Source organism: Metapseudomonas resinovorans, assembly GCF_002003485.1.
Lineage (GTDB): Bacteria > Pseudomonadota > Gammaproteobacteria > Pseudomonadales > Pseudomonadaceae > Metapseudomonas > Metapseudomonas resinovorans_D.
In genome coordinates, this window is record NZ_BDMA01000094.1 from 1 (window position 1) to 57,014 (window position 57,014).

A 57,014-nucleotide genomic window follows, 5' to 3' on the forward strand; every position below is an offset into this window, starting at 1 on the left:
TGTCCCCCGACAGGCGTTACCCATGTATCCCGGCTGAACACCGTGCGCACCAGGTGCCCTGGCGCTGGCCTTCCGGTGCGCGCAGCGCACCCTACCGAATACGACCTCCGCCCTCACGAGGGCGACATCCGGTGTTGCGCATTGCTCCAGAGCAATAAACCCCACTCGCCCCCTCCCTAAAATCGCGCGTCCTTCGCCCCTGCCTCCGCGAGCCGCGCCATGCACAGCCCCGAACTGCTCTCCCCCGCCGGTACCCTCAAGGCCATGCGTTATGCCTTCGCCTACGGCGCCGACGCCGTCTACGCCGGCCAGCCGCGCTACAGCCTGCGGGTTCGCAACAACGAGTTCGACCACGCCAACCTGGCCCTCGGCATCGCCGAGGCGCATGCCGCCGGCAAACGTTTCTACGTGGTGGTGAACATCGCCCCGCACAACGCCAAGCTGCGCACCTTCCTCAAGGACCTTGAGCCGGTCATCGCCATGGGACCCGATGCGCTGATCATGTCCGATCCCGGGCTGATCATGCTGGTGCGCGAGCACTTCCCGCAGATGCCCATCCACCTCTCGGTGCAGGCCAACGCAGTGAACTGGGCGAGCGTGAAGTTCTGGCAACAGCAGGGGCTGAGCCGGGTGATCCTGTCCCGCGAACTCTCGCTGGAAGAGATCGGCGAAATCCGCCAGCAAGTGCCGGGCATGGAGCTGGAAGTCTTCGTCCACGGCGCCCTGTGCATGGCCTACTCCGGCCGCTGCCTGCTCTCGGGCTACCTCAACCACCGCGACCCCAACCAGGGCACCTGCACCAATGCCTGCCGCTGGCAATACAGCGCGAAACCGGCGCAGGAGAATGAAGTGGGCCAGTTGGTGCCCACGCTGGGTTGCGGCGCGCCGAGCGAGCAACTGGTCCTGTTGGAAGAGGCCAATCGCCCGGGCGAACTGATGTCCGCCTGGGAGGACGAACACGGCACCTACATCATGAATTCCAAGGACCTGCGCGCCGTGCACCACGTGGAACGCTTGCTGCAGATGGGCGTGCATTCACTGAAGATCGAGGGCCGCACCAAGTCGCACTTTTATGTGGCACGCACCGCCCAGGCCTATCGCAAGGCCATCGACGACGCCTGTGCGGGAAGGCCCTTCGACCGCGCACTGATGGACGACCTCGAATCCCTGGCCAACCGCGGCTACACCGAAGGCTTCCTGCGCCGCCACGTGCATGACGAGTACCAGAACTACGAGCACGGCTACTCCCTTGCCGAGCGCCAGCAGTTTGTCGGTGAGCTGACCGGAGTGGTTCGCCAGGGCCTCGCGGAAGTGCGTGTGAAGAACCATTTCGCCGTCGGCGACCGCCTGCAACTCATGACGCCGCAAGGCAATGTGGATTTCAGGCTGGACACCCTGGAAAACCGCTTCGGCGAGCGCAAGGCGGTGGCGCCGGGTGACGGCCATACCCTGTACCTGCCACTGCCGACGGACCTGCCCCTGGAAAACGCGCTGTTGTTGCGCTGGTTCAGCACTGGCAATAGCCGTACCGCCGCAAGCGCCTAACCGTAGGAGCGAGCTCTGCTCGCGAAACGCCGAGGTATCGAGCTTCGCGAGCTGTCCCGTAGGGTGGACCACGCCTCACCGGTCCACCATCGACGTTGCGGCCGACTCCGCTGGTGGATGTAAAAGGCGACATCCACCCTACAAATTGGGCGAATCCGCCCGCGCGCCGGCCTCAGTGCCAGAGCGCCGTTGCCTGTTCCCTGAGCAGTCGCACGAACTGCGGCGCTTCCACCGGCGGGCTGATCAGGTATCCCTGGATTTCATCGCAACGTTGGCTGCGCAGGAAGTTCAGCTGCTCCTGGTTCTCCACGCCCTCGGCTACCACCATCAGTTCCAGGCTGTGGGCCATGGCGATGATCGCGCGGGTAATGGCGGCATCCTCGCTGCCGGCGGAGAGGTCGCGGATGAAGGTCTGGTCGATCTTCACGTAGTCCACCGGGAAACGCTTGAGGTAACTCAGGGACGAATAGCCGGTGCCGAAGTCGTCGATGGCCAGTTTCACGCCCAGCTGGCGCAGTTGGTGGAAGGTGGCGATGACGTTCTCGACGTTCTCCAGCAGATGGCTTTCGGTCAGTTCCAGCTCCAGCAGGCGCGCCTGCAGGCCGGTTTCCTCCAGCACCTGGCGTACCAGGCTGACGAGGTTGCCCTGGCGCAACTGGTGCATCGACAGGTTCACCGAAACCCTTATGTCGGCCAGCCCCTGGCGTTGCCATTCGCGGGCCTGCTGACAGGCCTGGCGCAGCACGAATTCGCCGATGGGTGCGATCAACCCGGTCTCCTCGGCCAGCCCGATGAAGTCTCCCGGCGGCACCAGCCCCTGCTGCGGATGGCGCCAGCGCACCAGCGCCTCGGCGGCATTCAGGCTGTTGTCGGCCAGACCCAGCTTGGGCTGGTAGAAGACCTCCAGCTGGCCTTCCTCGATGGCCTTGCGCAACTGGTTTTCCAGCTGCAGGCGCTCCAGGGTGCAGGCCTGGAGGTTGTCGGTGAAGAACTGGAAGGTGTTGCCGCCCAGGTGCTTGGCATGTTGCATGGCCATGTTGGCCTGGCTGATCAGGGCGGAAATGTCGCGGGCGTTGTCCGGGAGCAGGCTGATGCCCAGTGAGCCGCTGATGACCAGCTCATGGCCTCCCACGGTGATCGGCATGCGCAGCTTGCCGAGCAGTCGGCTGGCCTGGCGCGCCAGGCTGGAAAGGCTGCCGTAGGCGTCGAGGATCACCGCGAACTCGTCACCGGACAGGCGCGCGATGGTGTCGGCTTCCGGCACTGCCTGGGTCAGGCGGCGACTGACCTGGCGCAGCAGCTGGTCGGCCACTTCATGGCCGAGGCTGTCGTTGAGCACCTTGAAGCGATCCAGGTCGATGTGCAGCAGGGCCAGGCTGCGGCCACTCTGCCGGGCGCGCTGGCTGGCCTCGTGCAGGCGGTCCTTGAACAGGGTGCGGTTGGCCAGTCCGGTGAGTTCGTCATAGTTGGACAGGTAACGCAGGCGCTCCTCGGCCTCCCGGCGGGAGGTGAGGTCGGCGAAGAAGCCGACGATGTGGCTGACGTTGCCCCGGGAGTCGCGCACCACGTTGAGTTGCAGCCATTGCGGATAGAGCTCGCCGCTCTTGCGCGTGTCCATCAGCTCGCCCTGCCAGCTGCCGCTCTGTTCCAGCTCTTCGCGGATCAGGTAATAGCGGCGACGGGCTTCGCGGTTACCGATCAGCGTGGCGACGCTGCGACCGATTACCTCATCCTGGCGATAGCCGGTGACCTGGCTGAAGGCTTCGTTGGCCTGGATCACCCGGTAGTCAGGATCGAGGATGACGATGCCCTCGCTGGCCGCCTCGAATACCGTGGCCGCCAGGCGCTGTTCCTCGTCCTGGTGCTTGCGCGCGGTGACATCGCGACGGGTGCCCAGCATGCGCAGCACCGTGCCGCCTTCATCGCGTTCCACCACGCGGCCGCGGTCTTCCACCCAGACCCAGTGGCCGTCGTTGTGGCGCACCCGGTAGTCGATGGCGTAGCCGTCCGTGCGGCCCTTCATATGTTCCACCAGGGCGCGACGCAGCAGCGGCAGGTCGTCGGGGTGCAGGCGCGGCTTCAGGTCGCTCAGGACGCGGGTCACGTCGTCCGCGTCGATGCCGAAGATCGCCTTGAGCTGCGTGTGGTGGACTTCGTCGGTTTCCAGGTTCCAGTCCCACAGGCCCAGTTCGCTGGCTTCCAGAGCCAGGGCCAGGCGCGCCTCGCTCTTGACCAGCGCATGGCTGGCATCGGCCAGCTCCAGGGTGCGCTGGGCCACGCGCATCTCCAGTTCACCATGGGCGCGGCGCAGCTCACGCTCGGCCCGGCGGCGCTGTTCCACTTCGCGGGCCAGTTCCCCGTTGAGGCCCTCGGCACGGGTCTTGGCTTCTTCCAGATGGGCAATCAGCGCCTGGTTCTGGAACCGCTGCAGGAGGCTGCGCTGCACCAGCCGGTTGATCTGCCAGGCCACCACCATGAGCGACGCAGCCAGTATCACGCCCAGCACGCCCCAGCCGCGCAGCAGCGAGGTATCCCCCAGCAGCAGCCAGGTAATGGACGGCAACAGGCATGGCAAGGCGAAGGTGAGGAAGGCAGAAAGACTGACGGCATAGGCGACGCTGGCGGAGAGGATCGCCGCGGCGATCAACCCGTAGACCAGCGCCTGGGTCAGGAATGCGTCCGGGGGCACCAGCGCCACGGCGGCGAACGCCAGGGTCAGGCCGGACGCACCGGCCCCCAGCAGGAAGGCGTGGCGCCAGCGCGGACAGGCCTGCTTCGACGGCAGCGCCTTGTTGAAGGCGGCCACCTGGGTCAGGCGCAGGACGGCCAGCAGCACCAGCCAGACCAGCCAGACGCCGAGCAGCAGGCTGTTGCCCGTGCCCCACAGCAGGTAGGCGCAGGCAACGCCGTTGAGCAGCATGAACAGGGTCGGGACCTGGGAGCCCTGATAAAGGAGGCGCGTTCGTTCGGCCGCAATGTCGGTCGCGAACTGCTGGCGGATCTCGCGGCTGTCGACCAGGAATGACGCCTGGTCGGCGGGCATTGAATTGGCGGTCATAGGCGCTTTTTTGTAGTGGTCTGCCTAAGCGAGCCCGGAGCTTACCCGAGCGGTGAGTCGCTGCAATAGCTTTATGTGCGAGGTTCCGGATGAGCGTCGCCCAACTTTCGGCGGGTCTCCAGGGCGGGGATCGGCGACCATCCGGCTGACCGTCCAGTCATCGGTTTGCCCTCCCCCAGCCGCGCCCCTAGAATGCCGCGATGCATGACGATCTCTCCCTCCTTCTGAACTCCCTCAACGATGCTCAACGCCAGGCCGTAGCGGCCTCGCTGGGGCGTCAACTGGTGCTTGCCGGCGCCGGTTCCGGCAAGACCCGTGTGCTGGTGCACCGCATCGCCTGGCTGATCCAGGTCGAGCAGGCCTCGCCGCACTCGATCCTGTCGGTGACCTTCACCAACAAGGCCGCGGCTGAAATGCGCCAGCGCATCGAGCAACTGCTGGGGATAAACCCGGCGGGCATGTGGGTCGGCACCTTCCACGGCCTGGCGCATCGCCTGCTGCGTGCGCACTGGCAGGAAGCCGGCTTGGCCGAGAACTTCCAGATTCTCGACAGCGACGACCAGCAGCGCCTGGTCAAGCGCGTGATCCGCGACCTCGGCCTCGATGAGCAACGCTGGCCGGCACGCCAGGCCCAGTGGTTCATCAATGGGCAGAAGGACGATGGCATCCGTCCACAACACATCCAGGCCGGCGGTGACCTGTTCCTCGGCAACATGCTGAAGATCTACGAAGCCTACGAAGCGGCCTGCGCACGCACCGGCGTGATCGACTTCTCCGAGCTGCTGCTGCGCGCCCTCGATCTCTGGCGCGACCGCCCGAGCCTGCTGGAGCACTATCAGCGGCGCTTCCGTCATGTGCTGGTGGACGAGTTCCAGGACACCAACGCCGTGCAGTACGCCTGGCTGCGCCTGCTCGCCAAAGGTGGCCAGAGCCTGATGGTGGTGGGTGACGACGACCAGTCGATCTATGGCTGGCGCGGTGCGCGGATCGAGAACATCCAGCAATTCTCCAGTGATTTCCCGGATACCGAGGTGATTCGCCTGGAGCAGAACTACCGCTCCACCGCGGGCATCCTCAAGGCCGCCAACGCCCTGATCGCCAACAACCAGGGACGTCTGGGCAAGGAACTCTGGACCGAGGGTGAAGACGGCGAACCCATCGGCCTCTACGCCGCGTTCAACGAGCACGACGAAGCCCGCTATGTGGTGGAAAGCATCGAGAGCGCGTTGAAAGACGGCATGTCTCGCAGCGAAATCGCCATCCTCTATCGCTCCAACGCCCAGTCGCGGGTGCTGGAAGAGGCCCTGCTGCGCGAGAAGATTCCCTACCGCATCTATGGCGGTCAGCGCTTCTTCGAACGCGCCGAAATCAAGAACGCCATGGCGTACCTGCGCCTGCTCGACGGTCGTGGCAACGATGCGGCGCTGGAACGGGTGATCAACGTCCCGGCGCGCGGCATCGGCGAGAAAACCGTGGAAAGCATCCGCGAGTTCTCCCGCGTCAACGACGTCTCGATGTGGGAAGCGATGCGCCTGATGATCGCCAACAAGGCCCTGGCCGGTCGCGCCTCCAGCGCCTTGGCGGCCTTCATGGAGCTGATCGAGAACCTGACCGCGAAGTGCCTGGACATGCCCCTGCACCTGATGACCCAGACAGTCATCGAGCAGAGCGGCCTGGTGGCGTACCACAAGGACGAGAAGGGCGAGAAAGGCCAGGCCCGGGTGGAAAACCTGGAGGAACTGGTCAGCGCCGCCCGCGCCTTCGAGAACGAAGAGCCCGAAGACGACCTGACACCGTTGCAGGCCTTCCTCAGCCATGCCTCGCTGGAGGCCGGGGAAACCCAGGCCGACGCCTTCGAGGACAGCGTGCAGCTGATGACCCTGCACAGCGCCAAGGGACTGGAATTCCCCCTGGTGTTCCTGGTGGGCATGGAAGAAGGCCTGTTCCCGCACAAGATGAGCATGGAAGACCCGACCCGCCTGGAGGAGGAACGCCGCCTGGCCTATGTCGGCGTTACCCGCGCCATGCAGCGGCTGGTCATGACCTACGCCGAAACCCGCCGACTCTACGGCAGCGAGACCTATAACAAGGTCTCGCGCTTCGTCCGCGAAGTGCCGCCGCAGCTGATCCGCGAAGTGCGCCTGAACAACAGCATCAGCCGTCCCATGGGGAGCGGTAGCCGCCACGGCTCCATCTTCGATGGCGCCGCCGTGCCGGAAACGCCCTTTTCCCTGGGTCAGCGTGTGCAGCACGCACTCTTCGGCGAGGGCACCATCCTCAACTTCGAAGGCGCCGGCGCCCAGGCCCGGGTCCAGGTGAAGTTCGAGAGCGAAGGCAGCAAGTGGCTGATGCTGGCGTACGCCAAGCTACAGCCGCTCTGACCGGGACACCCTCCTGCCCCCTGTTCTGTGGGAGCGAATTCATTCGCGAATGAATTCGCTCCCACAGGCTGTGAACCTCCACGGACTCTCCGCCCGTCCGATGCCCCCGCCGCCGCCGTTCGCTTGGCCATACTCACTGGCGGAGGTAAGTCCATGCCCCGCTCGCCAAGCGCCCAGCAAATACTCGATTGCGCCCTGAACCTGGCCGATACCAGTGGCTGGGAACGATTGCACCTGTTCGAGGTGGCCAACGAACTCGGCATCAGCCTCGATGCCATCGCCAAGCACTATCAACAGAAGGATGACCTTGTAGAGGCCTGGTTCGACCGCGCCGACCAAACCTTGCTGGAGCGCAGCAAGGGCGGCGACCTGGCGGCCCTGAGCGCGGAGCGGCGCCTGGAGGAACTGCTCATGGCCTGGCTGGGCGCGCTGGCACCCCATCGCTCGGTAACCGGGCAGATGCTGCTCTACAAGCTGGAGCCCGGGCATATCCACCTTCAGGTGCTGGGCCTGCTGCGGGTCAGCCGCACGGTGCAGTGGTGGCGCGAGGCGGCGCAGCGGGAAACCCTGCACCTGTGTCGCATCGCCGAGGAAAGCCTGCTCACCGGTGCCTACTTGCGCACCTTCATTCACTGGCTACGCCATCCCCTGGAAGACGAAGCCGATCTGCGCGCCCTGTTGCGTCGTCAGTTGCGCTGCGGCCCGCTGGTATTCCTGCTCCGCAGATGAACGGCATCCCCGGAAAGGGCCGACAGAGCTGTACGACAAAATCCCGAAACACTCTGCCCCTAGCCATTGCCCGAACGACTGTGCAGCATGGCGCGCGTAGATTCATAACCAAGAGAAGCCTCTGATGCGCCGATTTCTCAGTATTGCCCTGGCCCTCTGCGTCGGCCTGACGCTGAGCCTGGATGTCAACGCCGCCAAGCGTATGGGTGGCGGCAAGTCCTTCGGCTCCGCGCCGACCCACCAGACCCGCCAGGCAGCTCCCGCCCAGCAAGCGCCGAACGCCGCCGCCCCTGCTGCAGCCGGCAAACCCGCCGCCGCCGCGAGCGGTGCTTCCCGCTGGCTTGGCCCGCTGGCCGGCATCGCCGCCGGTGGCCTGCTCGCCTCGATGTTCATGGGCGACGGCTTCGACGGCATGCAGATCTTCGACTTCCTGATCATCGGCCTGATCGCCTTCCTGATCTTCCGCTTCCTCGCATCGCGCAAACGCGCCCAGCAGCAGGGCCGTCCTGCCATGGCCGGCGGCCATGCGCCGTTCCAGCGCGAAATGCCGCAGATGCCGCAGCAGCAGTCGCCGATCTTCGGCAGTGCCGCGCCGGTCGCCCAGCCGGCCTTCAACGCCCCGAGCTGGTTCAACGAGCAGCGCTTCATTGAAGCCGGTCGCGAACACTTCCTGGCCCTGCAACAGCACTGGGACGCGGCCGAGATGGACAAGATCGCCGAGTTCGTCACCCCGCAGATGCTGAGCTTCCTGAAGGAAGAGCGCGCCAGCCTGGGCGACGCCTACCAGTCCACCTACATCGACAACCTCCAGGTACAGCTGGATGGTATTGATGAACTGGCCGACAAGACCGTCGCCACCCTGACCTTCAACGGCGTCTCCAAGTCCTCGCGTTTCGACCAGGGCGAAGTGTTCAGCGAAAGCTGGCGCATGGAGCGCGTCAACGGCGACAACCAGCCCTGGCTGGTGGCGGGCATCCGTCAGAACTGATCGCAGCTGCAATGAAAAACCCCGGGCTTGTCCCGGGTTTTTCTTTTCACTGATGGCGACCGCCACCCCTGCGCCAGCGCCGACGCGCCAGGGAGCGGCGGAACCAGAAGGGGGGCGGAATGGGCGGTCGAACGCCCTTGAGCTTCTTCATGATTTCACGAGCCCGACGCGCAGCAAATCATCGCCCTTAGTGGCAGAGCTCGCAGACTTCGGCATGCGGCACCAACTTCAGGTAGTCATCCATTCGCATGTGCACGAGGTTTTCGTGGTCGCCGGCCTCCAGGTAGATGTCCTTCTGCCGCGTCAGTTGCGGGTCCACCAGCATGTTCATGCCGTAGGGTTCGCCGAGTGCCGGTACGGCGCCCAGTTCGCAGTCCGTGAATAGACGGGCCAGGTCGGCTTCGTGGGTGAGTTGCCAGATCCTCGAGTCCTTGCGCACCTTGCCCACGTCCAGGTGTCGGCTGGAGGGAACCACCGCCATGAGGAAGTGGCCCTGGCGGTCGTCCAGGATCACCGGCTTGGCCAAGCGTTCGGCGGGGATATTGGCGACGCGCGCCGACTCCAGGCTCGTGGCCGAGTGAGGGTGCGGCACCAGGTCGAATTGGGTGTGGGTACTTTCCAGGCTGCGCTGCAGGGTTGCGGCCATTCGCATGATGCACCTCCTGTGGATAGCCAGGGTGTTGGCGGCTGCCCTAGGAAGCCGCATGGTGCACAAAGTTTAGCCACCTCATCCCGGTGGGAATAAAGCGGTTGGTGCTGAGCCGGGCACTGCAAAGCAGTCTTGGGCCTAAGCACGACGCATGCCGATGTGGGGAATGCCATCGTCCAGATACACCTCGGTTACTGGGGAGAACCCGTAGCGGCCGTAATAGGCCTGCAGATGAGCTTGAGCCGAGAGATATACAGGCATCCCCGGCCAGCGCTTTCCGGCCTCGTTCACGGCCCGCTCCATCAGCCCGTGGCCAAGGCCGCGACCGCGCGCTTCGGCGGCGCTGACCACGCGCCCGATCACCACGTCGCCATCCTGGGTCGACGGGTCCAACAGGCGCAGGTACGCCAGCAACTGACCGTCTTCCCAGGCCATCACATGGCAGGTATCGGCTTCGAGGTCCTGGCCATCGACATCCAGGTAGGGGCATTTCTGCTCCACGACGAATACCTGGCAACGCAGCGCAAGGAAGGCGTAGACCTCGTGGGCGTCGAGTTCGCTGTGGTGCTTACAGGTCCAGGTGATCGCCATGACGGGCTCCTTGGCAAAGAATCGAGGATAAGGCTGGCGGGGCGAACTGTCTGGTGGAAACCTTCGCTCATCGAACGCGCGATTTTCCCGCCCATGCGGCTACTGTATAAAGCGCATCCCAATGCATGAGGGCCTGCCGCCATGGAAGAAGTGATCGAACAGCTGCGCGAACTCAACGAGCCGGTGCCGGTTCCCCTGGAGCTTCCTGACGAGGAACTGCTGGTGGAGATCGAGGAGCAGTTGCTGATCAACCTGCCCTTCGAGTTGCGCGAGTTCCTGCTCAAGGTCAGCGACGTGGTCTATGGCCGCCTGGAACCGGTGACCGCCACCGACCCGCAATCCCACACCTACCTGCCGGAAGTCGCTGCCGTCGCCTGGGACCTGGGCGTACCGCGCGACCTGGTGCCCCTCTGCCAGGACGGTCGCGACTACTACCTGGTCGACGGCGAAGGCGAAGTCGTCCTGTGGGACGGCGACGAGGGCGAGCTCACCGACGAAAGCTGGGACTCGGTGTGGCACTGGGCGCGAGACGTCTGGCTGGCCAACTGATTCCTGCGTCGGAACGGCGGCTCAGTCTGTAGGGTGCGCCGTGCGCACCAGCCACCGATACCGCACGCGGTGCGCACAGCGCACCCTACGGTCAGCGTCGAATGCGCGGAAGATGCCCCATCAGCGGTGGTGCTGGTCCTGGCTCTGCTCCAGCGTCTCCATGAGGGCGATCTGCATCCGTGAATGCACGCGGATCAGCCAGCGCCAGAGCAGCGCGCTGACGCCCGCCGCCAGCAGGCCGATCAGCACCAGCAGTTCCAGCGTCGGCAGGATGCTCGCCGACAGCGCCATCAGCAGCAGCATGATGCCCAGCAGCGAAAGCAGCGGGATCACTTCGGCGATTACCTTGCGCACCCGTTCGGTGTGGCGCCCGGCCTTGTCCGGGCTCACGCCCATCTCCGCCAGCAGCATGGAAAGCGCCTTGAGCTTGCGGTAGGCGGCGATCAGGAAAGGCAGCGAGAGCAACAGCGCACCGCCCCAGATCAGTGCCTTCTGCGGGTTGGGAGAAGTCAGCCAGGCGCTCAGGTACTCGGCCAGGGTGCCGGCGAAGTAGGCGATGCCGAGGAAGATGGCCACCACCAATGCCAGGTTGACCATCACCTGCAGCAGGATCTTGCGGATCATCCCCGCCAGCACCGCACTCTGGCCCTGCGGCTGGATGCTGCGCAGCCACTCTCCATACAAACCGAAGACTCGTACCACGGGCTCCGGCATGACCTTGGCCAGCTTGATCGAGAGCGGGTCGGCGGCGCGGATGAGGTAGGGCGTCAGCAGGGTGGTGATGGCCGACACGGCCACCGCCACGGGGTACAGGAAGTCGCTGGTTACCTGAAGGGTGATGCCGAGCGCGGCGATGATGAACGAGAACTCGCCGATCTGCGACAGGCCCATGCCGACCCGCAGCGAGGTGCGGCCGTCATTGCCGGCGATGAAGGCGCCGAGGCCGCAGGAGATCATCTTGCCCAGTACCACCGCCAGCGTGATGACGACGATGGGCCAGGCGTACTCGACCAGCACCTTGGGGTCGATCAGCAGGCCGATGGCGACGAAGAAGATCGCGCTGAACATGTCGCGTACAGGTTCGATCAGCCGCTCGATCTGCACCAGCTGGCGCGATTCGGCCATGATCGCGCCGATCAGGAAGGCGCCCAGCACCATGCTGTATTCCAGCTTCACCACCAGTAGGCAGAAGCCGAAGCACAGGCCCAGCACGGTCACCAGCAGCATCTCGTTGCTCTCGAACTTCGCCACGTAAGAGAGGAGGCGCGGCACCAACAGGATGCCAACGACCAGCGCAACGATCATGAACAGGCTGAGCTTGCCGACGGTGGCGAACACCTCGCCGGTTTCCACCGAGCCGCTCACCGCGATGCCCGAAAGCAGCGCGATGATGCCGATACCGAGGATGTCTTCGACGATCAGCACGCCGAAGATGAGCTGGGCGAAGCGCTCGTTCTTCAGCTTCAGGTCGCTGAGTGCCTTGACGATGATAGTGGTGGACGAGATGGCCAGGATCGCGCCGAGGAACAGCGAATCCATGGTGCTCCAGCCGAAGTAGCTGCCGATCTCGTAGCCGATCCAGATCATCAGCACGATTTCCAGGAACGCGGCGATGAAGGCCGTGGCACCGACCTTGAACAACTTGCCCAGGCTGAACTCGAGCCCCAGGCAGAACATCAGGAAGATCACCCCGAGCTCGGCGAGGGTCTTGATGGTGTCCTCGTCGTGGATCAGCTCGAAGGGTGGCGTGTGCGGCCCGATGATGAAGCCGGCAACGATGTAGCCCAGCACCACCGGTTGTTTGAACCGGTGGAAAAGGATGGTCACCATGCCCGCGACCAGCATGATCACGGCAAGATCCTGGATGAAAGCAATGGCATGCATGGCGGACGACTCCTTTTCTGCAATGCGCGGCACAGCGGTCCCGCGCGCGGGCAACTCGCTCGGCTCCGACGGAGCTATGTAGGATTTAGGGAAGTTGGTGCAAGGAACGGACGCAGATTATCACTGCGAAATGTCTCGCCAGAGCGGAGCAATATGCCGTAACACTTGCCTGAAGCGGCCTACGAGAGCAGGACCGACCTGCCCTCGCAGGAGAGCGGATCAGCCGATGCGGGCCTGGGCGAAGTCCAGCTCCAGCAGATTGAGAAGGAACTGGCCGAAGTAGGAAAGATCCTGCTCGATGGCGAAGCGCGCGGCCTTGCCGTCACCTTCCAGCAGCGCCTTGAAGGCGTCCTCGTGGAAGTCGTTCAGCCGCAATGAAAGGTCTGCTTCGGTGAACAGGCGATTGAAGAACGGGCCGACCTGCAGCCAGAGGTTTTCGATGGTCCGCAGCAGGACCGGATTGCCGCAGGCGCCGTACAGGACCCGATGGAACTGGCTGTTGTCGTTCAGGTAGCCCTGCACATCGCGCTGCTCGATGGCGATGTCCATGCGCTCCATGCAAACCCGCAGGATTTCCAGCTCATCGGCGGTCAATCGTGGGGCGGCCGCTTCCACGGCCATGCCTTCCAGTGCCATGCGCACCTGGAAGATCTGCTTGAAGCGTTCGCGGGTCATGGGCGGCACGCGCACCGAGCGCTGTGGCTCGCCCTCGAGGGCGCCTTCTGCCACCAGCCGCTGCAAGGCGGCACGTACGGGCATCGGACTCGTGCCCCAGGCGGCGGCGAGATCGCGGATCTTCAGGCGCTCGCCGGGTTTGAACTGGCCTGCCAGCAGGCCCTCGCGTAATCGTTGGTAAAGCTGTTCCTGCAGGTTCTCGGCCATGGCTTGTCACCATGCACGGGCCGGCGGCGCCGGCAGTTGGTTCAGGGTCAGGCTGCAGTTACGCATCGTTTGGGTCGCCTTCTGTTCTGGGGTGGGTGGGTTTGATCAGGATGGGTCGCCAGGCCGGATGGACAGTTTCCATCTAGTCTTTCGTTCACTCCTGTGATCACAAATATGGTTGAACGTTAAATTTCATGGCCTCTTTTAGCAAGCCTTGACAGAATTGTGATCACAAAACACGATGTGCAGAAATTCGAACGAGGTGTTCAACATGACTGCCAGTGGAATCAGCCAAGCCGCTGTGGAAACCTTTGCCGCCCGCGAGCGCGCCCGTTTCCTCGAGCGCAATCCGAAATCCGTCGCCCTCGCCGAACGCGCGCACAAGTCTCTCTATGCCGGCGTGCCGATGCACTGGATGGCCGACTGGTCCACGCCCTGCCCGTTGTTCGTCGAGCGCGCGAAGGGCGCCCGCTTCTATGACGTCGACGGCCACGAGTACATCGACTTCTGCCTGGGCGACACCGGCACCATGTTCGGCCACTCGCCGGACCCGATCGCCAAGGCCATCGCCGAACAGGCCAACAACGGCCTGACCACCATGCTGCCGGGCGAGGACGCCGTGGTCTGCGGCGAACTCCTGGCTCAGCGCTTCGGACTGCCCTACTGGCAGGTGACCGCCACCGCCACCGACTCCAACCGCTACGTACTGCGCTGGGCCCGCGCCATCACCGAGCGCAAGACCCTGCTGGTGTTCGACGGCTGTTACCACGGCACGGTGGACGACGTGATGGTGCGTTACCGCGATGGCGAGACCGTGCCCCGCTCCGGCCTGGTCGGCCAGGCTTACGACCTGACCCAGTACAGCCGCTCCATCCCCTTCAACGATGTCGCGGCGCTGGAAGCCGCGCTGGCCAAGGGCGATGTCTGCGCCCTGCTCTGCGAGCCGGCGATGACCAACATCGGCATGGTCCTGCCCGATCCGGGCTTCATGCAGAAGTGCCGCGAGCTGACCCGCAAGTACGGCAGCCTGCTGATCATCGACGAGACCCACACCATCTCCACCAACATCGGCGGCTGCACCCAGCTGTGGAACCTCGATCCGGACTTCTTCGTGGTCGGCAAGCCGATCGCCGGCGGCGTGCCCTGCGGCATCTTCGGTTGCAGCGCGGACATGGCGGAGCGGATGCTCGCCTCGCGCAAGAAAGCCCAGGAAGACAGCCATGGCCACGGCCACAGCGGCATGGGCACCACCCTCTCGGCCAACGCCCTGGCCATGCATTGCATGCGCGCCAACCTCGAACAGGTGATGACCCAAGCCGCCTACGATTACATGCTGCCGCTGGCCAAACGCCTGGCCGATGGTTTCCGCAGCCTGATCGCCAAGTACGACCTGAAGTGGTCGGTGACCGAGCTGGGCGCACGCAGCGAATTCCAGTTCTGCCCGGTATCGCCCCGCACCGGCGCCGAAGCCGAAGCCGCCTTCCACGATGAGCTGCAGATGGCCCTGCACCTTTACCTGATCAACCGCGGCATCCTGATCACGCCGTTCCACAACATGACCCTGTGCTGCCCGGCTACCACCGCTGCCGACGTGGACAGGCTCATCGCGACCCTGGACGAAGCCATCGGCGAGCTGCTGGCCATCCCCGGCGCGCGCGAGTGATCCGTAGGGTGCGCCGCGCGCACCGAAACCCCGAATGAAGGTGCGCACGGCGCACCCTACCGAGAGAACCACCATGCAATTCGCCGATCCCCAGGAAGCCCGCGACTTCCTTGAACAACATCCGGAAGTCCGCAGCATCGAACTGATGCTGATCGACGCCAACGGCATCCCGCGCGGCAAGCTGCTGCACCGTGACGAGTTGCTGGCGATCTTCGAGAACGGCCGTCCGCTGCCCAGCTCCATTCTCTCCCTGACCATCCAGGGCGAAGACGTCGAGGCCAGCGGCCTGGTGTGGGAAGTCGCTGACGCCGACTGCTGGACCTACCCGATCCCCGGCTCGCTGGCGCTGCAACCCTGGCGCGCCACGCCCACCGCCCAGGTGCAGGTGAGCATGCACCCGACCCAGGGGCTGCCGGCCACTCCTGGCGACCCGCGTCATGTACTGGCGCGCGCAATCGAGCGCCTCAAGGCCGACGGCTACCACCCGGTGATGGCCGTCGAGCTGGAGTTCTACCTGCTGGACAAGCAGCGCGATGCCAACGGTCGTCCGCAGCCGGCCCTGCAAGCGAACGGTGTGCGCCCGCAGGCGCCGCAGGTCTACGGCGTCTATGAACTGGAACAGCTGCAGCCATTCCTCGATGACCTTTACGCCGCCTGCGAAGCCCAGGGTCTGCCAGTCCGTACCGCGATCTCCGAATACGCACCCGGCCAGCTGGAGCTGACCCTGGAGCACCGTTTCGACGCCCTGCGCGCGGTCGACGAAGGCATTCGCTACAAGCGCCTGGTCAAAGGCGTGGCCAACAAGCACGGGCTGGTCGCCTGCTTCATGGCCAAGCCGTTCGGCGACCTCGCCGGCAGCGGCCTGCACATGCACGTGAGCCTGGCCGACGAGCAGGGCAACAACCTGATGGCCAGCGACGATCCGCACGGCACCCCGCTGCTGCGCCATGCCATCGGCGGCATGATGGCGACCCTGAACGATGCGCTGGCGATCTTCTGCCCCAACGCCAACTCCTACCGCCGCTTCCAGGCCAACAGCTATGCGCCGCTGGCGAAGAGCTGGGGCGTAAACAACCGTACCGTGTCTTTCCGCGTGCCCGGCGGACCGGCCAAGAGCCGTCATGTCGAGCACCGCATCTGTGGCGCCGATGCCAACCCCTACCTGGCGGCTGCGGCGATTCTCGCCGGCATCCACAAGGGCATTCGCGAACAGATCGATCCGGGCGACCCCATCCTTGGCAACGGCTATGAGCAGGCACGCGAAACCCTGCCGACGGACTGGCTCACCGCCCTGCGCAACCTGGAGCAATCGGCCTGGGCCAAGGAAGCCCTGGGCGAGGACTTCCTGAAGATCTTCCTCGCCATCAAGTGGGAAGAATTCCGCCAGTTCGTCAGCGAAGTCGGCGAACAGGACTGGCGCTGGTACCTGACCCACGCCTGATGGCTTAGGGAGCTTGGGCGGCGCCCGGCAAACTGGCCGGGCGCCGACGCTTGCCCCGTGCGGCTGCTAGGCTCACACCATCTCCACCTTTTCTGGCCCGCTCGATGAAGGCTGCGATCCTCACGCTGCTGTTCCTGGTTATCGGCGTCTGCCAGGCCGAGCCATTGCGCATCGGCCTGGAAAGCCAGGACTACCTTCCCTATTACCGTGCGATTCCAGGGCAGCCCGCCGAAGGCTATGCCATCGCACTTCTCCAGCGCTTCGCCATCAGCCAGGGCCTTGCACTGGAGCTGGAACCCCTGCCGATCAACCGCCTGCACCGCAACCTGCAAACCACCGACCGGCTGATGCTGGTTTTCCCCGACAACCCCGAGTGGTCGCGCCAGCTCAAGGGCGATGCGCGCCTGCACTACAGCCGCCCGGTGATCCGCATCGTCGACGGCACCCTGGTGTTGCGCGAGCACCTGGGGCGGGGCATCGACTCGGTACGCCGCCTCGGCACGGTTCGCGGCTTCACCCCGGAGGCCTGGCAGGAGCGCTTGGGTGAGGGTCAGGTACAGCTGGTGGAAGCCGGCGACATCGGCGGTCTGGTGCGCATGCTGCTGCGTTTGCGCATCGACGCCATCTACGCCAATCCGGAAGTGCTGCACCACTACCTGGAAACCAGCACCAACCTTGGCAGCGACCGGCTGCTGCTGGACCCGCAATTGCCGCTGGAGCGGACTGCCTTCCACGCCAGCAGCCTCAAGTACCCGGAACTTCTGGAAGCCTTTGACCGCTTCCTGGTCGAGCAGAGCGAGGAGCTGGCGCAGCTCCGCCGGCAGCACGGCCTGGCCTGCGGTCCCAGCGACCTGGTGGAAGAGCGCCCCGCCTGCGAACAGACCAGCGAAGCCCCCTGAAGCCGGTTATCCACAGGCGGGCCTGGAATTGGCAGACCGCCGACTGTGGCGCCCCGGCGCCGGCCCGCGTCTATCCCTGACAGCCCCCCAAAACCGACGAGGCCAGCATGGAACCCGGAACCGCACAACTGTCGATGACCGTCCTCATGACCCCGGATATGGCCAACTTCTCCGGCAACGTCCACGGCGGCACCCTGCTCAAGTACCTCGATGAGGTCGCCTATGCGTGCGCCAGCCGCTATGCCGGTCGTTACGTGGTGACCCTCTCGGTGGACCAGGTGATCTTCCGTGAACCTATCCACGTGGGCGAACTGGTGACGTTCCTCGCTTCGGTGAACTTCACCGGCAATACCTCCATGGAAGTCGGCATCAAGGTGGTCACCGAAAACATTCGCGAGCGCTCGGTACGCCACACCAACAGCTGCTTCTTCACCATGGTGGCCCTGGACGATGAACGCCGTCCGGCCCAGGTCCCGCCATTGCAGCCGGAAACCTCCGACGAGAAACGCCGTTACGCCCAAGCCAAGCAGCGCCGCCAGATCCGCCAGGAACTGGAAGCCCGCTACCGGGAAATGCGCGAGGGCTGACTTTTCCGCGCTGTTCCCCAAAATCAGTGGAAGGGCCTGTGGATAAGGTGTAGACCAACCTCCAGGCCCCGCACCACACGTGTCTCACCGCGATCAGGTTATTTTCTGAGCGTTTTCAATTACTTGCTTGGATACTGCGCACAGATACTGTGTAGCAGCTTGTGGATAAGCTGTTTGGACAACGCGCAATCCCTCGCCAGCCGTGCCTTTCCCGCATTTGATCATCTTCTGACCAGGCTTTCGTGCCTCGGTGAAGCAGCCACTGCGTCTGCGCGCCTTCTGTAGTGGAAGGCCCATTTCAGAGCCTTTTCCCCCAATTCCGGTGGATGCCCCTGTGAATAAGATGTCGATGAACGCACAGGGGCCAAGCCCCGCGCGGCTTTCCACTGCCTGAGTATTTTTCGAGCAAAATCATAGGGATAACTCCACCATTGCGCACATTATCTGTGTAGCCATCTGTGGATATCTTGTGCGGACAACGCTACGAGTCAAGGCCGGCGCGGCCTCAAGCAGCATGATCAATTTCTGTCCAGCCCAGAGCCAGCTAGGCTGGGGTTGTGCATAAGGCATCGCTTCGCTCCCTGTAGGAGCGAATTCATTCGCGAAAACATTGCCCGGTTTAGCCGGAAAATCATCCACGAGGGCTGAGCTCCGAGGATCTGTTCACAGGGACGCGACGCTTTTACCCAAATCCCGTGGACTTACCTGTGGATAAGCTGTAGTTCGACCTCCAGGAAGCCGTAATATCGCGGGCTCTTGGCTTCTGAGCATTTTTCGTTCTATTTCAATTAGTTACGCAAGGCGTTGCGCACATTATCTGTGAGAGCATTTGTGGATAAGCTGTTCAGGCATCGCTACAAGCCAGGCACACCAAGCCCTCCAGCCATCTGATCAATTCCTGATCAGCGCCGCCTTCGGGGAAAGGCCACGGCTTGCCCATCGATACCGCGAGCAAATAACCCACAACCCCGCGAGTGGTTTTCCACGTTTGTACCCAGATCGCGTGGATGGTCCTGTGCATAAGGTGTCCATGGATGGCTGTAAGCCAGGCGCGGCGCAGCTTTCCGCAAACTGAGCGTTTTTCGCGCAATTTCAATGACTTACACAATCGGCTGCACACAATATCTGTGCAGCCTCCTGTGGATAAGCTGTGCGGCCCATGCCGCATCCCACGATTGGCGCGGCCTGCGCGAAACTGATCATTAAATATCCATGCTCGTCCGTAGGGTGCGCTGTGCGCACCGCCTTCAGGATCAGCTTCGATACCCCGTCAAACCTCCGGTGCGCACGGCGCACCCTACCGGATTGGCTTCATCCTGCTAGCCCGGCGATGCGAATTAGCCAGGGGCATGGGGGTTGGAGAGGTTGGAAGACGGCATCGCCAGGAAAAATCGGGGGGCAGATGATTCATGCGAGGCCGCGCATTGCGCGGGGGCTGGCGTCCTGCCGGCGGGTGCTCCTTGCGATGGATTCAGGCTAGAAGAGCCACCGCAGCCCGGCAAACCACGGTGCCGAACGGCAGCTGTGGATAACCTGGCAGGAACGTTCGCGGGGCCGGACGGCCCCGCGGGTAGGCATCAGTGCTGGTGCTCACCGTTTCCGGCCGGCGCTTCCTTCTGCACATGGACTTCCACTTCCAGGTCGCCCGCCTTCTGGAAGTGCAGGGTCATGGGGAACTTGTCGCCATCGTTCAGCGGTTGCTTCAGACCGAACATCATCAGGTGGTAGCCGCCCTGTTCGAGGCGCACTTCACCCCCGGCAGGGATATCGAGACCGTTCGGCACTTGCTGCATCTTCATCAGACCGTCCTTGTGCAGGTGCTCGTGGATTTCGGTCTTGCCGGCGCGGGCGGTATCAGCGCCGAGCAATTTGTCGGCCTCCGCGCCCTTGTTGTGGATAACCAGGTAGGCGGCGCCGTTCGGCGAGACCGCGGGCACGGCCAGCGCCCAGGGATGTTCGATGTGCAGCGAACCCAGGTTGTAGCCATGGGCGGCCAGGGAGCCAGAGAAACTCAGCAGGGCCCCCAGGGCCAGCAAGGTCTTGCGCATGTTGAAACTCCGTTCATTCGATTGACTGGCGCCCGCCCCCGGCAGGCGCCGATTGCTCTCCATTGCGGACGCGGCGACAGCACCGCGCCTGCTTCGCCGGTTAGCCGGCCACCACCTTGCTGCCACCGATGCGCGACAGCACCAGCCAGTCCAGCGCCCAGATCGCCAGGAGGGACATGCCCACCAGCGGGAACGCGATGCCGAGGCCGATCATGATCACCACCGCGGTTTTCCACAATGGCAGGTCATGGCGCAGCGGCGGTACGCCGAGCGAGCCCTGCGGGCGACGCTTCCACCACATCACCAGGCCGCTCACGGAACTCAGCAGGATCAACAGGCAGACGCCGAACATCATCAGCTGGTTGGCGAGGCCGAAGAACTTGCCTTCATGCAGCACCACGCCCATTTCGACGCTCTTGGCGACCACGCCGTAGTCCTGCCAGCGGATGTCAGCCAGCACCTTGCCGCTGTACTGATCCAGGTGCAGGGTGGCGTCGTTGCGCGGGTCGTCGGCGAACACCGCGATGCTGTACACGCCGGTGGCGTCGGCCGGCAACGTGATGCTGTAGCCCGGCACCACGCCGCGATCGCGGGCGGTGTCCACCACCCGTTGCAGGCCGACCTGATTGGCACTGGCGGCCGAGCTGGCCATGTCATGTCCCTTGTGCGCGGCATGCGGGTCGGACGCCGGCAGCGGCGTGTTCTCCACCGCCCAGGCCACGGTCTGGTCCTCGGCGGAATTCAGGCTGCGGGCCTGCTGGTCGGATTTGGGCACCTCATTCCACATGGCAGCCGGGAAGCGGTTCCAGACGTTGGCGAATTTCTCGCCCCAGAAGCCGGTCCAGGTCATGCCGGTAAGCAGCATGAACAGCAGCAGCAGCGAACCCCAGAAACCGGTCACTGCATGCAGGTCTCGCCAGAACAGGCGTCCGCGATTGGCCAGCCGCGGCCAGAACACACCGCGCATGCCCTGTCCCCGTGGCCACCAGAGGTAGAGGCCGGATACCACCAGTACGATCGCCCAGCCAGCGGCCAGCTCGATCAACCGGTCGCCGACCGTGCCGACCAGCAGGGTCCCGTGCAGTGAGCGGGCGATGGCCTGGAGGTTGTTCTGCGCATCCTGGGTGCCCAGCACCTGGCCGCTGTAGGGATCGAGAAAGAGGTTGGTCTTGCGCCCGTCGAGGCTGACCACGAACTGCGCACTGTGCTCGGTATCGACCGGCGGCAGGTACTGGCTGACGGTGGCCTGTGGATAAGCCTGGCGCACCTTGTCCAGCTGCTGGTCGGCGGTGAGTGCCTGGCCGCTGGGGCGAACCAGCATCAGGTCGCTGTAGAGGAGGTTGTCCAGCTGCGGTTTGAACAGGTAGATGCTGCCGGTGACCGCCAGCATGATCATGAAGGGGATGACGAACAGCCCGGCATAGAAGTGCCAGCGCCACGCCAGGTTGTAAAAGGAGACAGTGTTTTTCGACATTGTCGTGCTCCCTGATGAACCAGTGGCCTGCGCGCAAAGGTGCCGGTATGGGCCGGACCGTGCACAGCAGAAGAAGGTTTGCTTGGATCAGGAAAGCGCGACGGGGGGCGCGCGGGTCAGCGCGCCGGGGAAGATCGCCAGGCTGCCGTGGCCACTCAAGGTCGCCAGGGCCGGATGCGGACTGGCGAGCCCGGCAAGATCCAGCCCGTGGAGGCCGGCCGGGGTCAGGGCGGGAGAGTTGAACAGCAGGGTGCAGTAACCGCACTTGGCCCAGGACATCTCGTGGCTGGGCATCGACGGTTCATGACCGGGCGTGCTGTGGTCGGTGGCGCAGGCCAGCTCGTCCATCCACGCCGGCACCCCGCCCTGCCCCATGTCCCGTGCCTGGGACACCAGCGGCCCGACGAGCACCAGCAGCATGGCCAAAAGGCCAAACCAGGCGCCGCGATGTCGTGCTCTGCCGTGGGTCACAGGGAGGGTTCCATGCCGGTCGAACGGGGGGCGCATATGCTAGCCAAGCGCCTGCTTGGGAAGAAGCCTAGTCGCTGGGACAGATGGCCGCAGGCCAGATGTTCCGGAATTCGCGCCGTTCGGCAGCAAGACAGCTGAATCCGGCGGTGCCAGAATCCGGGCGTCGAATCCCAGGCCCGGGAGGGCCTCGATGGAAACCCTGTACTTCTCCCCCATGCTGCTCGGGCTCAACCTGATGCTCGCCAGCGCCGTCGCCTGCACCGCCCTCTGGTATTTCTCCCGGCCCTATCGGGGACCCGGACTCTGGATGGCCGGCGCCTGGACCCTGATCCTCGGCATCCTGCTGTTCATGGGCTTCATGGCCAGTGGCAGCCCGGTCCTCAACGTGCTCGGCAACGCCACCCAACTCGCCGGCGAGGCGATTCTGCTGCTCGGCGTGTTCCGCTTCCTGGACCTGCGACCGCCCTATTGGACGGTGCCGGCCAGCGCCGGCGCGATGGCCGTCGTGAACTGCTGGTACTGGTACAGCCCGATCAACACCGAGCTGATGGTCGCCATTTACGCGGCCATTGGTGGCGCCCTGCCCTTGCAGGCCTGCCATGTGCTGCTGACCGAGCGGCGCGAACCGGCGCTGCGCAGCGTGCGGCTGTTCGTCGGTGTGACACTGCTGGGCTACGCGCTGGTGACGCTGATGCGCGCGGCCATTGGCGTTCATGACTGGCTGCGGAGCGTGGAACACGCCGATGTCACACGTTCGGTGAGCTACCTGCTGCCGTACAACTTCGGCATCCCGCTCTGGGTCGTCGCCCTGGTGGGTCTGGCATTGATGACCATGCGCCGCATCCTCCAGGACAGCCAGCGCCACGCCCAGGAGGCCGAAGCCAGCGCGCACCGCTTCGAGCGCCTGATGGGCGTGGCCAACGCGGGCATGGTGGTGGTGGAAGAGGGCTGCATCCGCGATGCCAACCCGATGCTCGAACAGCTCTTCGCCCAACGTCGCGAGGCGCTGCTCGGACAACCCCTGGCGCGACTGGTGGGCGAAAGCGAAGCGCCACTGCTGGCCGATCTGCTGCAACGCGCCGACGGTCGCCCCCACGATATCGAGGCGCGCCGAGGGGACGGCAGCGGCTTCCCGGCAGAACTGGCCATCGCCTCTCTCGACGACTCCCCGCAGCGCCTGGTGGAGATCCGCGACGTCAGCCATCGCAAGGCGCTGGAGCGGCAATTGCTTCACCTGGCCACCACCGATCCGCTGACCGGCGCCCTCAATCGCCGGGCATTCGAAGAACGCGCCGAGCAGGAATTGCAGCGTGCGCGACGGCAGAGCTCGCCAATGTGCCTGGCCCTGCTCGACCTGGACCACTTCAAGCAGATCAACGACCGGTACGGCCATCAGGCGGGTGACGAGGTCCTGCGGAAGTTCAGCGAGCTTTGCCTGCTGCAGGCGCGACGCACTGACCTCTTCGCCCGCTATGGCGGCGAGGAGTTCATCTACCTGCTACCGGACACCAGCGCCGAATCGGCGCGCCATCTGCTGGAACGGCTACGTCTGGCATTGAACAACCTGGAAATCGCCGGCCCCGAGGGACCGATACGCGTCAGCGTGAGCATCGGCCTGGCCAGCGTAGGCGCCAGCGACAACCTGCACCGGCTGCAGGGCGAAGCCGATGCGGCGCTCTACCGCGCGAAGCAACAGGGAAGAAACCGTATCGAAGTGGCCCTCTGAAACCACGGTGGATGGTTTAAGCTTGGGCCTATGTTTCTGGAGTTCACATGCTGAGCCTGGCTGACGTTTTCCTGCTGATGTTGTTTACCGCCGGTGCAGCCTGGCTGTGGCGCGGTCATGGTGTGCGCGAGCGCGCGCTGGTGCTGGCCAAACAGCACTGCGCACGGCTCGACGTGGAGCTGCTGGACGGTAATGTCGCCTTCCGCCGCCTGGCACTGGTGCGCGATGGCAAGGGCAACCGGCGTCTGGCGCGCATCTATGACTTCGAGTTCACCGTTACCGGTGAGCAACGCCTGACCGGCAGCATCCAGATGTTCGGCAATCACCTCGGGCGCATCGATGTGGAGGCCCACCCGTTCCGCTCCGACCTCGAGCTCGTGCAGGACGACAAGGTTATCCACATGAACGAGTGGCGGCGCAATCATCCGAAGCCGGACGAAAAGCGCCGCGTGGACTGACCACCACTCAATCCAACGGGCCTTCGGGTCCGTTTTTCATGGTGCGGCTCAATCTGTGGATAACAACCTGCCCGCACCAGCGCAGTTCCGTCACGGCGCGCGCAACAGGAACTCGGCCGTGCGCTCGGCGCTGGCCTGGGGAAACTCCTGCATGAAGCAGTGACCGCCTTCCACCACCTGAGCACTGACGTGGCCATTGACGGCGGTGAGTCGCGCCACCGATTTGGCCACGAAGGGATAGCTGTGCTGACCGTGGAGAATCAGGGTCGGCGTCACAATGCGTCCCAGCGACGGCCACAGGCGCTTGGGGAAGGAACTGAAGATTTCCGCCTCGCGGCTGGGCCGGCACTTCAGCTCGACACCGTTATCCACAGCCTTGATGGCGTGATCCACATAGCCGTTCAGCGCCTCTTCGTCCCACCCCTTGAAGATGCCGCGCCCATGCAGGCCGTTCCACGCCGCCTGGCGATCGGCCCAGTGATTACGCCGCGCCCGCGCACGGCTGGCCATGGTGGTGCGGCGGTGGAGACCGAGCACTTCGGAAAACGCCATCACCCCGATCATCGCTGGCGTAAAGATTACCGGGTCGAGCAGCACTGCACGGCTGAACAGTTCCGGGTGACGGGCCAGGATCAGGCTGCTGAGCACTCCGCCGAAACTATGTCCCACCGCCATCCGCTTCACGTCGCCGTACTCGCGACGTCCGGCCTCGAAGGCTTCCACCGCCAGTTCGGCGTTGCGGTTCCAGCCAAGGAATCGGCCGCCATGGTCGCTGTCGCCATGCCCCTGGATATCGCAGAGCCAGAGGTCGAAATCCTCCGCCAGCGCTTGCAGCAGGGGCGTGTAGGTACGGCCGCAGAAACCGTTGCCATGGAGGAAGTGCAGGAGCGGTTTGCCAGAGGCGGGCGTTTGCCAGCCGCGCAGGGTGAATCCAGCGGAAGTGGAGTGGGACCAGGGGAGCAATTGCATCGAACGTGCCTTGAAGTTGTCTGCGCGAAGTGTATCCGCAGACTTGCGCCAGGAGCAGTGGCCAGGGCCTCCCGTGCTATCGTCGCCGCCTCTGACCTCGGGACGCCACGCCTTGATCTCCCGCCAACTGCGCATCGCCCTGCTGATCCTGCTGCTGCTCGCCGGCCTGTTCCTGGCGATGCATCTGGCTGGCCGCCAGGCCGAACGCCAGGCCCTGCGCTCGGAAGGCGAGCAGGTCCGCGAACAGTTGGCCCTCTACGCCGGCAGCCTGCGCACGTTGATCGACCGCTTCCGCGCCCTGCCTGCCGTACTGGCGCTGGACCCGGAGCTGCGCGCGACACTGGCCGCCCCTGTGGATAAAGACGCCCAGCACCGGCTCAACCTCAAGCTGGAACAGATGAACCGCGCCGCCGGGTCCACCACGTTGGAACTGCTGGATCGCGACGGCCTCGCCGTGGCCGCCAGCAATTGGCGCCTGCCCACCAGCTTCGTCGGCCACAACTACGGCTTCCGTCCCTACTTTGCCGAAGCCCGGCGCCTCGGCAGCGGCCGCTTCTATGCGGTGGGGGTGACCAGCGGGATTCCCGGCTACTTCCTGGCCAGCGCCGTGCGCGGCACCGAGGACAGCTTCATCGGCGCCATCGTGGTGAAGCTGGAATTTCCCGAACTTGAACAGGAATGGGGACAACGCTCGGACATCATCCTGGTCAGCGACGCCCGTGGTGTGGTGTTCATCGCCAACCAGGCGGGATGGCGCTACCGAGAGCTGCAGCCCATTTCGGCCGAGGGGCGCGCCGAGATGACCGCCACCCGCCAGTACGACAAACAACCCCTGGCACCACTTATCCACAAAACGCGGGTCGATTTCGGCGACGGCAGCCGGCTGGCCCGGGTCGAAGGTCCCGACGGCCCCGCCGACTACCTGTGGGAAACCCTGCCACTGGCCAGTGAAGGCTGGACCCTGCACCTCCTGCGTGCACCGCAGGAAGCCGCCAGCAGCGCACGCGCGGCCAGCCTTGCCGCCGGTGGTGCCTGGCTGGCGGTGTTCTTCCTGGCCCTCTTCCTGCACCAGCGCTGGCGCCTGGCACGCATCCGCCAGCGCAGCCGCGAAGAGCTGGAGCAGTTGGTTGAACAACGCACGTCTGCCCTGCGCACCGCCCAGGATGGTCTGATCCAGGCCGCCAAGCTGGCGGCGCTGGGCCAGATGTCCGCAGCCCTGGCCCATGAGATCAACCAGCCGCTCACCGCCTTGCAGATGCACCTCGCGAGCCTGCGCCTGATGCTCGACAACGGCCAGCTGGAGCAGGCGCGCAAGGCCCTGGGACGGCATGACGAGCTGCTGCAACGCATGGCCGCCCTCACCGGGCACCTCAAGACCTATGCACGCAAAACACCCGGCGGTCTGCGCGAATGCCTTGAGCTGGGCAGCGTTGTGGATAAGTCCCTGCAATTGCTGGCCCCCAACCTGCGCGATGCCGAGGTTCAGATCAGCCAGGAATTGAACGTGCCGGCCTGGGTCTCGGGTGATGCCATCCGCCTTGAGCAAGTACTGGTCAACCTGTTGCGCAATGCCCTCGACGCCGTGGCGGGAAAGCCAGAGCCCAAACTGTGGATAACCCTTCGACGGGACGAAGGCCACTGGCTGCTCGAAGTGGCCGACAACGGCGGCGGAATCCGCGAGGACGACCTGCCAAGGGTGTTCGACCCCTTCTTCACCACCAAGCCGGCGGGTGCCGGACTGGGAATCGGACTGGCGGTGTCCTACGCCATCATCCACGAACTGGGCGGCACCCTGACCGCCACCAACCAGGCCGAGGGCGCGCTGTTCAGCCTGCGCCTGCCTGTGGATAAAGCCAGAGAGGAACTGCCATGAATGCCCAGGTGATCTTCGTCGACGACGAAGCGGCCATCCGTGACGCCGTGCGCGAGTGGCTGGAGCTCTCCGGATTCGAAGTGCGGGTGGAATCCAGTGCCGAGGACTGCCTCAAACGCCTGGACGGGGATTTCCCCGGGGTGGTCATCAGCGACCTGCGCATGCCCGGCATGGATGGCATGGCGCTGCTTCAGGCCGTGCAGGCGCTGGACCGCGAGCTGCCGTTCCTGATGGTCACTGGCCACGGTGACGTTCCCCAGGCGGTGGAGGCCATGCGCCTGGGCGCCTATGACTTCATCGAGAAGCCGTTCACCGCCGAGCGCTTGCTGGACAGCCTGCGCCGTGCCCTGGAAAAGCGCCGGCTGGTTCAGGAGAACCGCCGCTTGCGGGTTCAGGCGGAGATCAAGGACGAACTCGACGGGCGCCTGCTCGGCGTCTCGCCCGCCATGGTGAAATTGCGCCGCCAGGTGCTGGATCTGGCCGCCACCCCTGTGAATATCCTGCTGCGGGGCGATACCGGCGCCGGCAAGGAAATGGTCGCGCGCTGCCTGCACGATTTCGGTCCGCGCGCCGGCAAGCCCTTCGTGGCGCTAAACTGCGCGGCCATCCCGGAAAACCTGTTCGAGAGCGAGCTGTTCGGCCACGAGAGCGGCGCCTTCACCGGCGCCCAGGGCAAGCGCATCGGCAAGATCGAACACGCCCACGGTGGCACCCTGTTCCTCGACGAGATCGAGAGCATGCCCCTGGCGCAGCAGGTGAAGCTGCTGCGGGTGCTACAGGAGCAACGCCTGGAACGCCTGGGCTCGAACCAGAGCATCGCTGTGGATATCCGCGTGGTCGCCGCCACCAAGCCTGACCTTCGCGATGAGGTCCGCGCCGGGCGCTTCCGCGAGGACCTGTTGTACCGCCTCAATGTGGCCGAGTTGCAGCTGCCGGCCCTGCGTGAGCGGCGCGAAGATATTCCCCTGCTCTTCGAACATTTCGCCCGTCAGGCCAGCGAACGCCTGGGGCGGCCGCAACCCATCCTGACCCCGGCCGAACTCGCACAACTGCTGGCGCACGACTGGCCAGGCAACGTGCGCGAGCTGTCCAACGCCGCCGAACGCCATGTGCTGGGGTTATCCACAGGGCAGGCAGAACGGAAGGAAGGCGAGCCTTCCCTTGCCGAGCTGATGGAAGCCTACGAGGCGCAATGCCTGCGCCAGGCCCTGGCGCGCAGCCAGGGCGATATCAAGGCGGTGATGACCCTGCTGCAACTGCCGCGCCGCACCCTCAACGAGAAGATGGTCCGCCACGGCTTGGCGCGCAGCGAGTTCTTGCGCGGCGAGGAAGACTGACTCGCGCTTTTCTGTAGGGGCAACTCACCATCGGCGGAATCTTGCTCATCGCCATTCCGGCATCGGCAGGATTCCGCGCATGATCCTCGCCCAACCGCTCTGAAACCCGTCTATTCCGCACCTTTCCTCTCCTGGCACAGCTCCTGCTAAGTACCCAGTGCCCGAAGCGCGCCGCCACAGAGCGGCGCCTCCACAACAACAACTACGCGTCGAGGAAAGATGATGGATAACTCCAGCACCCTGGCTGCCTCTGCAGAACCCCGCACGACATCGCAACGCATCAAATCGATTTTCAGTGGCTCGGTCGGCAACCTGGTCGAGTGGTACGACTGGTACGTCTACGCGGCCTTCTCGCTGTACTTCGCCAAGGCCTTCTTCCCCCAGGGCGACATGACCGCCCAGTTGCTCAACACCGCCGCGATCTTCGCCGTGGGCTTCCTGATGCGCCCCATCGGCGGCTGGCTGATGGGTATCTACGCCGACCGCAAGGGCCGCAAGGCCGCCCTGCTGGCTTCGGTGCTGCTGATGTGCTTCGGCTCGCTGATCATCGCGCTGACCCCGAGCTACGAAACCATTGGTGTTGCCGCGCCGATCCTGCTGGTGGTCGCGCGCCTGCTGCAGGGACTCTCGGTCGGCGGTGAATACGGCACCTCGGCCACCTACCTGTCGGAGATGGCAACCAAGGAGCAACGAGGCTTCTTCTCGAGCTTCCAGTACGTGACGCTGATTTCCGGCCAGCTCATCGCCCTGGCGGTGCTGATCATCCTCCAGCAGACCCTGACCACCGAGCAGCTGGAAAGCTGGGGCTGGCGCGTCCCCTTCTTCATCGGCGCCCTGTGCGCGGTGGTGGCCATGTTCCTGCGTCGCGGCATGGAAGAGACCGACTCCTTCACCAAGAAGAAGGACAAGCCGAAGGAAAGCCTGCTGCGCACCCTGATGCGCCATCCGAAGGAAGTACTGACCGTCGTCGGCCTGACCATGGGCGGCACCCTGGCCTTCTACACGTACACCACCTACATGCAGAAGTACCTGGTGAACACCGTGGGCATGAGCAAGGACGACTCGACCATGATCTCGGCCGCCACGCTGTTCCTGTTCATGTTGCTGCAGCCAATCGTTGGCGGACTCTCCGACAAGATCGGCCGTCGTCCGATCCTGATCGCCTTCGGCGTGTTGGGCACCCTGTTCACCTACCCGATCCTCAGCACACTGCACACCATCGAAACCTGGTGGGGCGCATTCTTCCTGATCATGGCGGCGCTGATCATTGTCAGCGGATACACCTCGATCAACGCCGTGGTGAAGGCCGAACTCTTCCCTACCGAAATCCGCGCCCTGGGCGTGGGCCTGCCCTATGCACTGACCGTGTCCATCTTCGGTGGCACTGCCGAATACATTGCCCTGTGGTTCAAGAGCATCGGCATGGAAAGCGGCTTCTACTGGTACGTCACCGCCTGCATCGCCTGCTCGCTGCTGGTGTACGTGTTCATGAAGGACACCCGCACCCACTCGCGGATGGACTGATCCCGACAAGGATCGAAATCACACGGGCCCTTCGGGGCCCGTTTTCGTTTCCGGGTGGAATGCATCCAGGATGCGTTCCTTGTAGGGACGATAGCGCAAGGCCTACCTCTTTAACTCGGCCTGGACCGTAGGGTGCGCTGTGCACACCGATTCCAGGATCGGCTTCGGCACCCCGTCGAACCGCCGGTGCGCACGGCGCACCCTACTAGATCGGCTTCATCCTGCTAGCCCCGCTATGCTCAGCCCAACCGGCAAGCCTCCATTCCTGCCTTCAACGCCGCCTCGTCCTGGGGCCCGGCGAATATCAGTTCCAATCGCGAGTCCTTGCGCCATTCGCTGGCCTGCCAGTGGATCGGCGCGCCCTCCAGCGCGTTGCCGGAAAGCCAGCCAGCGCCCGTCTGCAGCACCAGCTTGGCGCGGCGCCAGGGCAGGCTGGCCAACCACGTCTGCAGGCGGATCTGATCGAACTTCTGGCTCGGATGCCAACGCCAGCCGATGCTCCAACCGTCATCTGCGGCCTGCACTTGGCAGACCGGCTCGGCAGGATTCCTCCACAGAATTGCAGGTTTATCCACACCTGTTGGTAAGTCGTTGATACCAACAGCTTTTCCAGATTGTGTATGGATGCCTGGAAGCTTCTCGATATCTAGCTTCCCCTGCGTCGTCCACAGGTGAGGAATGGAAGGCAATGTCGCTGCAAGTTGTACACAGGTAGCCGAATCCAGCCCTTCGGCCTTATTTAGTAGCATAAGGCCAGCATCCAAAAGTGCCTCTTGCTGGCTGTCTGGCAGTAGCTGGCCGGTAGCCAGCGCCGCTGCATCCAGCACCACGACGCTCGGCTGTAGCGCCAAAACACGCTCCCAAGGGGGTTCGCGTAGCTGTCGCAGTAGCTCGACCGGGTGTCCGAGTCCGGACGGTTCAATCAGAAGGCGGTCCGGCCGTGCCTTGCGCAGTAGCCGGCCCAGTCCGACCTGGAAGGGCGCGCCGTTGACGCAGCACACGCAGCCACCGGCCACTTCGGCAATGGCGATGCCATCGTCGCTGCTGGCCAGCAGTGCCGCGTCCAGGCCGATCTGGCCGAATTCGTTGATCAGCACGGCCCAGCGTTCGGAGGCAGGGCGCTGCGCCAGCAGGTGGCGGATCAGGCTGGTCTTGCCGGCGCCCAGAGGCCCGGCGATGAGATGGGTAGGGATATGAGTAAGCATCGGGATATGGTGCTTGCTCACAACCCGCTTAGAAAGCGCCATGCTAGAGTCGCTGCCTTCATGTTCTGGATGACCTCCGATGCGCGCCTGGTTGCTGCCTTTGCTGCTGTTGCTTTCAGTCGAAGCCCATGCCGAAGCCTGTGTTGTCCACAGCCAAGGCGGTGGTCTGGACGTGAAGCTCTGTCAGGAAAACCGTAGCATCCCTGCGCAACTCTTTCGTGACGGCTTCTGCAAGCCGGAAATGAAAGGGCAGAAAGTGGAGGTCAGCTTTGTGGATAACTGCCCCAGTGGCGCTTTCGGGGTGTGTCGCAATGCCAAGGTCAGTAACCAGCTGTACCGCCAGGACATCCACTACTACGGCGTCGCCAGCGATGCGCGCTACCTGAAGCCCTTCTGCGAAACCCAGAGCCAGGGGAAGTGGGAGTAAGGCGAGTCCTCCCGCTCCTTGTAGGGGCGAATTCATTCGCCAAGCAGACCGCAGGTCTGCCCTGAAGCGCCCCTTCCGCTAAAGCGCCTATCCCAGCCAATCCAGCGTCAACAACAGGCGGCTCTCACCTGGCGCCAGCTGTGGCGACCTGTGGATAATTCCCCGCCCTTCATTGCCGAGCCACTTCTCTCCCTTGAACAGCGCCACATGACCCGCTGCCAGCCGCTGGTTATCCACAACCACAACCGGCTCCGAGGCGGGATTACCCAGACCCGAACGGGACATTTCACCTTCCCGCAACCATTGGCTGCCAGCGCCCGAATAGGTGCTGATCAGTCGCAGCGGCACATGATCGACGTGAAAGCGCGGACACATGGCCCGGTCCAGGCGACGCAGGCGCAGGCCGATGCGCCGCGCATCCACCAAACAGGCAAAGGCCCGCACCAGCCAGGCCACGTCGGCAACAAAGCCCTGATAGCCCTCCAGATCGGCGAAGCCAGCAGCCAGGCTGGGAAGTCGCGGATCGTCATCCATTCCCTGGAGCTCAACGCACAGGGACTCGGCCAGCGGCTCACCCAAGGCCAGCAGGCTGTTGGCGAAGCCCTGGACATGCAGGGGTAGCTGGCGCTGCCAGATGGCGAGATTGACCCCATCACGCAGCACCTCAGCCAGTACGACCGGGCTATCGCCGTGCACTTGTTGCGGCGCTGGATCCAACGGGAACGCCAGCATCAGGTGGATTCCCCGGCGTGCCAGGGCGCGAAGGGGTCCGGCATCCGCGACCAGGCTTGCGGTCCCCCCACCATTTCACCGTCATCCAGCAGGCAGGTGTCCAGTTCGGTGCGCAGGCGCGCGAAGTCGATGCCCTGTCCGATAAACACCAGTTCCTGACGGCAATCGCCCACCTCCGGCGTCCAATGCTGCATGACGCTGCGCAACCCTTCCTGATCCTCGGGCCAGCGATCGCGCGGTACGAAGCGCCACCAGGAACCCGCCAGCTCGTAGCGCATCAATCCACCTGCCTGGGACCAGCTGCCCGCATCGCGGTGGCGGCTGGCCAGCCAGAAGAAACCCTTGGAGCGCAGCAGGCGACCGTTGCTCCATGGGCGATTGAGGAACCGGAAGAAGCGCTGCGGATGGAAGGGACGTCGCGCACGGTAGGCCGTGGACGCGATGCCGTATTCCTCGGTTTCAGGGGTGTGCTCACCGCGCAGTTCCTTCAGCCACCCCGGCGCCTGGGCGGCACGGTCGAAGTCGAAGCGGCCGGTGTCGAGTATCCGCCGGAGGTCCACCTGACCCATCACCATCGGCATGACTTCGGCGCCGGGGTTGAGGCGCCGCAGGATGGCGATCAGCTCGTCGCGGTCGGCGTTGGAAATCAGGTCGGCCTTGCTGATCAGCAGCACGTCAGCGAACTCCACCTGTTCGATGAGCAGGTCGCTGATGGAGCGTTCGTCGTCCACCCCGAGGGCTTCGCCCCGGTTGGAGATGTCATCGGCAGCCTGGTAATCGCGCAGGAAGTTCACCCCGTCGACCACGGTTACCAGGGTGTCGAGGCGCGCCAGGTCCGAGAGGCTGCACCCCTGCTCGTCGCGGAAGGTGAAGGTTTCGGCCACGGGCAGCGGTTCGGAGATGCCCGTGGATTCGATCAGCAGGTAATCGAAGCGTCCTTCGCGGGCCAGGCGGCTAACCTCTTCCAGCAAGTCTTCGCGCAGGGTGCAGCAGATGCAGCCGTTGCTCATTTCCACCAGGCGCTCATCTGCATGGTTCAGGCTGACCTCGCGCTGAACCTCGCTCGCGTCGATGTTTATCTCACTCATGTCGTTGACGATCACGGCCACGCGCAAGCGTTCTCGATTGCGCAGCACATGATTGAGCAAGGTGCTCTTGCCGGCGCCGAGGAAGCCGGAAAGGAGGGTGACGGGGAGGCGTGTGTCCATGAGGGTGTCCTTCAGGCGTGGCGTTGGTGGCGTTCTTTGAGTTCCTGGCGTTGCTTGGCTTCGAGGCAGAGGGTTGCCGTTGGCCTCAACAGCAGCCGGCGAAGACCGATGGGCTCACCGGTCTCCTCGCACCAGCCGTATTCGCCCCGGGCCAGGCGGTCCAGGGCGTCGTCGATCTTGTCCAGCAACCGCTTGTCCCGTTCCAGCAGACGCAACTGCCACAGGCGCTGCTCCTCGCGGCTGGCGAGATCGAGGGCGTCGCTGACGAACTCGACTTCGCGCAGGTCGCCCAATCCGCTGTCGATGTGCTGCTGCAGTTCTTTGCGCTGGCGTTCCAGCAAGGCACGAAAGAACGCCCGCTGCGCCGAGTCCATGTAGGCCCCGGCAGGCTGAGCCAGGAGTTCTTCGCGACTGAAGGGAATGTCTGACATGACGAATGATCTTTGAATGCTTAATTTGTTATAACATAACAATCACCATTCACTTCAAGAGGTCGCCGATGAATGCCCTTGCCCTGCCGGATATCGCATCCGGAGCTTCCAACCTTGACCTTCCCCTGAACTGGGTCGGCATGTGTGGCATCGCCCAGCCGCTAAGGTTTGAAGGGCAGCGCATCAGCGCCCGCGCCGATGCGGGCGTCAGCCTGGATGACGGCAGTGCGCGTGGCATCCATATGTCCCGTCTCTATCTGGCGCTGGAAGAGTTGGAAAGCGAAGCGCTCTCCGTCGAGCTGCTGCAGCGGGTCCTGGACCGCTTTCTCGGCAGTCATCAGGGACTATCCTCCAGAGCCAGCCTGAGGTTGCAGGGGGAGGCGTTGCTACAGCGACCGGCCCTGATCAGCCCGCTGGCCGGTTGGAAGGCTTATCCATTCGAAGTCCGTGCACACCAGGATCGATGGGGGTTTCACGTGGAACTTCAATTGCAGGTGGCCTATTCCTCGACCTGCCCATGCTCGGCGGCCCTCGCTCGGCAGTTGATTCAGCAGCGCTTCGCCGAGGACTTCTCAGGTGTCTCCCTGGACCAGGAACGGGTACTGGAATGGCTGGGAAGCAGTGAGGGAATAGTCGCAACGCCCCACAGCCAACGCAGCACTGCAACGATCTGGTTGCGCCTGGCCACAGACGGAACCCTGGCACTACAACGTCTGGCCGACCTGGCAGAAGCCACGCTCGGCACAGCGGTGCAGACCGCGGTCAGGCGCGCAGACGAACAGGCCTTTGCCTTGGCGAATGGCCAGAACCTGATGTTCTGTGAGGATGCCGCCAGACGCCTGGGCAACGCCTTGCGACAGCAGGATGGGCTAGAGGGGTTCCGGCTACGGGTCGTGCACGCGGAGAGCCTTCATGCACACGACGCCGTCGCCGAATATGCCTGGCGCTATCCAGCGTAGAGGTCCGCCCGGCTCCAGGGCAGTTCATGGGAGCCATCGGCATGCGGCTTGCTCACGAGTATCTGGTGCAGGTTGATCCAGCCCTTCTGGAAGGCATGGGAGCAGCCTGCCAGATACAACCGCCAGATGCGCAGCGCCTGCTCCGGCACCAACTTGGAGGCTTGGGCGAGGTTGGCTTCCAGATTGGCGCTCCAGAACTCCAAGGTGCGCGCGTAGTGCAGTCGCAGGCTTTCCACATCCACCACCTCCATGCCGGCCAGACTCAGCTCGGAGGCCATGGTGGCCAGGTGCGGCAACTCGCCATGGGGAAATACATAACGGTTGATGAATTCACCGGCGCCACGGCCCACCGGGCGGCCATCGGGATGCCGGGCGGTGATGCCGTGGTTCATCACCAGTCCGCCGTCACGCACCGCCCCGAAGAGGCGCTTACAGTAGAGCGGCAGGTTTGCGTGACCTACGTGTTCGAACATGCCAACGCTGACCACCTTGTCGAAGCGGCCATCCTGCGGCAGGTCGCGGTAATCCAGGAGTTCCAGCTGCACCTGGCCATCCAGCCCTTCGGCCTTGACCCGTTCACGCCCAAGGCTCAGCTGTTCATTGCTGAGGGTGATGCCGAACACACGGGCGCCATACTCACGAGCGGCGAAGCGCGCCAGGCCTCCCCAGCCACAGCCGATATCCAGCAGATACTCACCGGCCTTGAGGCGGAGCTTGCGGCAGAGATGGTGCAGCTTGGCCTGCTGGGCGCTGTCGAGGTCTTCGGTGCCAGTGGGGAAGTAGGCGCAGGAGTACACCATCTCGCGATCGAGCCAAAGGGCGTAGAAATCATTGGAGAGGTCGTAGTGGTAGGAAATCGCGGCGGCGTCGGTCGCCTTGTCGTGAGACTGGCGCTCCGGCGCCGTCTCGTCTTCGTCGCCGACCAGCGCCTTGCTCAGGGCATCGCCGACGCGGATCACTTCAAGGATCGGTCCATCCAGATCCAGGCGCCCTTCCACATAGGCGGTTCCCAGCGTGCCGAGGCTGGGCCGGGTCAGCAGGGAGACCACACTGGGATCCTTCACCCTCATGGTCACGGTCGGGTTGGGACCCAGTTCGATCTCCTTGCCATCCCAGAGCAGTACGCGCAGCGGCAATTTCAGATCGCGCATGACCGGCGGAAGTTGCGCAAGCATGGGAACTCCTCCTTCACCAAGGACACTGGAAAGGTAGACCACCCTATAAAGTTGTCAGGCTATCGAGTTGATAGTTTCCCTCGATAGGGCGGGCGCCGGCACCTTTCGATCCAGCATTACTGCCCCCTCAGAAGATATGACCTCCAGCACCGCGCAACGATTCAAGCAGGTTTGCGTTGCAATCGTGATGACGCACGATACGAATTCCTGCCCAAGCAGGAAGGCTGAGTTCAATGGCCAAAAAGAAACGGCGCCCTAGGGCGCCGTCGTGCTACCAGAGACTGTGTTATTCCACGGTCACGGATTTCGCCAGGTTGCGCGGCTGATCGACGTCGGTGCCCTTGAGCACGGCGACGTAGTAGGACAACAGCTGCAGCGGGATGGTGTAGAGGATCGGTGCCAGCACGTCATCGATGTGCGGCATGGCCACCATGTGAGTGCCCTCGCCATTCTCGATACCGGCTTCGCCATCAGCGAAGACGATCAGTTGGCCGCCACGGGCACGAACCTCCTGCAGGTTGGACTTCAGCTTCTCCACCAGCTCGTTGTTCGGCGCAACGGTGACCACCGGCATGTCGCTGTCCACCAGCGCCAGCGGGCCATGCTTGAGCTCCCCTGCCGGATAGGCTTCAGCGTGGATATAGGAGATTTCCTTGAGCTTCAGCGAGCCCTCCATCGCCACCGGGTACTGCGCACCACGGCCGAGGAACAGGGTGTGGTGCTTCTCGGCGAACAGCTCGGCCACTTTCTCGATGGTCTTGTCCATCGCCAAGGCTTCACCCAGGCGGGTCGGCAGGCGGCGAAGTTCGTCCACCAGATGGGCTTCGACGCCGGCTTCCAGGGTACCGCGTACCTGACCGAGAGACAGGGTCAGCAACAGCAGGCCCACCAGCTGGGTGGTGAAGGCCTTGGTGGAGGCGACACCGATTTCCGGACCGGCCTGGGTCAGCAGGGTGAGGTCGGATTCGCGCACCAGGGAGCTGGTGCCGACGTTGCAGATGGCCAGGCTGGTCAGGTAACCCAGTTCCTTGGCATTGCGCAGCGCGGCCAGGGTATCGGCGGTTTCACCGGACTGGGAAATGGTCACGAAGAGGGTGTCCGGCTGGACCACTACCTTCCGGTAGCGGAACTCGCTGGCCACTTCGATCTGGCAGGGAATACCGGCCAGGTCTTCCAGCCAGTAACGGGCTACCATGCCGGCATGGTAGCTGGTGCCGCAGGCGACGATCTGCACATTGCGCACCTTGGCGAACAGCTCGGCGGCACGCGGGCCGAAGGCGTTGACCAGGACATGGTCCGCCCCGAGGCGGCCTTCCATGGTGCGCTGCACGACCTTCGGCTGCTCATGGATTTCCTTGAGCATGAAGTGGCGGTACTCGCCCTTGTCGGCAGCTTCTGCGCCTTCGTGGTACTGCACAGGCTCACGCTGCACAGCACGACCCTGCTCGTCCCAGATCTGCACGCTGTCACGGCGGATCTCGGCGATGTCGCCTTCTTCCAGGTAGATGAAGCGGTCGGTGACCTGGCGCAGGGCCAATTGGTCGGAAGCCAGGAAGTTCTCGCCCAGACCCAGACCGATCACCAGCGGGCTGCCGCTGCGGGCGGCCAGGAGGCGATCGGGCTGGTTGGCACTGATGACCGCGAGGCCGTAGGCGCCATGCAACTCCGGCACCGCGGCCTTGAGCGCATCGGCGAGATCGGGGATGGTCTTCAGCTTGTGGTGCAGCAGGTGGACGATGACTTCGGTATCGGTATCCGAGGTGAAGACGTACCCCAGCCCCTTGAGCTGCTCTCGCAGGGTTTCGTAGTTCTCGATGATGCCGTTGTGGACGACCGCCAGTTGGTCACCGGAGAAGTGCGGGTGGGCGTTGCGCTCGCTGGGTGCACCGTGGGTGGCCCAGCGGGTGTGGGCGATACCCAGGCGACCGACCAGAGGCTGCTCCGCAAGGGCCAGTTCCAGTTCGGCCACCTTGCCGACACGGCGGCTGCGGTCCAGCTTGCCGTCGTTGGTGAAGACGGCCACACCGGCGCTGTCATAGCCACGGTATTCGAGGCGCTTCAGGCCCTCGACCAGGATTGGGGTGATATTACGCTCGGCGATGGCGCCAACGATGCCACACATGGCTGGTTCTCCTCTCTCAATCTATGCGCGCGCAGATCAGCTTGACCCCGCGCGCGGCTATCTGTTCGCGCGCTTCGGTAGAAAGGCGCTCGTCGGTGATCAGGGTGTGGATGCTGCTCCAGGGCAGCTCCAGGTTGGGAATGCGTCGGCCGACCTTGTCGGACTCGGCCATGACGATGACCTCGCGCGCCACTTCGGCCATGACCCGCGAGAGCCCCAGCAGTTCGTTGAAGGTGGACGTGCCGCGTTGCAGGTCGATACCGTCGGCGCCAATGAACAACTGGTCGAAGTCATAGGAGCGCAGGACCTGTTCGGCTACCTGGCCCTGGAAGGATTCGGAATGCGGGTCCCAGGTGCCGCCGGTCATCAGCAGCACGGGCTCGTGCTCCAGCTCGCGCAGGGCATTGGCGACATTCAGCGAATTGGTCATCACCACGAGGCCCGGCTTGTGCCCAAGCTCCGGAATCATGGCGGCGGTGGTGCTGCCGCTGTCGATGATGATGCGCGCGTGCTCGCGGATGCAGCCGACAGCTGCACGGGCGATGGCAAGCTTGTACGAGGAAACCGGCTGGTTGCCTTCGCCGATCAGCTCCTGCGGCATCGGCACAGCACCGCCGTAGCGACGCAACAGCAAGCCGTTCTTCTCCAGCGCGGTCAGGTCCTTGCGGATGGTCACTTCGGACGTGGCGAAAGCTTTGGCCAACTCGTCCACACTCACCTCACCCTGCTCGTCGAGCAGCGCAAGGATCGCGTGGCGGCGTTGGGGAGTATTGCGTTTCGTCATCAACGAAAGTTTCGTTTCGAAAGTTAGTGGCGCGAATCAAAACCTAACGAAGCTTTTGCGTCAACCCCAAAAACGACAAAAGGCGGCCTGGGCCGCCTTTTTTGTCTGGGTCATGAATTATCCACAACCCAGGTTTTCCACAGGCTTACTTCTTGATCTTCTCCGGACGTTTCCAATCTTCGATGTTGCGCTGCTTGGCGCGGCCAACAGCGAGCGCGGCAGCCGGCACGTCCTGGGTGATGGTCGAACCCGCACCGGTGGTGGCGCCGTCGCCCAGGTGGACCGGAGCCACCAGGGAACTGTTGGAGCCGATGAACACATCCTCGCCCATGACGGTGCGGAACTTGTTGGCGCCGTCGTAATTGCAGGTGATGGTGCCGGCACCGATGTTGGTGCGCGCGCCGATCTCGGCGTCGCCCAGGTAGGCCAGGTGGCCGGCCTTGGCGCCTTCGCCCATCACGGCGTTCTTCAGTTCGACGAAGTTACCCACATGGGCCTTGGCGCCCAGCACGGCACCGGGACGCAGCCGTGCGAAGGGACCACAATCGGCGCCCTCGCCCAGTTCGGCACCTTCCAGGTGGCTGTTGGCCTTGACCACTGCACCACGGCGCAAGGTGCTGTCCTTGATGACGCAGTTAGGGCCAATCTGCACCCCATCCTCGATCACCACACGGCCTTCGAGGATGACGTTCACGTCGATCAGCACATCGCGGCCAACGCTCACTTCGCCACGCAGGTCGAAGCGGGCGGGGTCCAGCAGGGTCACGCCTTGCGTCATCAGACGGCGGGCAGCGCGCTTCTGGAAGTGACGCTCGAGCTCGGAAAGCTGGATGCGGTCGTTGGCGCCCTGCACTTCCATCGCGTCATGGGGCTGCTCGGTGGCCACTACCAGGCCGTCTGCCACGGCCATGGCGATGACATCGGTGAGGTAGTACTCACCTTGGGCGTTGTTGTTGGACAGTCGGCCCAGCCAGTCAGCCAGGCGCTTCCCGGGCACTGCGAGAATGCCGGTGTTGCCTTCCTGGATTGCGCGCTGCTCGGGCGTCGCATCCTTGTGTTCGACGATGGCCTTCACCACACCTGCGGCATCGCGAACGATGCGGCCGTATCCGGTCGGGTCATCCAGTTTCACGGTGAGCAGGGCGAGCTGGTCATCCTTCACCTTTTCCAGCAGGCGCTGGAGGGTTTCCACTTCGATCAGCGGCACGTCGCCGTAAAGGATCAGCACGCGCTCGGCGGTCAGCTGCGGCAGGGCCTGTGCAACGGCGTGGCCGGTACCCAGTTGCTCGGCCTGGAGCACGAAATTCAGGTCATCGGAAGCCAGGCGCTCGCGTACGGTCTCGGCGCCATGGCCGATCACCACATGAATGCCCTTGGGCTCGAGATTGCGAGCAGTGTCGATTACGTGGCCGAGCATGGCCTTGCCGGCCACCGGATGCAGGACCTTGGGCAGGGCCGAACGCATGCGCGTGCCCTGGCCAGCGGCGAGGATGACGATATCGAGGGACATGGAGGGATTCACCGAATCAGGCTGGTAAGCGAAAACCGGAATACCGGAAAAGAAAAAGGGTAGCCAAGGCTACCCTTTAACTTGTCTGCAATGAAGCCTTGGGCCCAAGAGCTTATCCACAAGATCGTGAATGAGCTCTTAGCCGCCGAACTTCTTGCGGATCTGCTGGACGGTACGCAGCTGGGCCGCGGCCTCGGCCAGACGAGCAGAGGCGGCAGAGTAATCGAACTCTGCGCCCTTCTCGTGGAGGGCCTTCTCAGCAGCCTTGAGGGACTCCTGAGCAGCAGCTTCGTCCAGGTCGCCGGCGCGCATCACGGTGTCGGCCAGGACCTTCACCATGTTGGGCTGGACCTCGAGGAAACCACCGGAGATGTAGTACACCTCCTCCTCACCACCCTGCTTGACCAGGCGGATCGGACCCGGCTTGAGGTCGGTGATCAGCGGGGCGTGACCCGGAGCGATACCCAGATCGCCCAGGTGGCCGTGCGCAATCACCATCTCCACCAGACCGGAGAAGATCTCCGCTTCGGCGCTGACGATATCGCAATGGACAGTAATAGCCATACGCTTGCCTCACGTAAGCGCCCGTTGCCGGGCGCTCAGGGGGTTACAGTTTCTTCGCTTTCTCGATGGCTTCTTCGATGCCGCCGACCATGTAGAACGCCTGCTCGGGCAGGTGGTCGTAGTCACCGTTGAGGATGCCTTTGAAGCCAGCGATGGTGTCCTTCAGCGACACGTACTTACCCGGAGAACCGGTGAAGACTTCGGCCACGAAGAACGGCTGGGACAGGAAGCGCTGGATCTTACGAGCACGGTTAACGAGCTGCTTGTCCGCTTCGGACAGTTCGTCCATACCGAGGATCGCGATGATGTCCTTCAGTTCCTTGTAACGCTGCAGAACGTACTGGACGCCGCGAGCGGTGTCGTAGTGGTCCTGACCAATTACCAGCGGGTCCAGCTGGCGAGAGGTCGAGTCCAGCGGGTCAACGGCCGGGTAGATACCCAGGGACGCGATGTCACGGGACAGTACGACGGTGGCGTCCAGGTGGGCGAAGGTGGTCGCCGGGGACGGGTCGGTCAGGTCATCCGCAGGAACGTATACGGCCTGGATGGAGGTAATGGAACCGGTCTTGGTGGAGGTGATGCGCTCTTGCAGAACGCCCATTTCCTCGGCCAGGGTCGGCTGGTAACCCACAGCGGACGGCATACGACCCAGCAGCGCGGATACTTCGGTACCGGCCAGGGTGTAACGGTAGATGTTGTCGACGAACAGCAGAACGTCGCGGCCTTCGTCACGGAACTTCTCGGCCATGGTCAGGCCGGTCAGTGCAACGCGCAGACGGTTGCCCGGCGGCTCGTTCATCTGGCCGTATACCAGGGCCACTTTGTCCAGAACGTTGGAATCCTTCATCTCGTGGTAGAAGTCGTTACCCTCACGAGTACGCTCACCCACGCCGGCGAACACAGAGTAACCGCTGTGCTCGATCGCGATGTTACGGATCAGTTCCATCATGTTTACGGTCTTGCCTACACCGGCGCCACCGAACAGGCCGACCTTACCGCCTTTGGCGAAGGGGCAGACCAGGTCGATTACCTTGATGCCGGTTTCCAGCAGCTCGTTGCCACCCGCTTGTTCAGCGTAGGACGGAGCGTCGCGGTGGATAACCCAGCGCTCTTCTTCGCCGATGGGACCGGCTTCGTCGATGGGGTTGCCCAGCACGTCCATGATTCGGCCCAGGGTGGCCGTGCCAACCGGGACGGAGATGGCTGCGCCGGTGTTGGATACGTCCAGGCCACGCTTGAGGCCTTCGGTCGAACCCATGGCGATGGAACGAACCACGCCGTCGCCCAGCTGCTGCTGAACTTCCAGGGTGGTTTCGACGCCGCTGACTTTCAGCGCGTCGTAGACGTTCGGCACCTGATCACGCGGGAATTCCACGTCGATAACGGCGCCGATGATTTGAACGATACGTCCGCTACTCATATCTGGTTCCTCTAAATATATGAACCGGTCTTAAACCGCGGCAGCGCCGCCGACGATTTCCGAAATCTCTTGAGTGATCGCTGCCTGACGCGCCTTGTTGTAGACCAGCTGAAGACTGCTGATCAGGTCACCGGCGTTGTCGGTGGCGTTCTTCATCGCGATCATCCGTGCCGCCTGCTCGCAGGCGTTGTTTTCAACCACGGACTGATACACCTGGGATTCTACGTAGCGCACCAGCAGACCCTCGAGGATCTCCTTGGCGTCGGGCTCGTAGAGGTAGTCCCAGTGGTGCTTCAACTCTTGATCGGCGTCGGCCACCAGCGGAACCAGTTGGTCCACGGTCGGCTTCTGCGTCATGGTGTTGACGAACTTGTTGGAAACCACGAACAGGCGATCGATACGGCCATCCAGGTATGCATCGAGCATGACCTTGACGCTGCCGATCAGGTCGTTGATCGAAGGCTCCTCGCCGATGTGGCTGATAGCTGCCACGACGTTGCCGCCGTAGTTGCGGAAGAAGGCCGCACCCTTGCTACCAATCACGCAGAGGTCGATCTCCACGCCTTGTTCACGGTAACCCGCCATGTCCTTGACCAGGCCCTTGAACAGGTTGATGTTCAAGCCGCCACACAGACCACGGTCGGTACTCACCACGACGTAACCGACGCGCTTTACTTCACGCTCGATCATGAAGGGATGACGGTATTCCGGGTTCGCGTTGGCCAAATGACCGATCACCTGGCGGATGCGCTCCGCGTAGGGGCGGCTGGCAGCCATACGCAGTTGAGCCCTGCGCATCTTGCTGACCGCCACCTTTTCCATGGCGCTGGTGATCTTCTGCGTGCTTTTGATGCTCGCAATCTTGCTGCGAATCTCTTTTGCGCCTGCCATGTAACACCTTTCGGGTTAGCAGGCGGGGGGCCTTACGACCCCCCGCTGCGGCTTACCAGGTTTGGGTGGCCTTGAACTTCTCGATACCAGCCTTGATGCCGGCGTCGATTTCGTCGTTGAAGTCACCCTTCTCGTTGATCTTCGCCAGTAGTGCGGCGTGATCACGGTTGAAGTAGGCGATCAAGGCTTGTTCGAAGGCGCCGATCTTGGTGAGCTCGACGTCCTGCAGGAAGCCACGCTCAGCGGCGTACAGGCTCAGCGACATGTCGGCGATGGACATGGGCGCGTACTGCTTCTGCTTCATCAGCTCGGTAACGCGCTGACCGTGTTCCAGCTGCTTACGGGTAGCCTCGTCCAGGTCGGAAGCAAACTGCGCGAACGCAGCCAGTTCACGGTACTGGGCCAGGGCGGTACGAATACCACCGGACAGCTTCTTGATGATCTTGGTCTGGGCCGCGCCACCAACACGGGATACCGAGATACCGGCGTTAACGGCCGGACGGATACCCGAGTTGAACAGGGCGGACTCCAGGAAGATCTGACCGTCGGTGATGGAGATCACGTTGGTCGGAACGAACGCAGAAACGTCACCAGCCTGGGTTTCGATGATTGGCAGGGCGGTCAGGGAACCGGTCTTGCCTTTCACAGCGCCGTTGGTGAACTTCTCTACATACTCTTCGGAAACGCGGGAAGCGCGCTCCAGCAGGCGGCTGTGGAGATAGAACACGTCGCCCGGGTAGGCTTCGCGGCCCGGCGGGCGGCGCAGCAGCAGGGAGATCTGGCGGTAGGCTACGGCCTGCTTGGACAGGTCGTCATAGATGATCAGGGCGTCTTCGCCGCGGTCGCGGAAGTACTCACCCATGGTGCAACCGGAGTACGGAGCGATGTACTGCAGCGCAGGCGATTCGGAAGCACTGGCGGCCACGATGATGGTGTTGGCCAGGGCGCCGTTTTCTTCCAGCTTGCGAACTACGTTGGCGATGGTCGATTGCTTCTGACCGATGGCTACGTAGACGCAGCGGATGCCGCTGTCTTTCTGGTTGATGATGGCGTCGACGGCCAGGGCAGTCTTACCAATCTGACGGTCACCAATGATCAGCTCGCGCTGGCCACGGCCGATCGGGATCATGGCGTCAACGGCCTTGTAACCAGTCTGTACCGGCTGGTCTACCGACTTACGCCAGATCACGCCCGGCGCTACTTTTTCCACCGCATCGGTGGCAGCAGCGTTGATCGGACCTTTGCCATCGATCGGGTTGCCCAGGGCGTCAACGACGCGACCCAGCAGTTCCGGACCAACCGGTACTTCCAGGATGCGGCCGGTGCACTTGGCGCTCATACCTTCGGCCAGGCCGACGTATTTGCCCAGGATTACGGCACCAACGGAGTCTTGCTCCAGGTTCAGCGCCATACCGTAGACGCCGCCCGGGAACTCGATCATTTCACCGTACATCACGTCGGCCAGGCCATAGATGCGCACGATGCCGTCGGAAACGGAAACGATGGTGCCCTCGTTACGGGCTTGGGAAGAGACGTCGAGTTTCTCGATACGTCCCTTGATGATTTCACTAATTTCGGAAGGATTGAGTTGCTGCATTGCTCTGCTGCCCCTTCAAACTCAAGATTTCAACGCTTCGGCCAGTTTCGCGAGTTTGCCGCGAACCGAGCCATCGATAACCAGGTCGCCGGCGCGGATGACTACACCACCAATGAGGCTGGAGTCTTCCACGGCGTGCAGACGCACTTCTCGGCTGAGCCGTGCGCTGAGAACCTTGGCGAGTTTGTCTTGCTGTTCATCGTTCAATGCGAAGGCACTGGTAACTTCTACGTCCACCGACTTTTCTTGCTCGGCCTTGTACAGCTCGAACTGTTCGGCGATTTCCGGCAGCAGCACGAGGCGGCCGTTCTCGGAAACAACGTGGATGAAGTTCTGTGCCAAAGCATCGAACTTGTCGCCAACCACCTCATTGAAGGTGTTGGCTTTCTCTGCGCTCGTCAGACGCGGGGCTTTGAGCACGCGCTGCATGGTGTCGTCTTGCGACACCGCAGCGGCCAGGCCTAGCATGGCCGACCAGGCGGCCAGCTGCTGATGGGCCTGGGCGTACTCGAAAGCAGCCTTGGCGTAAGGTCGGGCCAGCGTGGTCAGTTCTGCCATGATCGCCCTCGCTTAGATTTCGGCAGCCAGTTTGTTAACCAGCTCCGCGTGCGCGTTTTGATCGATAGTGGCACCCAGGATCTTCTCGGCACCATTGACGGCCAGGCTGCCCAGTTGGGCACGCAGGGCGTCTTTGACGCTGTTCAGTTCCTGTTCGATCTCAGCCTGAGCTTGCGCCTTCAGGCGCTCGCCTTCAGCACGTGCCTGATCGCGAGATTCGTCGACGATCTGGGTAGCGCGCTTTTTGGCTTGCTCGATGATTTCAGCTGCCTGAGCCTTGGCTTCGCGCAGTTGCTGACCCACTTTCTCATGGGCCAGCTCCAGGTCACGAGCCGCACGGTTGGCAGCGTCCAGACCATCAGCGATCTTCTTCTGACGTTCACGCAGAGCAGTGATGACCGGGGGCCACACGAACTTCATGCAGAACAGTACGAAGATGAAGAACGCAACGGACTGGCCGATCAGGGTTGCATTAATGTTCACGCCAACACCTCGCTCGTTCGTTGTCAGTCGAATCCTCGAAAATCGAGGATTACTGGGCTACCTGAGCAATGAACGGGTTAGCGAAGGTGAAGAACAGAGCGATACCAACGCCGATCATGGTTACGGCGTCGAGCAGACCGGCCACGATGAACATCTTGACTTGCAGCATCGGAACCATTTCCGGCTGACGAGCAGCGCCTTCCAGGAACTTGCCACCCAGCAGACCGAAGCCAATGGCGGTACCCAGGGCACCCAGACCAATCAGCAGAGCTACGGCGATCGCGGTCAGACCTACTACAGTTTCCATTTTTCCTCCCGACTTTATGTCGTGTTGGTTAAGGTTTAAGTGAAGCGGTAAAGCGAAATCGTTTTTTCCCACTGCCCTTGCGGGCTTTCCGGCTGAAACCGGAACCATCTCAAACAGTCAGCGCACCCTCTTGCCCTTCGGCCACCTGCTCCTTTGTGGGAGCGGGTCAGCGGATGCGCTGCGCGTTTTTAATGGTTGTCCTCATGCGCCATCGACAGGTAGACGATGGTCAGCATCATGAAGATGAAGGCCTGCAGGGTGATGATCAGGATGTGGAACACAGCCCACGCCCACTGCAGTGCGATACCCAGGCCGCTCAGCAGCAGGATGCCTGCGCCGAACATCACAGCGATCAGGATGAACACCAGCTCGCCGGCGTACATGTTGCCGAACAGACGCAGTGCCAGGGAGATCGGCTTGGCGATCAGGGTGACGAACTCGAGCAGGAAGTTGACCGGAATCAGCAGGATCTGAACGAAGATGTTCTTGCTGCTGAAGGGGTGCAGGGTCAGTTCGCCGAGGAAGCCGCCGATGCCCTTGACCTTGATGCTGTAGAAGATGATCAGGCCGAAGACCGAGAAGGCCATGCCGAGGGTGGCATTCGGGTCGGTGGTCGGAACGGCGCGGAAGAACAGGTGTTCATTACCGGTGATCGTGGCAGCCACCATCGGGATCCAGTCGACCGGGATCAGGTCGATGGCGTTCATCAGGAAGATCCAGACGAAGATGGTCAGGGCCAGCGGGGCGATCAGCGGATTGCGACCGTGGAAGGTGTCTTTGACGTTGCTGTCGACGAAGTCGACCATCACTTCGACCAGGTTTTGCAGGCCGCCGGGAATGCCGGATGTGGCTTTCTTGGCCGCCATGCGGAAGAGGAGTACGAACAGCAGACCGAGGCCGATGGACCAGCCCAGGGTGTCCACGTGGAAAGCCCAGAAGCCCATTTCCTTGGCTTGCTCGGCGGTGTGGGCAAAGCCCCAATCGCCATTGGGCAGACGACCGAAGGTCAGGTTCTGCAGGTGGTGCTGGATATAGCCCGAAGCGGTTTGCTCTGCCATGTTTGCCTCAAACGCCCTAAGGTTTCGAAAGTCTTGTTCTCATCAGCAGGGGCGCGAACCAGCTGACCGACTGGGTCAGCAGGAAGACGCCGAAAACTGCCGGCGCATCCAGGGGTTTCACACCTGCAAACGTCAGTGCAAACAGCACTGCCGTCAGAATCAACTTGCCCATCTCGCCCGCATAAAAAGAGCGGACTATCGCCTGGGCTGCACGGGCTCCGCTGTAACGGAACGCCTTGCGGGCGAAATACAGGTTCGGCACCCAGGCGATCAAGCCGCCGCACAAGCCAGAGTATCCAGCTACCGCGCCACGCCACTGCCAGAGAACGACAGCAGCTAGCAGCAGGACGACCAGTTGGACCAGCAGCACCGGAAAGACCGGTAAACGATGGAAGGGCAGGCGGTTTGGCGTGCGGATATCCATCGCAGCAGGTCCTCTGGAGTCGGCCGCTGGAATCAACGACTTGGCATACTTTGTGCCGACAAAATTGCGCGCAGAGTATAGGGGGGGAACCCCCCCCGTTCAACTGCCGGGTAGTGAAATCCGACCGCCGCTACAGCGCCAACTGTTTCAGCGGATGTGAGCCAGGACACCCTGCAATTCGTCGAGGGAGTTGTAGCGGATCACGAGCTGGCCTTTGCCTTTCTGACCGTGCTTGATCTGCACAGGAGCGCCCAACCGCTCAGCCAGGCGCTGTTCGAGCCGACTGATGTCCGGATCGGCCTTGACCACCTCGACAGCTTTTTCCTTGCTGTGCATCCACTGCCGAACCAGTGCCTCGGTTTGGCGCACGGTGAGACCTCGTGCGACAACATGTCGCGCCCCTTCCACCTGACGTTCCAGAGGTAGGCCGAGCAATGCGCGGGCATGACCCATTTCCAGATCGCCATGGGAAAGCAGGGTCTTGATCTCTTCCGGCAGGCCAATCAGGCGCAGCAGGTTGGTGATGGTCACGCGGGACTTGCCAACGGCTTCGGCGACCTGCTGCTGGGTGAGCTGGAACTCCTGCTGCAGGCGCTGAAGGGCAATGGCTTCCTCGATGGGATTGAGGTCTTCGCGCTGGATGTTCTCGATCAGCGCCATCGCGATGGCCGCTTCGTCCGGAACTTCGCGGACCATGGCCGGAATCCTGTCCAGTCCGGCCTGCTGGCTGGCGCGCCAGCGGCGCTCACCCGCAATGATCTCGTAGCGACCGGAACCGATCGGGCGCACCACGATGGGCTGCATAACGCCTTGAGCCCTGATCGACTGGGCCAGTTCTTCCAGCGCGGTGGGGTCCATGTCACGGCGAGGCTGGTACTTGCCACGCTGGATCAGGTCCTGGGGCAGGTGCTGCAGCTCGCGGGTATCGACCTGGACGGCTTCTTCTTCGAGTTTGGTGACGGTACTGCCGCCCAGCAGGGCGTCCAAGCCACGGCCCAGACCTCGTTTTTTCGCGGCCATGCGGATTCCTTATGCGGTAGCGGTTTTGGCTTTGGCACGCTGGCGGCGGACCAGTTCGCCAGCCAACGCGAGATAGGCGATGGCGCCACGGGATTGCTTGTCGTAGACCAGGGCCGGCATGCCGAAACTGGGCGCTTCTGCCAGACGCACGTTGCGTGGGATGACTGCGTCGTAGAGCTTGTCGCCGAAATGCGCCTTGAGTTGTGCCGAGACGTCGTTGGTCAGGCTGATGCGCGGGTCGTACATGGTGCGCAGCAGCCCCTCGATCTTCAGATTCGGATTCAGCAACTGGGCGATACGCTGGATGCTGTTCACCAGGTCCGACAAGCCTTCGAGTGCGTAGTACTCGCACTGCATGGGAATGATCACACCGTCGGAGGCGACAAGGGCGTTGATCGTCAGCATCGACAGCGAAGGTGGGCAGTCGATGAGGATGTAGTCGTAGTTCTCGCGAATCGGCGCCAGGGCTTCGCGCAGGCGATGCTCCTTGCTCGGCATGTCCAGCAGGGCCACTTCCGCCGCGGTCAGGTCGCGGTTGGCGGGCAGCAGCTGATACCCACCATGCTCGGAATACTGCATGGCGGTCGCCAGATCGCACTCGCCTGTCAGCACGTCATAGACGGAATGCTCCAGGGCGAGCTTGTCGATGCCGCTGCCCATGGTGGCGTTGCCCTGGGGATCGAGATCGATCAGCAGGACGCGCCGCTTGGTGGCGACCAGCGAGGCTGCGAGGTTGACACAGGTGGTGGTCTTGCCGACCCCGCCTTTCTGATTGGCGATTGCGAATACCTTGGCCATGGCCACCTTCCCCCTCATAGCGTGCGGCGCAGTATCAGCAGATGGCGCTGACCTTGGCAACCGGGAACATCCAGCTGATGCGCGGTCTCGACGTGGAAGTCGGCCGGCAGTGCCTGGAGCTCGTCATCCGGATGCAGTCCCTTCATGGCCAGCCAGCGAGTTTCGCCGTCGCCCAGGTGGCGGGTCCAGTTGCTGAAATCCTCCAGCGAGCTGAAGGCACGAGAAACGATACCGTCGAACGCTTGCTCCGGCGTGAATGCCTCGACCCGGCTGTGGACAACTTCGAGGTTGTCGAGTTTCAGCTCCAGCTTCACCTGGGTGAGGAAGCGAGTCTTCTTGCCATTGGAGTCGAGTAGCGTGAAGCGCCGCTCGGGGAACAGGATGGCCAGCGGGATGCCTGGCATGCCGCCGCCGCTGCCGACGTCGAGCCAGTTTTGTCCCAGCGCTGCTACGTGCGGCACCACGCTGAGGCTGTCGAGCAGGTGACGCGAAACCATTTCATCGGGATCGCGCACGGCGGTCAGGTTGTAGGCCTTGTTCCACTTGATCAGCAAAGCCAGGTAGGCAAGCAGCCTTTCGTGTTTTTCCGGGGACAGTTCGACAGCAAGTTGCTCGGCGCCATGGGACAGTTCGTCGGCATGGCGTTGGGTGACGAGGGACATCAGGCGCTTTGCTCCAACTGACGGCCAGCGCCGCGTTTCTTGAGGTGAATCAGCAACAGGGAAATGGCTGCCGGGGTGACGCCAGGTATACGACCTGCCTGGCCGAGGGTTTCCGGCCGGGAGTTACCGAGCTTGTGCTGGATCTCCTTGGACAGGCCGGAAATGCTCGCGTAGTCCAGATCCTCGGGCAGACGGATGTCCTCGCTTGCGCGCAAGCGGGCGATTTCGTCCTGCTGGCGATCGATGTACCCGGCGTACTTGGTCTTGATTTCAACCTGCTCGGCCACCTGCGGGTCCTCGGCGCCACCGCCAGTGATTTCCACCAGACCGACGTAATCGATCTCCGGACGGCTCAGCAGGTTGAGCAGGTTGTATTCATGAGCCAGGGGTGTGCCGAAGCGCTGGGCGATGGCATCACCTTCCGGTGTACCGGGGCGCACCCAGGTCGTCTTCAGACGCTGTTCTTCAAGGGCAATGCCTTCGCGCTTGGCTTCGAAGGCAGCCCAGCGCTTGTCGTCGATCAGTCCGAGCTCGCGGCCCTTTTCGGTCAGGCGCAGATCCGCGTTGTCTTCACGCAGGATCAGCCGGTACTCGGCGCGAGACGTGAACATGCGGTACGGCTCCTGGGTACCCAGGGTAATCAAGTCGTCCACCAGTACGCCGATGTAGGCCTCGTCACGGCGCGGGCACCAGGATTCCTTGCCCTGGGCGCGCAATGCGGCGTTGGCGCCTGCGAGCAAACCCTGGGCGCCGGCTTCCTCGTAGCCGGTGGTGCCGTTGATCTGGCCAGCGAAGAACAGGCCGGCGATGACCTTGGTTTCCAGGCTGTATTTCAGGTCACGGGGATCGAAGTAGTCGTATTCGATCGCATAGCCGGGACGCACGATGTGAGCGTTCTCCATGCCGCGGATGGAGCGCACGATCTCCAGTTGCACATCGAATGGCAGCGAAGTGGAGATGCCATTGGGATACAGCTCGTGGGTAGTCAGGCCTTCCGGCTCGAGGAATACCTGGTGGCTGTCCTTGTCCGCGAAGCGATGGATCTTGTCTTCGATGGACGGGCAGTAACGCGGGCCGATGCCTTCGATCACCCCTGAGTACATCGGCGAGCGATCGAGGTTGCTGGCGATGATCTCGTGGGTACGCGCGTTGGTGTGGGTAATCCAGCAGCTCACCTGGCGCGGATGCTGTTCCTTGGAGCCAAGGAAAGACATCACCGGGATCGGCGTGTCACCGGGCTGCTCGGTCATTACCGAGAAATCCACTGAGCGTCCGTCGATCCGTGGCGGGGTACCGGTCTTCAGTCGACCGACGCGTAACGGCAACTCACGAAGGCGCTTTGCCAGGGCAATTGACGGCGGATCACCGGCACGGCCGCCGGAGTAATTCTGCAGACCGATGTGGATAAGTCCGCCGAGGAAGGTTCCGGTGGTCAACACCACGGACTCTGCCATGAAGCGCAGACCCATTTGGGTCACAACACCTTTCACCTGATCGTTCTCGACGATCAGGTCATCGCAGGCCTGTTGGAATATCCACAGGTTCGGCTGGTTCTCGAGGATCTCGCGAATGGCCGCCTTGTAGAGCACACGATCCGCCTGGGCACGGGTAGCGCGTACCGCTGGGCCTTTACGGCTATTCAGGACTCGGAACTGGATGCCGCCCAGATCGGTGGCGGTTGCCATTGCGCCGCCCAGGGCATCGATCTCCTTGACCAGGTGGCTCTTGCCGATACCGCCGATGGCTGGGTTGCAGCTCATCTGCCCGAGGGTTTCGACATTGTGGGTAAGCAGAAGGGTCTTCACGCCCATGCGTGCGGCTGCCAGAGCGGCCTCCGTGCCGGCATGGCCGCCACCGATCACGATCACGTCAAAACGGGAAGGGAAATCCACCGCGCACCTCGTGCCTGTTCAAGGCTGGGAAATAGAGAAAGCCGCACAGTATAGGGGAATTTCCCCATTCGCTTGAAGCCGTCTGGCCAAAAAATAGCCAACGTGTCCGATCCGAGCTTTTCCCGGAAAGTTATCCATCTGTGGAAATATCCCTGTGGGTAAAAGAAAACTAAAGAGAAGAATTTTTTAAAAAGCTTGTTCTTATGTTTATTCCTTAGGGAAGGCCATTTCTGTGGATAAGCCCTTCTAAGCCTTCAGTGACGGTAGTTTCAGCGAATGATAAGCCTGTTACATTCCTGCCAGTAGCCGTTGTGTATGCCGTCAGAAAGCTGTGCACGTAATGATGGGTTATGCACAGGCGATTTATCCCTTGGGTTTTCACCAGGGTTATGGACTGGGTTATCGCTTACTTATCAACAGGGTTCAGGAAGGCGCTTTTTCGTGCAGACAGGCAGGGACGGACCACCCGGAGAGCGGGTAGTCACGTCGTCTGTGGATAAGAGGGGAAGGAGCTTCGGCTTATTTGCCGATGCAGAAACTGGAGAAGATGCGGCCGAGGAGGTCGTCAGAGCTGAATGCGCCGGTGATCTCTCCAAGAGCCTGTTGGGCCTGGCGCAGGTCTTCTGCCAGAAGTTCGCCGGCGCCCGCGAGGGTGAGCTGAGAGCGGCCGTGATCGAGGAATGAGCCTGCCTGACGAAGGGCTTCCAGATGGCGACGGCGAGCGCTGAAGCTGCTCTCTGAGGTCTGTTGATAACCCATGCAGTCCTTCAGGTGCTCACGCAGGAGCTCCAGCCCCTCACCGGATCTAGCGGAAAGGCTGATGGTGACATGGCGATCTTCGCTGACTTCCAGGCCGATTGATTCACCGCTCAGGTCTGCCTTGTTGCGAATCAAGGTGACTTTGTCGGGGGCCGGCGCCTGATCCAGGAATTCAGGCCACAGGGCAAAGGGATCCGCAGCCTCTGGGGCTGTAGCGTCGATCACCAGCAGTACGCGATCCGCTTCGCCAATGGCCTTGAGCGCACGTTCCACGCCGATCTTTTCCACATGGTCGTCCGTGTCGCGCAGTCCGGCGGTATCCACAACGTGCAGAGGCATCCCGTCGATGTGGATATGTTCGCGCAGTACATCGCGGGTGGTGCCGGCGATGTCGGTGACGATGGCCGCCTCGCGTCCTGCCAGGGCGTTCAGCAGACTCGACTTGCCGGCATTCGGACGACCGGCAATCACCACTGTCATGCCGTCACGCAACAGCGCCCCTTGGCCAGCTTCACTAATGACTGTGGATAAGTTATCGCGCACACCATCCAGAAGCCCCAGAACATGGCCATCGGCAAGGAAGTCGATCTCCTCCTCCGGGAAGTCGATCGCGGCTTCCACATAGATGCGCAGTTCGATCAGCTTCTCCGTAAGGGAATGCACCCGCCGGGAGAATTCTCCCTGCAGGGAGCGCAGCGCATTGCGCGCGGCTTGTTCGGAGCTGGCTTCGATCAGGTCGGCGATCGCTTCAGCCTGGGCGAGGTCGAGCTTGTCATTGAGGAACGCACGCTCGCTGAACTCGCCCGGGCGAGCCTGACGAGCCCCCAGCTCCATGCAGCGACGCAGCAGCAGGTCCATTACCACCGGGCCGCCGTGCCCTTGCAGTTCAAAGACGTCTTCACCGGTAAAGGAGTTGGGGCCGGGGAAGTAAAGGGCGATGCCCTCATCGAGGGTTTGACCGGAGGCGTCGAGGAACGGGCCGTAGTGGGCGAAGCGAGGCTTGGGTGCCCGACCACTGATGGCCTCGGCTATTCGAGCGGCGTGTGGCCCGGAAACGCGGACGATGCCGACGCCACCGCGTCCCTGGGCGGTGGCGACGGCGGCGATGGTGTCACGGACAGGATTCATCTGTAGGTACCCAAGGATCTGCGGATGGCGGATAGCAAGACGCCCCCAGAGGGGGCGTCTTGTTCAAGCTGACTGGCGTCGCTGTCAGGCTGCTGCCTTCTTGCTGGCCGCCTCGATCTGCCGGGTAATGTACCACTGCTGCGCGATCGACAGGATGTTGTTGACCACCCAGTAAACCACCAGGCCGGCCGGGAACCAGAGGAAGAAGAAGGTGAAGATGATCGGCATCAGCTTCAGCACCTTGGCCTGCATGGGATCCGGCGGCGTCGGGTTCAGTTGCTGCTGGATGAACATGGTGGCGCCCATGATGATCGGCAGGATGAAGAACGGATCCTTGATCGACAGGTCGGTGATCCAGAACATCCACGGGGCCTGGCGCATTTCCACGCTTTCCAGGAGTACCCAGTAGAGGGCCAGGAAGACCGGCATCTGCACGAGGATCGGCAGGCAGCCGCCCAGCGGATTGATCTTCTCCTTCTTGTACAGCTCCATCATCGCCTGGGACATCTTCTGGCGATCGTCACCGTGCTGTTCCTTCAGTGCCTGCAGCTTCGGCGACACGGCACGCATGCGCGCCATGGACTTGTAGCTGGCCGCCGAGAGCGGGAAGAACGCGGCCTTGATCAAGATGGTCAGGACGATGATCGACCAGCCCCAGTTGCCCAGCAGGCTGTGGATATGTTGCAGCAGCCAGAAAATCGGCTGGGCGATGAACCACAGGAAGCCGTAGTCGACGGTCAGTTCCAGGCCCGGAGAAAGCGCCTTCAGGTGGCTCTGGGTCTTGGGACCGGCATACAGGGTGGCGGAAGTTTCGGCCGAGGCACCCGCTGGAACGTTCAGCGCGGAACCCACGAAACCAACGATGTAATTACCCTTGGAATCCTTGCGGGTCTGAACGGCGCTGTTCTGATCCTTGTCCGCGACCCAGGCGGTCACGAAGTAGTGCTGCAGCCAGGCAACCCAGCCGCCCTGCACGTTTTCCTTGAAGGGCTGCTTGTCCATGTCCTTCATGGAAATCTTTTTGTACGGCTCATCCGGAGTCCAGACCGCCGCGCCCAGGTAGGTGGATACGCCGGTTGCGGTGGTGGTGGACGGGTCGGCGCTGGCGTCACGCTTCAGCTGGGCGTACATGCTGCCGGTCCAGGGCTGTGCGCTCTGGTTGTCGATCTTGTACGACACCTGCAGCTCGTACTTGCCACGGGTCAGGGTGAAGCGCTTGGTGTAGTTGACGCCGGCTTCGCTGAAGCTCAGGTCCACTACCAATTGCTCCTGGCCGTCGGCCAGCTTGTAGCTGCGTTGGCTTGCGCTGTACAGCGGACGGCCATTGGCGCGGGCATCGGGGCCGTTGGCGCCGACGAGGCCGCTCTGTGCCTGGTAGAGACGCTCGCCACCGTTGTCGAACAGTTGGAACGGAATGTCCGGATGGTCCTGGCGACGTGGGTATTTCGGCAGGGTCAGCTGGACGATGTCACCGCCGTTCGGGTCGATGGCCAGGTTGAGCACATCGGTTTCAACGCGGATCAGGTCGCTGCTGGGGGCAACCTGGGCGGCGGCTGGCTCGTTGCGCTCCGCGGTGGAGGCAGTCGGCACATCGTCGCTGGTCTTGGCGCTTGCGGTGTCGCCCGGCAGGGTCGCTTGTGCGGGGTTCACGCTGGTGCCCGCAGTCGGCAGGGCGGCCTGGCCGTAGTCCTGGTTCCACTGCAGAACCATCAGGTAGGACACGATTGCCAGGGCGACGATCAGGATCGAGCGTTGGATATCCATGATTACTCGGCCATCGAAGAGGATTGGGATGTGTTGACGGGTGGCACCGGGTCATATCCGCCCGGATTCCACGGGTGACAGCGGCCCAGCCGACGCAGGGTCAGCCAGCCGCCACGCAGGACGCCATGCTGTTCGATGGCCTCCTGCGCGTAGCAGGAACAGCTGGGATAGAAACGACAGTGACTGGCCATCAGCGGGCTGATGGCATAGCGGTAAAACTGGATCGGGACGAGGGCCAGTTTACGCATGGGGACTGTCGGACACCCCTGATCCGGTTGGTGGTTCAGGGCGAGTCCGGCTGCGCGCCAGGCGCTTCCAGAGTTTGCCGAACTGATGCTTTAGCTCGGGATTCTCCAGATCGCCAATGCCTTTGCGCGCCACGATCACGATGTCCCACCCGACCAGCAACTCGAGGTTGTGGCGGAAGGATTCGCGTATCTGGCGTTTCAGGCGATTGCGCTCAACGGAGAGCTTGACGCTCTTCTTGCCGATCACCAGACCCAGGCGGGGATGATCGAGACCGTTGTCACGCGCGAGAAGCAGGACGTTCTTGCCGGGAACCTTCCCGGTCGGTGAGTCAAAGACTGCCTTGAATTGTCGGGGAACCAGCAGACGCTTTTCCCGACCGAAGCCCTGACTCACCACCCGTTCCGGATAATCAGACGGTCAGGCGCTTGCGGCCCTTGGCGCGACGACGCGACAGGACTTGACGGCCGTTCTTGGTGGCCATGCGGGCACGGAAACCGTGGGTGCGAGCGCGCTTGATGGTGCTGGGTTGGAAAGTGCGTTTCATGATGCTTTACCTGGTGGTCACTACGGGCCGGAAGTGGCCCCCGTTTAAAGAGACCGGCGATTCTAGTGAAACGCGGCGTGCAGGTCAATTTCCAACCAGTACCGCCGAGCAAAAGAATATAGAAGGAAGGAAAATTTAAGAAAGCTTGGTTGTGTATATAGAAACTGGCGAGCGGCCTTCCTGTGGAAAACCTCACAGAAGGTGCATTCTGCCTGTTGATGAGCGGGCTAACAACCTTGTCGAAAAGACGTGTCTTGGCTGTGCGGTTGCCGTGCAGAAGCTGGGGGTGAAAGGGCCTTTTACCCACAGGCAGGTTGTGCAACGAGTTTTCCCCAGGGAGAACAGCCCGGTTAAACCATGGTTATCCACAAGATTCATGCCAATCACAGGCTTATTTCAGGTGGTGAATAAGATCTTGATTTTATTCAACCATTCGCCCTTTTTCGTGTGGATAACTTTCCGGGCGGCCGCTACAATGACGGCTGTTTTTTTGCGTCCGGCACCTTTCCGACTTGGGGGATATCCGTGTCAGTGGAACTTTGGCAGCAGTGCGTGGAGCTCCTGCGCGATGAGCTGCCTGCCCAGCAATTCAACACCTGGATCCGCCCATTGCAGGT

The 57,014-nt window shown here is 62.9% G+C and carries 52 protein-coding genes (1 of these 52 running past the window's edge); 17 read left to right on the forward strand and 35 right to left on the reverse strand.

Going from position 1 to position 57,014, the window contains the following annotated elements; all coding sequences use genetic code 11:
* Window positions 1–219 precede the first annotated feature (219 nt).
* Window positions 220–1,545, forward strand: coding sequence for a prephenate-dependent tRNA uridine(34) hydroxylase TrhP (gene trhP / locus MnOB_RS26180; protein ID WP_077527458.1), 1,326 nt, complete (start codon window positions 220–222; stop codon window positions 1,543–1,545).
* A gap of 172 nt (window positions 1,546–1,717) precedes the next feature.
* Here trhP and MnOB_RS26185 read toward each other — a convergent pair whose 3' ends face one another.
* Window positions 1,718–4,588 carry a putative bifunctional diguanylate cyclase/phosphodiesterase gene (locus tag MnOB_RS26185; protein ID WP_107504139.1) on the reverse strand — a complete coding sequence of 957 codons (2,871 nt, stop codon included), beginning with the start codon at window positions 4,586–4,588 and terminating at the stop codon, window positions 1,718–1,720.
* Window positions 4,589–4,803: 215 nt separating this feature from the next.
* On the opposite strand from MnOB_RS26185, the gene uvrD reads away from it, so the two are divergent.
* From uvrD to MnOB_RS26200, 3 genes are all read left to right on the forward strand, one after another.
* Entirely contained in the window at window positions 4,804–6,984 is a 2,181-nt protein-coding gene (gene uvrD, locus MnOB_RS26190) for a DNA helicase II (RefSeq protein WP_077527460.1), read from the forward strand.
* 153 nt (window positions 6,985–7,137) lie between these two features.
* A complete protein-coding gene (locus tag MnOB_RS26195) occupies window positions 7,138–7,713 on the forward strand; it encodes a TetR/AcrR family transcriptional regulator (protein WP_077527461.1) in 576 nt (191 codons plus the stop codon).
* A gap of 124 nt (window positions 7,714–7,837) precedes the next feature.
* Complete coding sequence (locus tag MnOB_RS26200) at window positions 7,838–8,701, forward strand: Tim44 domain-containing protein (RefSeq protein ID WP_077527462.1); 864 nt, start codon at window positions 7,838–7,840, stop codon at window positions 8,699–8,701.
* A gap of 187 nt (window positions 8,702–8,888) precedes the next feature.
* On the opposite strand, the gene MnOB_RS26205 is transcribed toward MnOB_RS26200, so the two are convergent.
* Window positions 8,889–9,353 carry an aminoacyl-tRNA deacylase gene (locus MnOB_RS26205; RefSeq protein ID WP_077527463.1) on the reverse strand — a complete coding sequence of 155 codons (465 nt, stop codon included), beginning with the start codon at window positions 9,351–9,353 and terminating at the stop codon, window positions 8,889–8,891.
* A 135-nt stretch (window positions 9,354–9,488) separates the two neighbouring features.
* Entirely contained in the window at window positions 9,489–9,941 is a 453-nt protein-coding gene (locus MnOB_RS26210) for a GNAT family N-acetyltransferase (RefSeq protein WP_077527464.1), read from the reverse strand.
* Between the two features lie 141 nt (window positions 9,942–10,082).
* On the opposite strand from MnOB_RS26210, the gene MnOB_RS26215 reads away from it, so the two are divergent.
* A complete protein-coding gene (locus tag MnOB_RS26215) occupies window positions 10,083–10,490 on the forward strand; it encodes an SMI1/KNR4 family protein (RefSeq protein WP_077527465.1) in 408 nt (135 codons plus the stop codon).
* A gap of 120 nt (window positions 10,491–10,610) precedes the next feature.
* Here MnOB_RS26215 and MnOB_RS26220 read toward each other — a convergent pair whose 3' ends face one another.
* Together MnOB_RS26220 and MnOB_RS26225 are read right to left on the reverse strand one after the other, a co-directional pair.
* On the reverse strand, window positions 10,611–12,374 hold the full coding sequence (locus MnOB_RS26220; protein ID WP_077527466.1) for a cation:proton antiporter: 1,764 nt from the start codon (window positions 12,372–12,374) through the stop codon (window positions 10,611–10,613).
* Window positions 12,375–12,593: 219 nt separating this feature from the next.
* A complete protein-coding gene (locus tag MnOB_RS26225) occupies window positions 12,594–13,256 on the reverse strand; it encodes a GntR family transcriptional regulator (RefSeq protein ID WP_077527467.1) in 663 nt (220 codons plus the stop codon).
* 271 nt (window positions 13,257–13,527) lie between these two features.
* On the opposite strand from MnOB_RS26225, the gene MnOB_RS26230 reads away from it, so the two are divergent.
* The 4 genes from MnOB_RS26230 (at window position 13,528) to MnOB_RS26245 (ending at window position 17,846) form a co-directional block, all read left to right on the forward strand.
* Window positions 13,528–14,919, forward strand: a complete 1,392-nt coding sequence (locus MnOB_RS26230) for an aspartate aminotransferase family protein (protein WP_077527468.1) — start codon at window positions 13,528–13,530, stop codon at window positions 14,917–14,919.
* A 73-nt stretch (window positions 14,920–14,992) separates the two neighbouring features.
* Window positions 14,993–16,360, forward strand: coding sequence for a glutamine synthetase family protein (locus MnOB_RS26235; RefSeq protein WP_077527610.1), 1,368 nt, complete (start codon window positions 14,993–14,995; stop codon window positions 16,358–16,360).
* A 104-nt stretch (window positions 16,361–16,464) separates the two neighbouring features.
* Window positions 16,465–17,259 carry a substrate-binding periplasmic protein gene (locus tag MnOB_RS26240; RefSeq protein ID WP_077527469.1) on the forward strand — a complete coding sequence of 265 codons (795 nt, stop codon included), beginning with the start codon at window positions 16,465–16,467 and terminating at the stop codon, window positions 17,257–17,259.
* 107 nt (window positions 17,260–17,366) lie between these two features.
* Window positions 17,367–17,846: an acyl-CoA thioesterase gene (locus tag MnOB_RS26245; protein ID WP_077527470.1), complete on the forward strand. Its 480-nt coding sequence runs from the start codon at window positions 17,367–17,369 to the stop codon at window positions 17,844–17,846.
* Window positions 17,847–19,423: 1,577 nt separating this feature from the next.
* Here the strand turns inward: MnOB_RS26245 and MnOB_RS26250 are convergent.
* From MnOB_RS26250 to MnOB_RS26260, 3 genes are all read right to left on the reverse strand, one after another.
* Window positions 19,424–19,894, reverse strand: a complete 471-nt coding sequence (locus MnOB_RS26250; RefSeq protein WP_077527471.1) for a copper chaperone PCu(A)C — start codon at window positions 19,892–19,894, stop codon at window positions 19,424–19,426.
* 100 nt (window positions 19,895–19,994) lie between these two features.
* Window positions 19,995–21,368, reverse strand: coding sequence for a PepSY-associated TM helix domain-containing protein (locus MnOB_RS26255; protein ID WP_077527472.1), 1,374 nt, complete (start codon window positions 21,366–21,368; stop codon window positions 19,995–19,997).
* Window positions 21,369–21,455: 87 nt separating this feature from the next.
* The gene (locus MnOB_RS26260) at window positions 21,456–21,839 is read right to left on the reverse strand and encodes a DUF2946 domain-containing protein (RefSeq protein WP_077527473.1); all 384 of its coding nucleotides are present in this window, start codon (window positions 21,837–21,839) and stop codon (window positions 21,456–21,458) included.
* A gap of 190 nt (window positions 21,840–22,029) precedes the next feature.
* On the opposite strand from MnOB_RS26260, the gene MnOB_RS26265 reads away from it, so the two are divergent.
* Window positions 22,030–23,565, forward strand: a complete 1,536-nt coding sequence (locus tag MnOB_RS26265; protein ID WP_077527474.1) for a sensor domain-containing diguanylate cyclase — start codon at window positions 22,030–22,032, stop codon at window positions 23,563–23,565.
* A 47-nt stretch (window positions 23,566–23,612) separates the two neighbouring features.
* On the forward strand, window positions 23,613–24,023 hold the full coding sequence (locus MnOB_RS26270) for a DUF3301 domain-containing protein (protein ID WP_077527475.1): 411 nt from the start codon (window positions 23,613–23,615) through the stop codon (window positions 24,021–24,023).
* A gap of 90 nt (window positions 24,024–24,113) precedes the next feature.
* Here MnOB_RS26270 and MnOB_RS26275 read toward each other — a convergent pair whose 3' ends face one another.
* Complete coding sequence (locus MnOB_RS26275) at window positions 24,114–24,992, reverse strand: alpha/beta fold hydrolase (protein WP_077527476.1); 879 nt, start codon at window positions 24,990–24,992, stop codon at window positions 24,114–24,116.
* 112 nt (window positions 24,993–25,104) lie between these two features.
* Between MnOB_RS26275 and MnOB_RS26280 the strand changes: the two genes are divergently transcribed.
* The 3 genes from MnOB_RS26280 to MnOB_RS26290 all read left to right on the forward strand — a co-directional run bounded on the left by MnOB_RS26280 (window position 25,105) and on the right by MnOB_RS26290 (window position 29,726).
* Entirely contained in the window at window positions 25,105–26,865 is a 1,761-nt protein-coding gene (locus MnOB_RS26280) for an ATP-binding protein (protein WP_234358340.1), read from the forward strand.
* Entirely contained in the window at window positions 26,862–28,202 is a 1,341-nt protein-coding gene (locus MnOB_RS26285) for a sigma-54-dependent transcriptional regulator (RefSeq protein ID WP_077527477.1), read from the forward strand. The genes MnOB_RS26280 and MnOB_RS26285 overlap by 4 nt, the downstream gene beginning before the upstream one ends.
* Window positions 28,203–28,424: 222 nt before the next feature.
* On the forward strand, window positions 28,425–29,726 hold the full coding sequence (locus MnOB_RS26290; RefSeq protein WP_077527478.1) for an MFS transporter: 1,302 nt from the start codon (window positions 28,425–28,427) through the stop codon (window positions 29,724–29,726).
* Window positions 29,727–29,965: 239 nt separating this feature from the next.
* Here MnOB_RS26290 and MnOB_RS26295 read toward each other — a convergent pair whose 3' ends face one another.
* Window positions 29,966–30,931, reverse strand: coding sequence for a CobW family GTP-binding protein (locus tag MnOB_RS26295; protein ID WP_077527612.1), 966 nt, complete (start codon window positions 30,929–30,931; stop codon window positions 29,966–29,968).
* Window positions 30,932–31,010: 79 nt separating this feature from the next.
* Between MnOB_RS26295 and MnOB_RS26300 the strand changes: the two genes are divergently transcribed.
* Complete coding sequence (locus MnOB_RS26300) at window positions 31,011–31,358, forward strand: NADH:ubiquinone oxidoreductase (protein ID WP_077527479.1); 348 nt, start codon at window positions 31,011–31,013, stop codon at window positions 31,356–31,358.
* Window positions 31,359–31,445: 87 nt separating this feature from the next.
* Here MnOB_RS26300 and MnOB_RS26305 read toward each other — a convergent pair whose 3' ends face one another.
* From MnOB_RS26305 to dksA, 3 genes are read right to left on the reverse strand one after another with little or no spacing between them, the layout of a single operon-like run.
* Window positions 31,446–32,090, reverse strand: coding sequence for a DUF1826 domain-containing protein (locus MnOB_RS26305; protein WP_077527480.1), 645 nt, complete (start codon window positions 32,088–32,090; stop codon window positions 31,446–31,448).
* On the reverse strand, window positions 32,090–33,298 hold the full coding sequence (gene zigA, locus MnOB_RS26310) for a zinc metallochaperone GTPase ZigA (protein ID WP_077527481.1): 1,209 nt from the start codon (window positions 33,296–33,298) through the stop codon (window positions 32,090–32,092). Before zigA ends, MnOB_RS26305 begins: the two co-directional genes overlap by 1 nt.
* An 11-nt stretch (window positions 33,299–33,309) precedes the next feature.
* Window positions 33,310–33,729 (reverse strand): RNA polymerase-binding protein DksA, encoded by a 420-nt coding sequence (dksA, locus tag MnOB_RS26315; RefSeq protein ID WP_077527482.1) that lies wholly within the window; start codon window positions 33,727–33,729, stop codon window positions 33,310–33,312.
* Between the two features lie 68 nt (window positions 33,730–33,797).
* Here dksA and folE2 point away from each other — a divergent pair, with 68 nt between their 5' ends.
* A complete protein-coding gene (gene folE2, locus MnOB_RS26320; protein WP_077527483.1) occupies window positions 33,798–34,688 on the forward strand; it encodes a GTP cyclohydrolase FolE2 in 891 nt (296 codons plus the stop codon).
* On the opposite strand, the gene cfaB is transcribed toward folE2, so the two are convergent.
* The 22 genes from cfaB to rpmH form a co-directional block, all read right to left on the reverse strand.
* The gene (gene cfaB / locus MnOB_RS26325; protein ID WP_077527484.1) at window positions 34,676–35,863 is read right to left on the reverse strand and encodes a C17 cyclopropane fatty acid synthase CfaB; all 1,188 of its coding nucleotides are present in this window, start codon (window positions 35,861–35,863) and stop codon (window positions 34,676–34,678) included. The two genes, folE2 and cfaB, sit on opposite strands and share 13 nt — an antisense overlap.
* Before the next feature lie 286 nt (window positions 35,864–36,149).
* Window positions 36,150–37,985 carry a glutamine--fructose-6-phosphate transaminase (isomerizing) gene (gene glmS / locus MnOB_RS26330; RefSeq protein ID WP_077527485.1) on the reverse strand — a complete coding sequence of 612 codons (1,836 nt, stop codon included), beginning with the start codon at window positions 37,983–37,985 and terminating at the stop codon, window positions 36,150–36,152.
* A gap of 16 nt (window positions 37,986–38,001) precedes the next feature.
* Window positions 38,002–38,772 (reverse strand): DeoR/GlpR family DNA-binding transcription regulator, encoded by a 771-nt coding sequence (locus MnOB_RS26335; protein ID WP_107504136.1) that lies wholly within the window; start codon window positions 38,770–38,772, stop codon window positions 38,002–38,004.
* 142 nt (window positions 38,773–38,914) lie between these two features.
* Window positions 38,915–40,279, reverse strand: a complete 1,365-nt coding sequence (gene glmU, locus MnOB_RS26340) for a bifunctional UDP-N-acetylglucosamine diphosphorylase/glucosamine-1-phosphate N-acetyltransferase GlmU (RefSeq protein ID WP_077527487.1) — start codon at window positions 40,277–40,279, stop codon at window positions 38,915–38,917.
* A 138-nt stretch (window positions 40,280–40,417) separates the two neighbouring features.
* Window positions 40,418–40,843, reverse strand: coding sequence for a F0F1 ATP synthase subunit epsilon (locus MnOB_RS26345; protein ID WP_077527488.1), 426 nt, complete (start codon window positions 40,841–40,843; stop codon window positions 40,418–40,420).
* Between the two features lie 43 nt (window positions 40,844–40,886).
* On the reverse strand, window positions 40,887–42,263 hold the full coding sequence (gene atpD / locus MnOB_RS26350; protein WP_077527489.1) for a F0F1 ATP synthase subunit beta: 1,377 nt from the start codon (window positions 42,261–42,263) through the stop codon (window positions 40,887–40,889).
* Window positions 42,264–42,293: 30 nt separating this feature from the next.
* The gene (gene atpG / locus MnOB_RS26355) at window positions 42,294–43,154 is read right to left on the reverse strand and encodes a F0F1 ATP synthase subunit gamma (protein WP_077527490.1); all 861 of its coding nucleotides are present in this window, start codon (window positions 43,152–43,154) and stop codon (window positions 42,294–42,296) included.
* A 52-nt stretch (window positions 43,155–43,206) separates the two neighbouring features.
* Window positions 43,207–44,751: a F0F1 ATP synthase subunit alpha gene (gene atpA / locus MnOB_RS26360; RefSeq protein WP_077527491.1), complete on the reverse strand. Its 1,545-nt coding sequence runs from the start codon at window positions 44,749–44,751 to the stop codon at window positions 43,207–43,209.
* A gap of 21 nt (window positions 44,752–44,772) precedes the next feature.
* On the reverse strand, window positions 44,773–45,309 hold the full coding sequence (locus MnOB_RS26365) for a F0F1 ATP synthase subunit delta (protein WP_077527492.1): 537 nt from the start codon (window positions 45,307–45,309) through the stop codon (window positions 44,773–44,775).
* Between the two features lie 12 nt (window positions 45,310–45,321).
* Entirely contained in the window at window positions 45,322–45,792 is a 471-nt protein-coding gene (locus MnOB_RS26370; RefSeq protein WP_077527493.1) for a F0F1 ATP synthase subunit B, read from the reverse strand.
* 49 nt (window positions 45,793–45,841) lie between these two features.
* Window positions 45,842–46,099: a F0F1 ATP synthase subunit C gene (gene atpE / locus MnOB_RS26375; protein ID WP_003457994.1), complete on the reverse strand. Its 258-nt coding sequence runs from the start codon at window positions 46,097–46,099 to the stop codon at window positions 45,842–45,844.
* Between the two features lie 188 nt (window positions 46,100–46,287).
* Entirely contained in the window at window positions 46,288–47,157 is an 870-nt protein-coding gene (gene atpB, locus MnOB_RS26380; protein WP_077527494.1) for a F0F1 ATP synthase subunit A, read from the reverse strand.
* Window positions 47,158–47,173: 16 nt separating this feature from the next.
* Window positions 47,174–47,581: a F0F1 ATP synthase subunit I gene (locus MnOB_RS26385; RefSeq protein ID WP_077527495.1), complete on the reverse strand. Its 408-nt coding sequence runs from the start codon at window positions 47,579–47,581 to the stop codon at window positions 47,174–47,176.
* A 147-nt stretch (window positions 47,582–47,728) separates the two neighbouring features.
* Window positions 47,729–48,601, reverse strand: a complete 873-nt coding sequence (locus MnOB_RS26390) for a ParB/RepB/Spo0J family partition protein (protein ID WP_077527496.1) — start codon at window positions 48,599–48,601, stop codon at window positions 47,729–47,731.
* Between the two features lie 9 nt (window positions 48,602–48,610).
* The gene (locus MnOB_RS26395; RefSeq protein ID WP_077527497.1) at window positions 48,611–49,399 is read right to left on the reverse strand and encodes a ParA family protein; all 789 of its coding nucleotides are present in this window, start codon (window positions 49,397–49,399) and stop codon (window positions 48,611–48,613) included.
* 14 nt (window positions 49,400–49,413) lie between these two features.
* Window positions 49,414–50,061 carry a 16S rRNA (guanine(527)-N(7))-methyltransferase RsmG gene (gene rsmG / locus MnOB_RS26400; RefSeq protein WP_077527498.1) on the reverse strand — a complete coding sequence of 216 codons (648 nt, stop codon included), beginning with the start codon at window positions 50,059–50,061 and terminating at the stop codon, window positions 49,414–49,416.
* On the reverse strand, window positions 50,061–51,953 hold the full coding sequence (gene mnmG / locus MnOB_RS26405) for a tRNA uridine-5-carboxymethylaminomethyl(34) synthesis enzyme MnmG (RefSeq protein ID WP_077527499.1): 1,893 nt from the start codon (window positions 51,951–51,953) through the stop codon (window positions 50,061–50,063). The genes rsmG and mnmG overlap by 1 nt, the downstream gene beginning before the upstream one ends.
* 519 nt (window positions 51,954–52,472) lie before the next feature.
* On the reverse strand, window positions 52,473–53,840 hold the full coding sequence (mnmE, locus tag MnOB_RS26410) for a tRNA uridine-5-carboxymethylaminomethyl(34) synthesis GTPase MnmE (protein WP_077527500.1): 1,368 nt from the start codon (window positions 53,838–53,840) through the stop codon (window positions 52,473–52,475).
* A gap of 84 nt (window positions 53,841–53,924) precedes the next feature.
* The gene (gene yidC / locus MnOB_RS26415) at window positions 53,925–55,604 is read right to left on the reverse strand and encodes a membrane protein insertase YidC (protein ID WP_077527501.1); all 1,680 of its coding nucleotides are present in this window, start codon (window positions 55,602–55,604) and stop codon (window positions 53,925–53,927) included.
* 2 nt (window positions 55,605–55,606) lie between these two features.
* Window positions 55,607–55,852 carry a membrane protein insertion efficiency factor YidD gene (yidD, locus tag MnOB_RS26420; RefSeq protein ID WP_077527502.1) on the reverse strand — a complete coding sequence of 82 codons (246 nt, stop codon included), beginning with the start codon at window positions 55,850–55,852 and terminating at the stop codon, window positions 55,607–55,609.
* A complete protein-coding gene (rnpA, locus tag MnOB_RS26425; RefSeq protein WP_077527503.1) occupies window positions 55,845–56,249 on the reverse strand; it encodes a ribonuclease P protein component in 405 nt (134 codons plus the stop codon). Before rnpA ends, yidD begins: the two co-directional genes overlap by 8 nt.
* A 13-nt stretch (window positions 56,250–56,262) precedes the next feature.
* Window positions 56,263–56,397 carry a 50S ribosomal protein L34 gene (gene rpmH / locus MnOB_RS26430; RefSeq protein ID WP_003290924.1) on the reverse strand — a complete coding sequence of 45 codons (135 nt, stop codon included), beginning with the start codon at window positions 56,395–56,397 and terminating at the stop codon, window positions 56,263–56,265.
* Between the two features lie 525 nt (window positions 56,398–56,922).
* On the opposite strand from rpmH, the gene dnaA reads away from it, so the two are divergent.
* Window positions 56,923–57,014: the beginning of a chromosomal replication initiator protein DnaA gene (dnaA, locus tag MnOB_RS26435; protein ID WP_077527504.1), read on the forward strand. It continues 1,375 nt past the right edge of the window; the window shows 92 of its 1,467 coding nt (coding positions 1–92); the start codon lies at window positions 56,923–56,925; the stop codon falls past the right edge of the window.

Coding starts and splice junctions, on each gene's coding strand:
- MnOB_RS26220 (WP_077527466.1), bottom strand. CDS start 12,374: ATGCATGCCATTGCTTTCATCCAGGATCTTGCCGTGATCATGCTGGTC.
- MnOB_RS26230 (WP_077527468.1), top strand. CDS start 13,528: ATGACTGCCAGTGGAATCAGCCAAGCCGCTGTGGAAACCTTTGCCGCC.
- MnOB_RS26185 (WP_107504139.1), bottom strand. CDS start 4,588: ATGCCCGCCGACCAGGCGTCATTCCTGGTCGACAGCCGCGAGATCCGC.
- MnOB_RS26235 (WP_077527610.1), top strand. CDS start 14,993: ATGCAATTCGCCGATCCCCAGGAAGCCCGCGACTTCCTTGAACAACAT.
- MnOB_RS26275 (WP_077527476.1), bottom strand. CDS start 24,992: ATGCAATTGCTCCCCTGGTCCCACTCCACTTCCGCTGGATTCACCCTG.
- yidC (WP_077527501.1), bottom strand. CDS start 55,604: ATGGATATCCAACGCTCGATCCTGATCGTCGCCCTGGCAATCGTGTCC.
- atpE (WP_003457994.1), bottom strand. CDS start 46,099: ATGGAAACTGTAGTAGGTCTGACCGCGATCGCCGTAGCTCTGCTGATT.
- dksA (WP_077527482.1), bottom strand. CDS start 33,729: ATGTCAGACATTCCCTTCAGTCGCGAAGAACTCCTGGCTCAGCCTGCC.
- rsmG (WP_077527498.1), bottom strand. CDS start 50,061: ATGTCCCTCGTCACCCAACGCCATGCCGACGAACTGTCCCATGGCGCC.
- zigA (WP_077527481.1), bottom strand. CDS start 33,298: ATGGACACACGCCTCCCCGTCACCCTCCTTTCCGGCTTCCTCGGCGCC.
- glmS (WP_077527485.1), bottom strand. CDS start 37,985: ATGTGTGGCATCGTTGGCGCCATCGCCGAGCGTAATATCACCCCAATC.
- atpA (WP_077527491.1), bottom strand. CDS start 44,751: ATGCAGCAACTCAATCCTTCCGAAATTAGTGAAATCATCAAGGGACGT.
- MnOB_RS26200 (WP_077527462.1), top strand. CDS start 7,838: ATGCGCCGATTTCTCAGTATTGCCCTGGCCCTCTGCGTCGGCCTGACG.
- MnOB_RS26395 (WP_077527497.1), bottom strand. CDS start 49,399: ATGGCCAAGGTATTCGCAATCGCCAATCAGAAAGGCGGGGTCGGCAAG.
- folE2 (WP_077527483.1), top strand. CDS start 33,798: ATGAATGCCCTTGCCCTGCCGGATATCGCATCCGGAGCTTCCAACCTT.
- yidD (WP_077527502.1), bottom strand. CDS start 55,852: ATGCGTAAACTGGCCCTCGTCCCGATCCAGTTTTACCGCTATGCCATC.
- MnOB_RS26225 (WP_077527467.1), bottom strand. CDS start 13,256: ATGGCCGAGAACCTGCAGGAACAGCTTTACCAACGATTACGCGAGGGC.
- MnOB_RS26215 (WP_077527465.1), top strand. CDS start 10,083: ATGGAAGAAGTGATCGAACAGCTGCGCGAACTCAACGAGCCGGTGCCG.
- rpmH (WP_003290924.1), bottom strand. CDS start 56,397: ATGAAACGCACTTTCCAACCCAGCACCATCAAGCGCGCTCGCACCCAC.
- atpG (WP_077527490.1), bottom strand. CDS start 43,154: ATGGCAGGCGCAAAAGAGATTCGCAGCAAGATTGCGAGCATCAAAAGC.
- mnmE (WP_077527500.1), bottom strand. CDS start 53,840: ATGAATCCTGTCCGTGACACCATCGCCGCCGTCGCCACCGCCCAGGGA.
- MnOB_RS26265 (WP_077527474.1), top strand. CDS start 22,030: ATGGAAACCCTGTACTTCTCCCCCATGCTGCTCGGGCTCAACCTGATG.
- MnOB_RS26305 (WP_077527480.1), bottom strand. CDS start 32,090: ATGCTGGCGTTCCCGTTGGATCCAGCGCCGCAACAAGTGCACGGCGAT.
- MnOB_RS26195 (WP_077527461.1), top strand. CDS start 7,138: ATGCCCCGCTCGCCAAGCGCCCAGCAAATACTCGATTGCGCCCTGAAC.
- cfaB (WP_077527484.1), bottom strand. CDS start 35,863: ATGCTTGCGCAACTTCCGCCGGTCATGCGCGATCTGAAATTGCCGCTG.
- MnOB_RS26295 (WP_077527612.1), bottom strand. CDS start 30,931: ATGCTTACTCATATCCCTACCCATCTCATCGCCGGGCCTCTGGGCGCC.
- glmU (WP_077527487.1), bottom strand. CDS start 40,279: ATGTCCCTCGATATCGTCATCCTCGCCGCTGGCCAGGGCACGCGCATG.
- MnOB_RS26240 (WP_077527469.1), top strand. CDS start 16,465: ATGAAGGCTGCGATCCTCACGCTGCTGTTCCTGGTTATCGGCGTCTGC.
- atpD (WP_077527489.1), bottom strand. CDS start 42,263: ATGAGTAGCGGACGTATCGTTCAAATCATCGGCGCCGTTATCGACGTG.
- MnOB_RS26270 (WP_077527475.1), top strand. CDS start 23,613: ATGCTGAGCCTGGCTGACGTTTTCCTGCTGATGTTGTTTACCGCCGGT.
- MnOB_RS26245 (WP_077527470.1), top strand. CDS start 17,367: ATGGAACCCGGAACCGCACAACTGTCGATGACCGTCCTCATGACCCCG.
- MnOB_RS26210 (WP_077527464.1), bottom strand. CDS start 9,941: ATGGCGATCACCTGGACCTGTAAGCACCACAGCGAACTCGACGCCCAC.
- MnOB_RS26345 (WP_077527488.1), bottom strand. CDS start 40,843: ATGGCTATTACTGTCCATTGCGATATCGTCAGCGCCGAAGCGGAGATC.
- trhP (WP_077527458.1), top strand. CDS start 220: ATGCACAGCCCCGAACTGCTCTCCCCCGCCGGTACCCTCAAGGCCATG.
- uvrD (WP_077527460.1), top strand. CDS start 4,804: ATGCATGACGATCTCTCCCTCCTTCTGAACTCCCTCAACGATGCTCAA.
- MnOB_RS26255 (WP_077527472.1), bottom strand. CDS start 21,368: ATGTCGAAAAACACTGTCTCCTTTTACAACCTGGCGTGGCGCTGGCAC.
- MnOB_RS26250 (WP_077527471.1), bottom strand. CDS start 19,894: ATGCGCAAGACCTTGCTGGCCCTGGGGGCCCTGCTGAGTTTCTCTGGC.
- atpB (WP_077527494.1), bottom strand. CDS start 47,157: ATGGCAGAGCAAACCGCTTCGGGCTATATCCAGCACCACCTGCAGAAC.
- MnOB_RS26365 (WP_077527492.1), bottom strand. CDS start 45,309: ATGGCAGAACTGACCACGCTGGCCCGACCTTACGCCAAGGCTGCTTTC.
- MnOB_RS26285 (WP_077527477.1), top strand. CDS start 26,862: ATGAATGCCCAGGTGATCTTCGTCGACGACGAAGCGGCCATCCGTGAC.
- MnOB_RS26385 (WP_077527495.1), bottom strand. CDS start 47,581: ATGGATATCCGCACGCCAAACCGCCTGCCCTTCCATCGTTTACCGGTC.
- MnOB_RS26390 (WP_077527496.1), bottom strand. CDS start 48,601: ATGGCCGCGAAAAAACGAGGTCTGGGCCGTGGCTTGGACGCCCTGCTG.
- MnOB_RS26205 (WP_077527463.1), bottom strand. CDS start 9,353: ATGCGAATGGCCGCAACCCTGCAGCGCAGCCTGGAAAGTACCCACACC.
- MnOB_RS26290 (WP_077527478.1), top strand. CDS start 28,425: ATGGATAACTCCAGCACCCTGGCTGCCTCTGCAGAACCCCGCACGACA.
- MnOB_RS26300 (WP_077527479.1), top strand. CDS start 31,011: ATGCGCGCCTGGTTGCTGCCTTTGCTGCTGTTGCTTTCAGTCGAAGCC.